The sequence below is a fragment of the Brachybacterium tyrofermentans genome, assembly GCF_014897585.1.
Taxonomy (GTDB): Bacteria; Actinomycetota; Actinomycetes; order Actinomycetales; family Dermabacteraceae; genus Brachybacterium; species Brachybacterium tyrofermentans.
The window spans coordinates 1-56,446 of sequence record NZ_JABUXW010000026.1 but is presented as its reverse complement, the minus strand read 5'-3'; the positions used below and the strand labels follow the sequence as shown (position 1 = coordinate 56,446).

The window sequence follows — 56,446 nt, the reverse complement described above, 5'->3', positions numbered from 1 at the left end:
TGCCGTCGAACACACCCCATCAGCACAAGGCCGACAAAGCCATCCTCACAGTCAGGCCTGGGCGCCGAGGCCCCGCAGCACGAAATCCTCGAGCGCGGACGCCGAGAACCGGCGCGCGGTCGAGCCCACCAGCAGGGAGTTGACCACCCGCACGGTCGCGTCGATGTCGAGGTCAGCGGCGAAGTCGCCGCTGACCACGCCGTCCCGCACGATCGTGCGCAGAACGTCCTCGATCAGCAGGACATGCTCGCGCATGCGCGCGGCGGCGCTGTCGGTGAGCGAGGCCTTGCCCATCGACTGCGGCATGTGGAACGAGACGTTCAGCTCGAGCTGCGTGCGCACATAGGCGCGCGCGGCCTCCCGCGGTGAGGCGGAGTCGCTCACGCCGGCCCGCAGCTGGGCGATGTAGTCGGAGGTCTCGTGGAGCGCGTACTCGACCAGGAGGGTCTCGCGGTCCGGGAAGTGGTTGTACATCGCGGTGCGGCCGACGTCCGCCGCCGTGGCGATCTTCGAGAACGTGACGGACTCGAAGTCCTGGGTCTCCAGCAGCTCCGCGAGCGCGGCGAAGATCTTGTCGCGCGTGCGTTCGCGGTGCTCCTCGAGGGAGGCTCCGATGATCTTGGGCATGACGCATTCTTACACTTCGACAGAAGCCTGTGCGTACCGGCCGGAGGGGGAGGGCGTTCCTCCCGGAGGTGCATCGCCCCGAAACGCCTCGGGAGGCGAGGCGGCGACCGGCGGATGGACGCGGGCAGGCACGGATCGACGCGGACAGGCACGGCTCGGCAGGGGGTCGGAAGCGTGGACCGCGGTCGACGCAGAGGTCCGTGACGGACAGGGATGACCGCGATCGACGGAAAGGACCGCCGGCCGATGGCCGACGGTCCTGATCGAGCGGGTGACGGGAATCGAACCCGCGCTATCAGCTTGGGAAGCTGAAGTTCTACCATTGAACTACACCCGCGAAATGCCTCCCGACCAGTGCACCGTCCCGGAGGATCGGCCATCGTCGAGCGAACGCAGATCAGCATACCTGAGGTGGCGGTGCTCCGCGAACCGGGTCCGGAGGGCGGGGCGAGGTGCGGGGTCGGACGGGCTGGAGGGGCGCTGGGGCCGCAGCGGGAGCGGGAGCGGCGGTGGGAAGCAGCGCCGCCCCCGGTGGCGGGCGGATAGGCTGTGCGATGTGCTGCTGAGCGACCATGACATCCGAGGCCAGATCGAGGCCGGGCGAGTGCGCCTGGATCCTTTCGATGACGAGATGATCCAGCCTGCGTCGGTGGATGTGAGGATCGATCGGTATTTCCGACTCTTCGACAACCACAAGCACGCGATGATCGACCCGGCGATGGAGCAGGCGGATCTGACCCGCGAGGTCGCCGTCGACCCGGAGGAGCCGTACATGCTCCACCCGGGGGAGTTCGTGCTCGCGTCGACCTACGAGCAGATCACCCTGCCGGACGACGTCGCCGCGCGGCTGGAGGGCAAGAGCTCCCTGGGCCGCCTCGGCCTGCTCACCCACTCCACCGCCGGGTTCATCGACCCCGGCTTCCAGGGCCACATCACGCTCGAGCTGTCGAACATGGCGACCCTCCCGGTCGCGCTGTGGCCCGGGATGAAGATCGGGCAGCTGTGCTTCTTCCAGCTCTCCAGCGCCTCGGACCGTCCCTACGGCAGCGCGGGCAACCTCAACCGCTACCTCGGTCAGCGCGGCCCCACGCCCTCGCGCTCCGCGCAGAACTTCCATCGCACCGTGATCCCCGTCCAGGAGGACTGATGAGAGACATCGCGGAGGACGCCGACAGGAACGGCACCGGCACGACCGACTCGGCCAGCGCCAGCGCCAGCGCCGGCGCGGACGGCGTCGACGCCGTGGAGGGCCACGACGTCGACGAGACCTCGGCCGGTTCCGGCGCGGAGGGAGCTCGGACCGAGCATCGGCTCCAGCTGCCCCGGGGCACCGCCGCGGCGGACGTGCTCGCCATGGTGCGCAATGTGCGCCCGCAGGCCGTGCTGGGGGAGGACGGGACGATCGAGATCGGTGACGACACCCGTCTGGTGCCCGATCCGTCGCCCCGCGGCGCCGGTCGCTGGACCATCGAGACCCCGCGGGTGCGCGAGGATCCCCTCCCTGAGGGTCTCGGGGACTCCCATGGGTACGGGAAGGCCTTCCCGGAGGGACTCCCGTTCGCGGCGGAACGGCGCGCCCTGGATCTGGTCTGGTCGCTGAGCCGTCGCCTCTACGGGGCCGTGGTCACCGACGGCGGGGCCCGCCTCGAGCCGCACCCGTTCCATGTCCGCGACCTGATCGTCGTCAGCCCTCATGCGCTGGCCCCGGAGGCCTTCGCCCAGCTGATCGCACCGCTCGAGCCCGAAGCCGAGCTGGACCGGGTGCCATCGGAGGTCGTGCGGACCGGCTACAGCGTCACCATCCCGCTGACCACGCCGGGCTCGTCGGTCGAGGGCGACGCGATCCATGTCCGGGTGGGGCGCAGCACGAGGCATCCCGCGCTCAGCGCGCTCGGCTGGACGGACTCCGCCGTCGACTACGAGCTCGTGCACCTCCCGGCTGATGAGGCGGAGCTCGACCTCGAGAGTCCGGATGCGGAGACCGCCGCGCGCTGGTCGCACGCCTACCGTCGCATCGGACTGATCGCAGGGCTGCTCACCGAGACCGTCGGCGGGTATGTCGTGGATCTCGAGGGCTTCCTCGTGGATCCCGCCGATCTCGCCTGATCCTGCTGATCGCGCCTGATCCTGCTGATAGCGCGTGATACTGCTGATCGCGCGTGATCCTGCCGCTCCCGCCCGATCCGGCGTCAGCCGGCGTCTGCGGCCCTCGTGACCTTTGCGGGCGCGGCACCGGCCGCGCCGAGCTTGATCGGCAGGAACGCCAGCAGACCCAGCGCGATCACGATGACGATGCCGAGGATCCCGGTGCGGGTGTCCTGGGAGATCGCCACCGTCACGGCGAAGGCCGCCGTGCCCAGGAAGCCGAGCGCTCTGCCCGTGGTGGCGTAGAGGCCGAAGTTCTCGGTCTCGCGGCCGGGCTCCGAGAGGCGCGTGAGCAGGTTCCTGGAGGCGGACTGCACGGGGCCGACGAAGAGGCAGATCGCGAGCCCGGCGATCCAGAACACGAGAGCCGATCCGAACGCGAGGACGACGAGCCCCAGCACGATGATCCCGAGACAGCCGACGATGATCAGCCACCGGGTGCCCATGCGGTCGTCGGCCCGCCCTCCGAGGAAGACGCCGATCCCGGCGACGAGGTTCGCGGCGATCCCGAAGATGATGATCTCGACGGTGGAGAAGCCGTAGGCGTTCGCGGCGAGCACTCCCGCGATGGAGAACACCGCTCCGAGGCCGTCGCGGTAGATCGCCGACGCGACGAGGTACTGGAGCATGACCGGCTCTTCGCGGAAGGCCCTGATCACGCGGCGCACGATGCTGGCGTACCCCTGCAGCGGGGTCCACCGCTGCGCGGGGGCCGTCGCGGGATGCTTGGGCGCCCAGATCATCAGCGGGAGGGTGCCCAGCAGGATCCACAGCGCCACGAACAGGGGGATCGCCCGGAAGTTCCAACCATCGTCCCCCGTGATCCCGAGCAGCCCGGTGCCGGGCATCACGAACAGCACCAGCACCGCGCCCAGGCACACGATCGAGCCCCAGTAGCCGACCGCCCAGGCCGTGCCGGAGATCCGGCCGCGGTTCTCCGGGGTCGAGACCTCGGGCAGCACCGAGTTCACGAACACTCCGGCCAGCTCGCTGAACACGACGGCGAGGGCGATCAGGGCGGCTCCCAGCACGAGATCGTCCGCGTCGAGCGCGACCAGGGGCATCAGGGCGACCACCAGCACGGTGGCCAGGGTCGTCACGCGCAGCAGGGTGTTGCGGACCCCGCCGCGGTCGGCGAGGTTGCCCAGCAGGGGGGCGAGCAGGGCGATCGCGACGGCGCCGATCGACTGCCAGGTGGTCAGCACCTGGGAGCCGTGGTCCTGTGCGGCCTTGATCGCCTCCTCTCCGACGGCGCCCTCGGAGGCGACGGCGCTCGCGACATAGGTGGCGAAGACGAAGGTGAGGATCACGGAGCTGAAGGCGCTCATGCCCCCGTCCCACAGGGCGAACGAGACGACGGGGCGACGACGGGATCTCGGTGCGGGGTCCGGGACGATGCGGTCTCCCGGTTCCGGGGTGGTGGCCATGGGCTCACTGTACGGAGCGCGGAGCCCAGGTCGGCACGTGAAGTGGGAGAAGGGCCTCAGAAAAGCACAGCCGCTCTCCCGTAGAATGGTCGAGGCCCCTTCCCCTGCTGTCGATGGACGGAGACTGCGTGTACACGATGCTCCTCGCCCATCTGGTGGCCGCGCTCGCAGGGCCGGTCCTGGTGCGGCTGATGGGGCGCAACGCCTTCTTCGTCCTGGCGGCGGTCCCCGCGGCCTCCACAGTCTGGCTCGCGACGCTGGACCCCGTCGACCTCGCGCAGAATCCCCTCGACGTGTCGGTCCCCTGGATCCCCGCCTTCGGCATCGAGATCGCGTTCCGTCTGGACCCGCTGAGCTGGGTGATGGCGATGATCGCCACCGGCATCGGGGCGATCGTGCTGATGTACTGCGCGCGCTACTTCCAGGACACCGAGCCCGGCCTGGGTCGCTTCGCCGGTGTGCTGACAGCTTTCGCCGGCGCGATGATCGGCCTGGTGCTCTCCGACGACGTGATGGTGCTCTACACCTTCTGGGAGCTCACCACCGTCTTCTCGTACCTGCTGATCGGGCACTACCAGGACCGCCAGGCCTCGCGCCGTGCCGCGATGAACGCCCTGATCTCCACCACCGCCGGGGGACTGGCGATGCTCGTAGGGCTCCTGATGATCGGCGCGGAGGCCGGGTCGCTGCGGCTGTCGCAGATCCTGGTCTCCCCGATGTGGGCCGACGCCGGCCCCTACCTCGTGATCGCCGTGCTGCTGATCCTGGCCGGGGCGACGACGAAGTCCGCTCTCGTGCCGACGCACTTCTGGCTGCCCGGGGCGATGGCGGCGCCCACCCCCGTCTCCGCCTACCTCCACGCGGCGGCGATGGTGAAGGGCGGCGTGTACCTGATCCTGCGGTTCGGCCCGGCGCTCACCCACCTCGAGGCGATCAGCATCGTCATCGCCGTGGTCGGCGCGGCGACGATGCTGCTGGGCGGATGGCGCGCGCTGCGGCAGACGGACATCAAGCTCCTGCTGGCCTACGGGACGGTCTCCCAGCTGGGCTTCCTCTCCGCGGTGGCCGGGCTCGCCACCCATGACGCCCTGCTGGCGGGGCTGGCCATGCTGATCGCCCACGCCGTGTTCAAGGCGCCGCTGTTCATGGTCGTGGGCATCATCGACAAGAAGTTCGGCACCCGTGACCTGCGGGTGCTGTCGGGGGTGTGGAAGGTCGCGCCGGTCGTCGCGCTGATCGGCACCATCTCGGCCGCGTCGATGGCCGCCGTGCCGCCGCTGTTCGGCTTCGTCGCGAAGGAGGCGCTGTTCACGGCGCTCTGGGAGGGCGCGCCCTGGCACCGTCTCCTGCTGGCCGCGCTCGTCGCGGGGTCGATCCTCACCGTCGCCTACTCCTGGCGCTTCGTCCACGGTGCCTTCGGAGCCGCTCCGGGCGCGCCCGCGGTCGATGCGCCGCGGATCCCGGTGCTGTTCTGGCTGCCGCCGGCAGTGGTGGCCGTGTTCTCCGTGGCCTTCCCTCTGCTCCTCGGCCCGCTCGAGAAGGTTCTGCGGGGCTTCTCGGCGCAGCTGCCCGAGACCGGCCAGGGCATCCATCTCGTCGTGATCCCGCACCTGGGCGTGCCCCTGCTGGCCTCCGTCGTCGCGCTCGGCCTCGGTGTCGTGCTGTGCCTGCTCGCGAGGCCGTTCGCGGTGCTCCAGAAGCAGGTCTCCCCGCAGACGTGGGCCGGCGAGGAGGTCCTGGACCGGATCGATGCGGAGCGCGGCTTCCGCCGCCTGATGCGCAGTATCGACGCCGCCTCCGTCGCCGTGACCCCGTTGTTCCAGCGCGGTTCCCTGCCGTACACCCTGGGCACGATGCTGCTGGTGCTGATCGCCCTCGTGGCCCCGATCGCCATCTCGCAGTCCCCGCTGCCGGACAACCTGGTGCTCTTCCACCATCCGGTCGAGCTCATCATGCTCCCGGTCGCCGCCCTCGCGGCGCTCGGCGCCGCCCGGTCCCGGCGCCGTCTGCGCGCGGTCTTCCTCATCTCGGTCACCGGCTATGCGGTCGCGGTGCTGTTCCTCGTCGCCGGCGCCCCGGACGTCGCGACCACCCAGGTCCTCGTCGAGACCGCGATGACCGTGGTGCTGGTCCTCGTGCTGCGCCGCCTGCCCACGCACTTCTCCCGCCGGCCGCTGCGGATCGGTGCCTGGGGCCGCTGGGCGATCGCGATCAGCACGGCCGTGGTCCTGTGCGGCGCGGCGCTGTATGCGGCCGACGCCCGCTACCTCGACCCGCTCGGCCCGGGGCTCATCGAGACCGCCTACACGATCGGCGGCGGCCACAACGTCGTCAACGTCGCCCTGGTCGACGCCCGCGTGTGGGACACGATGGGCGAGATCTCGGTGCTGCTGGTGGTCGCCACGGGCGTGGCCTCGCTGATCTTCGTGACCCGCCGCGAGCAGTCGATCTCCCGGGTGCGCGACCTGGACCTGCGCACCTCGATCTGGCGCCGCCGCTCCGACTCCGCCCTGCCGCAGAACGCCCTCGACTTCGATGCGCGGCCCGACGATGTCGCCGGTGGCAACCGCTGGCGCACCTGGCTCTCGGCCGGGCTGACCCTCGCCCCCGAGCGGCGGATGGTGATCCTCGAGGTCACCACGCGGATCGCGTTCCCGCTGATGATGATGTTCTCGCTGTACCTGCTGATGGCCGGGCACAACCTCCCCGGCGGCGGCTTCGCAGGCGGCCTGGTCGCGGGCCTCGCCCTCGCCCTGCGCTATCTCGCCGGCGGGCGCTACGAGCTCTCCGAGGCGGCCCCCGTGCAGGCCGGCTTCGTGCTCGGCTCCGGGATGGCGATCGCCGTCGCCGCGGGCGTGCTGCCGCTGCTCTTCGGCGGGACGGTGTTCGCCACCGCCACGCCGATCGTGCACGTGCCGCTGCTGGGAGAGCTCCACTTCCCCAGCGCGCTGCTGTTCGACACGGGCGTCTATCTCGTCGTCGTCGGCGTCCTCCTCGACTTCCTGCGGACCCTCGGATCCCAGATCGACCAGCAGCAGGAGATGGAGACCGATGTCCGTTAGCCTCGCCCTCCTCCTGACCGCCGGGGTGCTCATCGCCTGCGGCGTCTACCTCGTGCTCGAACGCACCCTGACCCGGGTGATCCTCGGCTTCGTGCTGGTCGGCAACGGGGTGAACCTGCTGTTCATCGTCGCCGCCGGGCCCGCCGGGAAGCCTCCTTTCGAGGGCAGCGCGGATCCGGGCGAGATGACGGATCCGCTGCCCTTCGCGATGGTGCTCACGGCGATCGTCATCTCGCTGGGCATCACCGCCTTCGGCATGGCGCTGGCCTATCGTGCCTGGCAGCTGTTCGGGCACGACGAGGTCCCCGACGACGTCGAGGACCGGCGCGTGCTGCGTCGTCGGCGCCGCCGCTCGGAGGATGCCGAGAAGCTGCCCTGGTCGCAGGCCCTCTCGGAGGAGTCGCGACGTGGTGCGCTCATGCACTCCCAGGGCTTCGCGCCCGCCGACGACGACCAGCTCGGCTCCGACCTCACGAGCGCCGAGGACGTCCCGCAGGACGCCACCGAGGCCGACGAGGGCCAGGAGCCTCCGCCGCGGCCGGCGTTCCGGCGGCGCGCACGCGATCAGGGCCCGAACCGGGGGAGCGACCGGGAACGGGTCGATGACCGTGGTGCGAGCCGGGCGCCCGGAGCGGGCCCGGCCACCGATGCGGATCCTGACCTCGATCCCGACTCAGAGCACACCGACGAACGGGGGGACGCATGAGCATCGAGCTCCTCCTCGCCCTGCCGGTGATGCTCCCGTTGGGCGGCGCCGCGGTGACCCTGCTGCTGCGCCACCACGCACGCGTGCAGCTGTGGCTGACGATCCTCACGCTCGTCGCGATCCTCACCGTCGCGCTGGCGATGGGCTATTACGTCACCCAGGAGGGCGTGCTCGTCCTCCAGATCGGCAACTGGACGCCGCAGCTGGGCATCGTGCTGGTCGCCGACCGGCTCACCGCCCTGATGCTCGTGGTCTCCAGCTTCGTCACCCTCGCCGTGCTGGTGTACTCCAGCGCGCAGGCGGTGAGCGAGCAGTCCGGGCGCACTCCGCTGGCGATCTACCACCCCACCTATCTGGCGCTGGTGGCCGGGGTGTCCATGGCCTTCCTCGCCGGGGACCTGTTCAACCTCTACGTCGGTTTCGAGGTGCTGCTCGCGGCGAGCTATGTGCTGCTCACCCTCGGCGGCTCCGCCAGCCGGATCCGTGCCGCGACGATGTACGTGATCGTCTCGCTGCTCAGCTCGATCATCTTCCTGTCGGCCATCGCCGCCGTCTACGCGGCCACCGGCACCGTGAACCTCGCCGAGCTGGCGGTGCGCCTGGACGGGCTCGAGCCGGGCACGCGGATGATGCTCGAGCTGATGCTGCTGGTCGCCTTCGCGATCAAGGCCGCGATCTTCCCGCTGAGCGCCTGGCTGCCGGATTCCTACCCGACCGCCCCGGCTCCGGTGACCGCCGTGTTCGCGGGCCTGCTGACGAAGGTGGGCATCTACGCGATCCTCCGCTTGGAGACGCTGCTGTTCCCGGCCTCGCAGATCCAGAACCTGCTGTTGGCGGCGGCGGGACTGAGTCTGTTCATCGGCATCCTCGGCGCCGTCGCGCAGACGGACCTCAAGCGCGTGCTGTCCTTCACCCTGGTCTCGCACATGGGCTACATGCTGTTCGGCATCGGCATGAGCACCCAGCTGGGGATGGGCGCGACCATCTACTACGTCGCCCACCACATCACCGTGCAGTCGACGCTGTTCCTCGGCGCGGGTCTGATCGAGACCCGCGGCGGGACCACGAACCTCATCAAGCTCGGCGGTCTCGCGAAGCTCGCCCCCCTCATCGCGATCCTCTTCTTCATCCCCGCCATGAACCTCGCCGGCATCCCGCCGTTCTCGGGCTTCATCGGCAAGGTGGGCCTGATCGAGGCCGGCATCCAGTACAACCTGGCCTCGGGCTGGATCCTCATCGCCATCAGCGTGCTGACCAGCCTGCTGACGCTCTACGCGATCGCGAAGATCTGGAACCGTGCCTTCTGGCAGGAGCCCAGCGAGGAGATCGTGCAGCGCGACGTCCGGATCCCGAAGGTGATGACGGGCGCGACCGCCGCGATGATCGGCTTCTCGCTGCTGCTGACCGTGCTCGCGGGACCGATCATGACCTACTCGAACGAGGCGGCCGCCTCGGTGCTGGAGCGGGTCCCCTACGTCAGCTCGGTGCTCGGGGACGATGCCGCGGACGCCCTGGTGTACAAGATCAGCGAGGACGGGCAGAGGGTGGAGGACCGATGAAGCGCCGATTCGCCGAACTGACCCGCTCCTGGATCTGGATCCTGGTGTCGGTCGCTCTGTGGTGCCTGCTGTGGGGCGGGCTGGATCTGAAGAACCTGCTGGGCGGACTCGCGGCGGCGCTGCTCGTCTTCGTGCTGTTCCCGATGCCGCCGCTGGGCCATGAGCTCACGATCCGCCCGGTGCGCTTCGTCCTCTTCCTGGTGCGCTTCCTGTACGACCTGTGCGAGTCCGCGATCGAGGTGGGCTGGTACTCGATCCGCCCCGCCCCGCAGCCGCCCAGCTCCGTGATCGCCGTGACCATGGCCTCGCGCTCCGATTTCTTCCTCAGCTGCACCGGTGTGCTGTGCACGCTGATCCCCGGCTCCGTGGTGGTCGAGGCCCAGCGCGCCACCGGCATGCTGTTCCTGCACACCATCGGCACGGGCACCCCCGAGGAGGCCGAGAAGGCGCGACGCACCGTCCGCGAGCAGGAGGAGCGCCTGCTGTGGGCGTTCGGTCGCCGCGAGGTGCTCGAGGAGGCTGGTCTGCGATGAGCGCCTTCGACATCATCCTCGTCATCTACGGCGTGGTCCTCGCGCTGACGGCGCTGACCGTCGTCTATCGCATGGTCGTGGGTCCCACGATCCTGGACCGCGCAGTCTCCACGGACTCGTTGGTGGTGCTGGTCGTGATCGCGATGGCCCTCTACACGGCGTCCGCGAAGGCCTCCTGGGCGGGGCCCGCGATGCTCGCGCTCACCGGGCTCGCCTTCATCGGCACCGTCACCTTCGCGCGCTTCGTGGGCCGTGAGGAGCCGCGCACGCCGCAGCTGCGACGACACCGTCAGGAGTCCAGCACCAGCACGGGCCCCCTGGATGCCATCCATGTCGATCACCGCGGCGAGGAGCACGCTCCTGCTCACACAGAACCGGTCGCGGTGATCGGTGCTGAGCAGGCGATCTCCGAGGGTGCCGGGAGCTCGGAGGGGATTGTCGGGGTCGACGGGGCCGACGGCGCCGGGCACTCCGACCACTTCGAGCGTGGGTTCGGGGCCGAGGCGGGCTCCCGCGGTTTCGAGGTCGAGGCGCACGACGACGAGGTGACCGATGCTCCAGGCTCGTCGGACTCGACCAGCTCGACCAGCTCGACCAGCTCGACCAGCTCGTCGGACTCGACGGGCACGACGGAGGAGACGCGATGACCGCCATCGAGATCATCGCCGCCGTGCTGATCGGCGCCGGGATGCTGCTGGCCGTGCTGGCAGCCGTGGGTCTGAACCGCTTCGACGGCGTGCTGATGCGCATCCACGCCGCGTCCAAGCCGCAGGTGCTGGGCCTGATCTTCGTCTTCGCCGGGGTGAGCCTCGTGGTCGGCTCCTGGGCGCTGGCGGGGCTGCTGCTCGTGGTGCTCCTCGCCCAGATGATCACGATCCCGGTGGCGAGCGTGATGGTCGGCCGTGCCGCCTTCCGTCGCGGCTTCGTGCGCGGGGGCGACTATGCGATCGACGAGCTGAGCGACCGCCTCGCCACCCCGACGGACGATGACGACGACGAGGACGGCTTCATCGATGACGAGGGCGATGACCATGAGGGCATGGCCTCCGACCGCGAAGACCAGTTCCCCGAGAACATCGTGGCGACGACCGACGGCGCGATCACCGATCGCAACTGGGAGAAGCCGGAGACCGGCGCCGAGGACATCGACGACGACGACGTCATCGACGTCGACCTCGAGGACGAGACCGAGCGGGAGGCCGAGGAGGTCGCCGAGCGCGACCCCCGGCACTGACCGCCTCCCGGGCACGGCACACACCCAGGCAGGGTGGACCTGCCCGACTCAGAAGAGGCCGACGGACTCCCCGGACTCGGTGACGCCCATGCGCAGGGCGGCGGGCTCCTTCGGCAGTCCCGGCATGGTCATGATCGCGCCGGTGAGCGCGACCACGAAGCCGGCACCGATCTTGGGGACCAGGTCCCGCACATGCAGCACGTGCCCGGTCGGGGCGCCGAGCAGAGAGGGGTCGTCGGAGAAGGAGTACTGGGTCTTGGCGACGCACACCGGGAGGGTGTCCCATCCGTTGCGCTGCAGCATCCGCAGCTGCGCGGGCGCCCTGCCCTCGAGCACGACGTCGTCGGCCCCGTAGATCTCCCGGGCCAGGGTGCGCAACGACGCCTCGATCCCGTCGGCCGGATCGTAGAGGTGATGGAAGCCGTCGCCCTCGACGGTGTCCATCGCGGCGAGCACCTCGTCGGCCACGGCGAGGCCGCCCTGGCCGCCCTTGGCCCACACCTCGGACAGCGCGGCCCGGAAGCCCTGCTCGCGAGCCCAGTCGAGGATGGCCTCGAGCTCTGCCTCGGTGTCGGTGGGGAAGCGGTTCAGGGCGATCACGGGCTCGAGCCCGAACTTGCGGAGGTTCTCCACGTGGCGGGCGAGGTTCACGGTCCCGGCGCGCGCGGCCTCGATGTCCTCGTCGGCGAGATCGGCCTTGGCGACACCGCCGTGCATCTTCAGCGCGCGCACGGTGGCGACCACCACGGCGGCGTCGGGGGAGAGGCCGCCCAGGCGCGACTTGATGTCCAGGAACTTCTCCGCGCCGAGGTCCGAGCCGAAGCCGGCCTCGGTCACGGTGATGTCCGACAGGGCGAGGGCCAGGCGCGTCGCCGCGAGCGAGTTGCAGCCATGGGCGATGTTCGCGAACGGCCCGCCGTGCACGAGGGCCGGGGTGCCGCCGAGGGTCTGCACCAGGTTCGGCAGCAGCGCGTCCTTGAGCAGCATCGTGATCGCGCCGCCCACGCCGAGATCCGCGACGCTCACCGGCGCGCGCTCGTAGGTGAAGCCGACGACGACCCGGTCGATACGTGCCTGGAGGTCCGCGAGGTCCGTGGCCAGACACAGGATCGCCATGATCTCGGAGGCCACCACGATGTCGAAGCCGTCCTCCCGCGGGACGCCCTGGGTGGGCCCGCCCAGGCCCACCACGATCGAGCGCAGGGCGCGGTCGTTGACGTCGACCACGCGCTTCCACTGGATGCGTCGGGGGTCGATGCCCAGCTGGTTGCCCTGGTGGATGTGGTTGTCGATCAGCGCGGCGAGGGTGTTGTTGGCGATCTGGATCGCGTGGAAGTCGCCGGTGAAGTGCAGGTTGATGTCCTCCATCGGCACCACCTGCGCGTACCCGCCGCCGGTGGCGCCGCCCTTGATGCCCAAGATCGGGCCGAGCGCAGGCTCCCGCAGCGCCACCATCGTGGACATCTTCTTGAGGGTGAAGGCATCGGCGAGGCCGACGGTGGTGGTCGACTTGCCCTCACCTGCCGGGGTGGGCGACATGGCGGAGACCAGCACGAGCTTCGCGCTCGGGGCGTCGGCGAGGCCCTGCATCTGCCGCACGTCGACCTTGGCCTTGTAGGAGCCGTACGGCACCAGCGCCTCGGCGGGGATGCCCGCCGTCTCGGCGATCTCGGTGATGGGGAGCAGGGTCGCCGCCTGGGCGATCGCAAGATCCGGGTTCTCGGCTGACATCGTCGTCCTCCAGGGTTCGGCTGCCGGCGGGGTCGCCGCAGACTCGTCGTCCCGGTCAGCCTATGACGCCTCGCGAAGCGATGAGGGCGAGTCGGCGGGATGGCAAGAGCCTGTGTCTGCTGGGGATCAGGTGGCGGCGGTGAGACGGTGAGCCGAGAGGCCGCGGACTGACCTGTCCCCGTCCTGTCGAGCTCCTGATCGCCGCGAACGGGGGAACCCTCCGCACCGGGCCGTGCGGCGGCCGGGCGGATCGATCACCGGTGTCGTGCTGTCGCTGGTGCTGTCCTCTCAGTTCGAGGACACGACAGCCGACGGGGTCCGGCTGACGTTCACGCTGGCCACGGTGGTCCTGGCCGTGGTGGCGCTGGTGCTGTACTGGATCTGCTTCCGCACCACCCGGGAGGTCGTGCCGGCCGGTTCCGGGACCCTCACCCTGCGCACCACGCTGCAGATGGTGCGGCGGAATCCGCCGCTGCTGCAGCTGTGCCTGGGAGCGCTGTTCCTGCTCGGTGGGTCCTTCACCATCGCCGCTGTCCAGGCCGAGCTGGGGGAGTGACGACCTTCTTCGCACTCGTCCTCCGCGAGTCCGTCCTCCGTTCGGCCTGCGCAGTGCAGGCGCAACCGAGGGGTGGAGGTCGGTACGCTCTTCGTCCATGACGGATACGAGTGGATGGGTCGCGATCGCCCGGGAGGACCGGGAGACGGTCGGCTACCTGGAGCCGGTGACCGACGACTACGACCTCGTGCAGCCACGATCGCTCCTCGGGCATGCCGTGGGCGCTCCGGTCGACTACGACTCCGGCGAGCGACTGGTGGAGAGATTCAGCCTGGCCGAGCTCGCCGAGCAGTGGGTGCTGGACGCGGGAACCGCCGACGAGATCGCCGGGCTGACCGTGATCGAGCTGTCGCCGCACGGCGTCCTGCTCGCTGACTACTACGCGACCAAGGGACTGATGCCCACGGACACGACGCGCGTGGTCTGGCCCGACCTGCAGGAGCGGCTCAGTCGTGCGTGAGGTCAGAGGTAGCGCTGCACGGCCGCGCGGATCTCGTCGGCGTGCTGGTAGATCTCATCGAGTGTCTCCAGGGGGTGGCGGGTCTCCACCTTGTCCTCGTCGAGCAGGCCGAGATACTTCTGCTTGGTGTTGACGTGGATCCGCGCCGGGGCTAAAGCCCTGAGCGCGGGGACACGGCGATGCGGCACCCGGACAGCAGAAGACCCCCCGCCACTGGCGGGGGGTCTTCGTGGTGGTGGCTCCGACCGGCGTCGATCCGGTGACCTTTCGATTTTCAGTCGAACGCTCTACCAACTGAGCTACAGAGCCGTGGCCGCGAGCGGCCGAGGACAAGACTAACAGGGCTCCGGGGCTGATCCCAACCGGCTGGGGCCGGTGAGAGGCACACCACCATCGGGCAGGCGAGGGGACGTCCGCGCAGTGCATCGCACCACCCCGTACATCACCTCACGGCTCGCCCCCGAGAGCGGCCGCCCGCTCCACCGGCCGCGGGCCGACGCCTCAGGAGACCTGGATGATGCTCTTGCCGAGGTTGCGGCCGTGCAGCATCCCCACGAAGGCATCGGGAGCGCTGTCGAGACCCTCGGTGATGTCCTCGGTGTACTGCACCTGGCCGGAGGCGACCCAGCCGCCCATGTCTCGCAGGAAGTCCTCGTACAGCGCCTCGACGAACTCGATCTGGATGAAGCCGCGCAGGGTGAGGCTCTTGGCGAGCACCGCGCCCATCAGCTGGCCGCTGCGGTCCGGCCCCTCGGGCAGGGAGGTCGAGTTGTAGTTCGCGGCGAGACCGCACACCGGCACCCTCGCATACGTGTTCAGCTGCGGCAGCACGGCATCCCAGACGGCGCCGCCCACGTTCTCGAAGTACACGTCGATGCCGTCGGGGGTGGCGGCGGCGAGGCGACCGGGCAGATCGGGGGTGCGGTGGTCGAGAGCCTCGTCGAAGCCGAGCTCCCGCAGCAGGGCGACCTTGTGCTCGCCGCCGGCGATGCCGACGGCGCGGGCGCCGTGGATCTTCGCGATCTGACCCACGGCGGAGCCCACGGGGCCGGTCGCGGCGGCGACGGCGACGGTGTCTCCGGCTCGCGGCTCCCCGATGGCGAGCAGGCCGGCGTAGGCCGTGAAGCCGGGCATGCCGAGCACGCCGAGCGCGGTGGTGACGGGCGCGGCCTCCGGGTCGAGCGTGCGCAGGTGGCCGGTCGTCTCGAGGCTGTACTCCTGCCAGCCGCCGTAGGAGAGGACGGTGTCACCGGGGGAGAAGCCCTCGGCCGCGGACTCGACGACTTCGGAGACCGTGGCGCCCACGATCACGTCACCGATCTCCATCGGTGCGGCGTAGGACTTGGCGGCGCTCATGCGGCCGCGCACATAGGGGTCCAGAGAGAGGTACCGGGTGCGCAGCAGCACCTGGCCCTCCTCGGGGGACGCGATCTCGACGGCGTCGTGCTCGAAGTCGGCGGCCGTGGGCTCGCCGTGCGGGCGGGCGGCGAGGCGGATGCGGTGGTTCAGGCGTGTGGTGCTCATGGTCCGAGCGTAGAACGGCGGCCGGCGACGTGGTCGGGGGAGACCTTGTGAGGGGTCCGACAGCGTGAGCGGGAATCCGCCGCCGGGCACATAACGGCTGGTCGGCGTGACGCGAGTCCCACGCGTCGGCGGCCGACGCCGGTCGCGCTGATGGGTCTGGTGGGTGAGGGGTCCCGTGGGCCGGCGGGGCGCGTCGGGGAATGCAGGAAGCCCCGGAACGATGTTCCGGGGCTTCCTGTGCGGGCGACCCTGACCAGACTTGAACTGGCGACCTCCGCCGTGACAGGGCGGCGCTCTAACCAACTGAGCTACAGGGCCTTACGTGATCTCTGCACTCGCGCGCTTCGACCTGACCAACTCTACCGGACGTTCTCGGGGCTCCCGGCCACTTTTACTGTGAGCCGCCTCGCACTCCGGTCTCATGCGGCTGACCAGGACATCGATCGAACCGTACGAGTACCCCCAACGGGATTCGAACCCGTGTCGCCGGCGTGAAAGGCCGGTGTCCTAGGCCACTGGACGATGGGGGCCCGGGCAACGACGTGCCCGACGCAGAGCATACCCATCGATGGCGCTGCGCGTCTGCGGGAATCCCGCCGATGCGGCATACGCGACACGAAACGGTTGTCGGCGGGGTGTCGTCGTGCGGGGTGCGGCCGGCCGCTGGGTCGAGGGCAGCGGCTCCCGGGCCGGCCGATGGCGTGGTTCGATGGGTGCATGATCCGGATCAGCCGAGAAGAGTTCGAGGAAGCGGTCGATGACGCCCTCGACTCGCTGCCCGAGGAGATCGCCCGGGCGATCGCGGAGGCGAACGTCGCGATCCTCATCGAGGAGGAGCCCCGGTTCGAGCATGCGGGCGGCACCGAGCTGCTGGGCCTGTACGAGGGTGTTCCGCTGGACAAGCGCTCCGTGTTCGACGGCTACGCCCAGCCCGACCGGATCTTCGTGTTCCGTGGGCCGCTGCAGCGCGTGGCCGTCTCCCGTGAGCACCTCGTCGAGCAGATCGCCGTCACCGTGCTGCACGAGCTCGGCCACCTCTTCGGAATCAGCGACAAGCGGCTGCACGAGCTCGGCTGGGGCTGACCGCCGTACGTGACTCCGCGCTGGCCGTCGTGCGCCCCAGCGTGCTCAGGACTCGAGGTCGCTGAGCCCGGCCTCGTGGGCGATGATCGCGATCTGGACCCGGTTCGTGCAGTCCAGCTTGGCGAAGATCTTCGAGACGTGCGCCTTCACGGTCGCCTCGCTCATGAACAGCCGCATCCCGATCTGGGCGTTGGACAGCCCGGCCCCGACGGCGCCGAGCACCTCGGTCTCCCGCTCGGTGAGCTGGTCGATCCCGGGGTGACGGTCCTGGCGGGTGCCGGGGTTGGCGTCGGAGAAGTGGGAGAGCATGCGCCGGGTGATGGTGGGGGAGAGCATCGCATCGCCGCCGGCGACCACGCGCACGGCGCGGGCGAGGTCCTGCGGCGGGGTGTCCTTGAGCAGGAAGCCGTCGGCCCCTGCCTCGAGCGCCTGGAACACGTACTCATCCATGTCGAAGGTGGTGAGCATGATGATCTTCGGCGGGTTCGGCAACGCGGAGACCGCCCTGGTGGCGGCGATGCCGTCCAGCCCGGGCATGCGCACGTCCATCAGCAGCACATCGGGGCGGTGCTTCTGCACCAGCGTCACCGCCTCGGAGCCGTCGCCGCCCTGGCCCACGATCTCGATCGCCGGGTCTGCACCCAGGATCATCGCCAGCCCGGCGCGCACCAGGGAATCATCATCGACCAGCCCCACCCGGGTCACGTCGTCATCGGCCATGGGATCACCGCCCTCACTTCGAAGCGTCCATCATCGGTGGGGCCCGACGCGATCGTGCCGCCGGCATGCGTCACGCGGGTCTCGATCCCGGACAGCCCCATGCGGGCCCCCGGCAGATCCGTCGTGAACCCCTTGGGAAGAACATTACTGACCTCGATCACGAGGTCGGTGCCCGGCTCACCGATCAGTGCCACTCGGGCCTTGGTGTGCAGGGCGTGCTTGTGGATGTTCGTCAGCCCTTCCTGCACCACGCGGAACGCGGTGCGCGCGAGCTGATCGGGCACCGGGTCGTCGATGAAGTCGAACAGGTCCACGGTGATGCCCGCCTCCTGCGAGGTGGTCACCAGGCGGCGCACGTCGTCCCAGGTGGGCTGAGGGGCCAGCGGGGCCTCCTCGCCGTCGCCGCGCAGCACCCCCAGCACCTCTCGCAGCTCGGAGAGCGCGGTGGAGGCCGTCTGCCGGATCAGCCCTGCGGACTGCTGGACCTGCTCCCGCTCGAGATTCGGGTTCACCTCGAGGGCGCCCGCCTGGAGGGCGACGAGGGAGATCTTGTGGGCGACGATGTCGTGCATCTCGCGGGCGATGCGTGTGCGCTCCGCGCGTCGGGCCTGCTCCTGGGCGACGGCCTGGCCGGACTCCGCCTGCTCCGCGCGCTTCTTCAGCTGCGCGAGCAGCATCCGGCGGGTCGAGACGTACATGCCCAGCGACGCCGAGGCGGCGACGATCAGCACGGTGACCACGACGCCGGTGATCCCCACGATCTCGAACCCGGGCCCGCCGACGGTCAGCACCGGGACGATGTTCGCCGCGACGGCGAGCAGGCCGACCAGCAGGGTGCGCGCGCGCCGGCTGCTGCGTGTCGCGTAGGCGAACGGGACGATGATCAGGATCACCAGGGACCACGCGACGGCGTTGAGCGCGAGGACGAGGGGGAGCAGCCACGGCCAGTGCCGGTGACGCAGGAGGAGGGCCGCCCCGAGGAGAACGGTGAGACCAGCGCGCATCAGGTCCCAGCCCGAGGTGGCGACGACCGTGGACAGCACGACCTCTGCCAGGACCAGTGCCAGGAGCACCACGTCCTGCCAGGTCCGGCGCACGGGCGCTCCCAGTTCTTCCACGCGCTCACTGTATCGGCGCAGGCGGGGACGGAGCCGCGCGGGCGGCCCGTCGGCCGAGGTTCCAGCCGGAGGTCGGCCCCGCGGACGACCCACCCCCGACGCAGGTCGGGGGTCGGGACCCAGCCGGCCCGCCTGTGGCCGACGATCGTCGCGCTCGGGCTGACCCGCGGTCGCTGTCCGAGCGGGGTGGCCGCGGCGGACAGTAGGAGCATGACCTCACAGACCAGCTCCTCCGCATCCAGCGGCACCTCCGCGGTCCGCGGCACCTCTGCAGCCGGCAGCACCTCTGCTGCCCTCGAGGTGCAGGGCCTGACCAAGCGCTATGGCGACCGCGCCGTGGTCGATGACCTGAGCTTCACCTGCCTGCCCGGCAGCGTCACCGGCTTCCTCGGCCCCAACGGCGCCGGGAAGTCCACGACGCTGCGGGTCCTGACCGGCCTCGCCCGGGGCGACTCCGGCCGGGCGCTCGTGGGCGGTGCCGACTACCGCAGCCTCGAGCACCCCGCCCGCACCATCGGCGTGATGCTCGACGCGGGCGCGCTCCACCGCGGCCGGACCGGCCTGGAGACCCTGCGCCTGGCTGCGCGCGCCATCGGGATGCCCGCCTCCCGGGCCGACGAGGTCCTCGAGACCGTCGGCCTGGGACACGCCGGTGCGAAGCGGGTGGGCGGCTACTCCTACGGCATGCGCCAGCGCCTCGGCATCGGGGTGGCGCTGATCGGTGATCCCGCCGTGCTGGTGCTCGACGAGCCCGCCAACGGGCTGGATCCCGAGGGGATCCGGTGGATGCGCCGCCTGCTGCGCTCATTCGCCGACGCCGGCGGCACTGTGCTGCTGTCCAGCCACCAGCTGCGCGAGGTGCAGGCCACCGTGGACCGCCTGGTCGTGATCGCCGGGGGTCGGTTGGTGCGCGAAGGCACGCTGGATGAGCTGACCAGCGAGGGCGGCACGCGTGTGGGTGCCCTGGACCCCCGAGCCCTCCGCGCGGCCCTCGATACCCATGGGATCGCCTATGAGCGCCGCTCCGGGGACGAGCTCGAGGTGAGCCTGGCCCCGGAGGACATGGGACGCCTCGCCCTGCGCGAGCAGATCGTCCTCACCTCGCTGGGCGCCACCGACCACGGTGGGCTCGAGGAGGTCTTCTTCGCGCTCACTGGCCAGGCGGACCCCGACTCGGAGTCCAGCGCCCCGGCCGGTCCCGACACCCCGACCGGCTCCGATGCCACGGCTCAGCTCGCATCCTCCTGATCACCCCGTTCCTGAGCACTTCGTCCTGATCGCTCGTTCGCGATCGCACCGTTCCCACCTCTTCGAGGAGACCTCCCATGAGACCCGCACTCGACCTCCGCGCCCATCTCGACACCCGCGGCTCCGCGATCCTGATGACGATCTCGCTGATCCTCATCGTCGGCTTCGCCGCCCTCGGGGGGCTCCTGCAGCCCCTCTTCCTGGCCGATTCCAGTTCCGACATCAACCTGACCCTCATCGTGCTGAGCCTTCCGCTGTCCCTGATCATCCCGGTGATCGCGGTGCTGATCGTCGCGGGGGAGTGGTCCGACGGCTCGATCCAGCTGACCTTCCTGCAGCGCCCGGGGCGTCTCGGGGTGCTGGCCTCCAAGGTGATCGCTGCTGTCGTGGTGATCGCTGCGATCGTGGCGTTCGCCTACGCGCTCGCGGCGCTGACCACCTGGATCGGTGGTGAGCTGATCGGGGAGGGCGCGATCTTCTCCGCGTTCGGCGATGCGCTGACCACCCAGCTCATCGGTCTCGCAGCCATCCTGCTCTTCTCGCTCGCCGTGGGCATCGCCCTGCAGTCCACCGTGGTCGGCTTGGTCGCCGCGATCGGCATTCCCTTCGTGGTCGGCACCGCCACGGCGGTCGCCATGCTCACCGGGTCCGAGGTCCTCATGGACGTTGTGCGCGCGGTGGATCTGCAGACGGCCGCGACCGTGCTCGCCTCCGGGGACGCGACGGCCTTCGAGCTGATCCCGCTGGTCCTGCTCGTGGTGCTCCCTGCCGTCTACGGGGCGTGGCGCTGGAACAACCGCGAAGTGGCCTGACTCGTCCCGGCTCGGCTCGGCTCGGCCCGGCCCGTCCTGACTCGCCCCGGCCCGGCTCGCACGGAGCTCGCCGACCCGGTCATCCCTGGGGCCTAGGATGGCCGGGCCGTCGCGCGATCTCCCCGGTCCGGCCCGTCCCACCGCGGCCGAGGCCGTCGGCGATCAGCCCCACGGGATGCGCCCCGATCTCCCGGCGCGTCCACCAGGTCCAGCTCCGCCCCCAGGACAAGGAAGCCACGTATGACACTCGCCGCCCGGCCGCGACGGTCCCTCTCCCGACTCACGGCGGCCCTGGCCGCGACCGTGCTGCTGCTGAGCGGCTGCACGCAGCTCGGCGAGGGAGCGGAGGACGGCGGCGGTGCCGGCGACGGGACCAGCGACGGCGGCGGCTCCGCCCAGCAGGCCCCGGACGGCGAGCAGGACCTCCCGCTGGACGAGCTCGGCACGTCGGCCGCGCAGGATCTGCCCGGCGACCCGTCGACCGATCCGGAGTACGCCCAGTACTACGAGCAGGACATCGAGTGGGACGACTGCGAGGGTGTCGTCGCCGAGGGGCTGGAATGCGGGATCCTCACGGTCCCGCTCGCCTGGGATGACCCGGGCGGCACGGACATCGACCTCGCGGTGGCGCGCATCCCGGGCTCCGGGCAGGTCACCGGATCGCTCGTGTTCAACCCGGGCGGCCCCGGCGTCTCCGGCGTCAACTACATGGAATCCGCGCCGTACATGATCTCCCCGGAGGTCCTCGGCACCTATGACCTGGTGAGCTTCGACCCGCGCGGTGTGGGCCGCTCCGAGGGCGTGCAGTGCCTGACCGATGAGGAGACCGACGAGTACCGCGCGGTGAAGGGGCAGCCCGTCTCCGCCGAGTCCTCGCGGCTCTACGAGGAGTGGGGCGCACGGATCGCCGCCTCCTGCGAGGAGAACTCCGGGGAGGTCCTGCCCTACCTCGATACCTACTCCTCCGCCCGCGACATGGACGTGCTGCGCTCGTCCCTGGGCAGTGAGCAGCTCGACTACCTCGGGTACTCCTACGGCAGCTACCTCGGTTCGAGCTATGCCGATCTGTACCCCGATCGCGTCGGGCACTTCGTGCTGGACGGGGCGATCGATCCCACGCTCACGATGGACGAGTTCGTCGCCGGTCAGTCGGAGGGCTTCGAGAAGGCGGCCGACGTCTTCCTCCAGGACTGCCTGGACACTGCCCAGCAATGTCCCCTCAAGGGTGACGTCGCCGAGGCGAAGAAGCAGTTGAACGCGTTCTTCGCGGCCGCCGACGAATCGCCCGTGGACAGCGGTGACCCCGAGCGGCCCCTCACGGGCTCCCTCGCCCGCTCCGCCGTGCTGGCGCTGATGTACAGCGACGAGCTGTGGCCCACGGGCCGCGAGGCGCTCACCGCCGCGATGAACGGCGACGGCAGCCAGCTGCTGGAGATGGACGACCGCTCCGCCGAGCGCCAGCTGGACGGCTCGTACCGCACCAGCTCCGCGTTCTCGATGACCGCCGTGAACTGTCTGGACCATCCCCGAGTCGCCGACGAGGAGTGGGCGGCGCAGGAGACGGCCCGCATCGCGGAGGAGTTCCCGACCTTCGGTTCGAACATCGCCAAGGACGACTGCGCGCAGTGGCCGCAGGCCCCCGTGAGAGAGCCCGCGCCGATCTCCGCCGAGGGCGCCGCCCCCATCGTGGTGATCGGTACGACGGGCGACCCGGCCACCCCGTACGCCTGGTCCACAGCCCTGGCCGAGCAGCTCGACAGCGGTGTGCACCTGACCTGGGAGGGCAACGGGCACACCGCCTACGGACGCTCCGGCGGCTGCATCGAGGAGCAGGTCGACGCCTATCTCCTGGCGGACACCGTGCCGGAGGACGGCTTCAGCTGCTGACCATGAGCCGTCCGCTGCATCCTTCGGGCCTGGCGTCGGCCGCCGCGGCAGGCTCGGGTGCCGAGCGTGACGGGGATCGCGCTCCCGCGCTTTGCACCGGTCGCCCGGTGTCCCGTAGAGTGAACCAATCCGCCGTGTGAACGGCGGAAACGCCGCCTTAGCTCAGTCGGTAGAGCGATTCACTCGTAATGAATAGGTCACCAGTTCGATTCTGGTAGGCGGCTCCGAGTGATAGAAGACCCCCTCACCTCGCAGGTGTGGGGGTCTTCTGCTGTCGTCGCTCCCGCGCGCGCTCGTCGTCCTGCTCGGGACCGTGTTCAGCACCGTCGGGCTGCTCGCGAGGAGCAGGCACAGGGACCGCGGCGTCGCGGGGGGCGACAAATGGACACATGTCAGATATTGTGGACGGCCTGGTTCAGCACGGTACATGCCCGGCATGCGCCGACATCGTGACGCTTCTCGGGCTTCGATGACCCTGAAGGAGTCTGCGTGGTACGCCGCAGGAAGTATCTTCCGCAAGTACCGATCTACGAGCTCGTGAGCATCATCCCGGACACGTTCGGCGGAATGGTCACCGTCGCGTTGCAGCGCAGCTCTGCGTTCGCCGACCTCGACGGTCGACGGATCGATATCCTCACGAAGTCTCCGAACATGGTCGACCAGGATGTGCGCACGCAGCAGCTGCGCAGCACCGGGCAGATCAGCGGCAACGTGCGGATCCGCAACGTCTGGTCGGATCTGGGGACGCAGCCCGATGAGGAGCTGGTGGGTCTCCGGTCGCAGGTGGACCCTGTGCTGCCTGCCGCTGATGAGCTGCCCGATCCTGATCGGACCCGGCAGCCACGGCGATTCGGCGACACCGAGGACGTCCTCCAGATCGACCGCTTCCGCTCCGATGGAACGCGGGCGATCTGCGATGAACGGGACGCCGGGCAGCGCGGGGTGCGGAGCGGTCGCCTCATCACGCTCTTCACCCGGGACGGACGACCGCTCGCACAGTGGCGCAGCGAACGCAGGCTCTATCACGCATGGCTCGACTGGGTGATCGGCGAGGAGGAATCGATCCTGATCGTCGACTCCGCCACGGCCGGGAGCCGATTCTTCGACTATCAGCGTGACAACGTCACCACCGTCCAGGCCATCCACAATCACCATCTCCTCCAGATGCGATCCGATGAACGGGGCGGATTGGCGCCCAGCGTGATGCGGATGCTGAGCCATCTGGACTGGTTCGACGCCGTGGCGATCCTGACCCCCCGTCAGCAGGCGGGCTTCGTGGACGCTGGGGTGGTCGCCGAGAACAGCTTCGTGGCTCCCAACATGCTCGCCTGCCCGGCCGCGGAGCCCGTGGCCGAGCAGCGCCGTTCCGGCGGAGTCATCGTGGCACGTCAGACGACGCAGAAGAGGCTCGACCACGCCCTGCGCGCTCTGGCGCTCGCACGTGCCGAGGGAGTCGACACGCAGGTCGAGATCTTCGGCCTGGGACCGCTGACCCGGCGGCTCACCAGGACGGCGGAGCGGCTCGACCTGGGGGACGTCGTCCGGTGGAGGGGGTATGACGCGAACGCGAAGCAGAGATTCGGCACGGCGGTGTTCACGCTGATGAGCAGCCGTTACGAAGGGCATCCGGTCGCACTGCTGGAAGCGATGTCAGCAGGATGCATCCCGATCGTCTATGACATCGAGTTCGGTCCCAGCGACGTGGTCACCGATGGTGTCGACGGGTTCCTCGTGCCGTCGGGGGACATCCAGGCCATGGCCGACGCCCTGGTGAGAGTTCATGGCATGCCGGCCCGGGAGCGGGCGCGGATGCGTACGGCGGCGATCCGGCGCGCGCAGGACTTCTCGCCCGAGAACGTCGCCAAGATCTGGGGAAAGGAGCTCGCCCGGGCTCGACGACGTCAGCGCGCGCTCCGGGGGGAGAAGGTCGACGCGACGCTGCTCTCTGCGAAGCTCTCGAAGAAGGGGCTCCGGCTCCGGCTCAAGGTGGTCGCCGGTCCGTGGGGTCGCAGGCCCGAGGCGATGGTCGGGTGGATCGGGCGAGGCCGAGACGCCTACGGACGTGTCCGGGCGAGGGTGAAGCCGACCTCCGACGGCTGCATCGTCGAGGCGCTCCTCACGGCGGAGCAGCTCACCGCGATCGTCGGCCGATCCGTGCTGGACCTCTATGTGTTCGTTCGAGGCGCCCGGACCTGGGGCCGTGCGCGCATCGCGAGCGCGAAGGAGCAGATGCCTCCGGCTCGCGATGGTCTCGCGCCGTACACCACGGCCGGAGGGAACGTCAGCATCCGTCGCGAGGCCTGACCGCCACGCAGCGCTGCGGGTGCCGATGCCTCCGAGGTCTCGCGCCATCGTGCTGACGTCGAGCGGTCGCTCAGAAGCGGCTGCGCGCAGTGAGCTCCTCGTCGATCCAGGAGGTGAGCGCGGGCTTGGACGCGGCGAGGCCGGCGGGCAGCCACAGCGCCTTCTGCATGCGTCCATCCGTCTTCTCGCGATCGAACACCGTGACCAGGCCGGCGTCGTACTGCCGCTGGGCCTCGGCATTGGTCACGCCGAGCTCGATCTGGCGGTTGGAGTCCTGCGTGATCGTCTCGACCTGGAGGATCTCGGACCAGGGGATCTCGCCCGCCCGCGCGGTCGTCATGGTGAGGCCGGTGGGGGCGACGGTGAGGCCGACGGCCGGGCTGATGGCGCGGCGGAGATGGACGACCATCAGGACCAGGCATCCGAGGACGACCAACCAGCCGAGCAGCATGAGGACACCGCTGGCGGCGAGGCCCAGGACGAGGCCGACCAGGATGAGGAACACGCAGAGCAGTGCGAGCAGCGCGCCCCGCACACGGGAGAAGCGGAAGGTCACCGGTTCGCCCTGGGCGAGGGTCGAGGTCCAGGCGGCTACATTCTTCGTCGGTGTGCTCATGTGTGTCGTATCCCTGTGATCGTGGTGTCTGCGCCGTGCCGTCGTGCCGTCGTGCCGTCGTGCCGTCCTGCGGCCCGAGCGCGCGGACCGGGGAACAATCTACTGCGGTGTGCGCCATCGCAGGGCACCGACCTCCTGGGTGCGAGCTGCACAGTTCACCCGCCCTGCCTGCATCTCCTGTCGTCCTGGGACGTGCGCGGACGGTGGGGGCGTCGGAGGGGTGCCGTGGGGCAGGCCCGCGGCACTTTTCTTGATTAAGTCCAGAGTGCACGTTATGGTGGGGGCATGCCGACGCTCGACCATCCCTCCGCCCTGCGTGAGGCGGGACTGCGCGTGACCGCCCCGCGGCTCGCGGCGCTGTCCGCGGTCGCCGAGCATCCTCATGCCGACGCCGAGGTGATCGCCCAGGCGGTCCGCGAGCGGCTGGGCACGGTGTCTCGGCAGGCGGTCTACGACGTGCTCAACGCCCTGTCCGATGCGGAGCTGCTGCGCCGCGTCTCCGTGGGCGGGCGGAGCATGCAGTACGAGCTGCATCGCCACGACAACCACCACCACCTGGTGTGCCGCAGCTGCGGGCGCCTGGAGGACGTGCCCTGCTCCGTCGGCCATTCGCCGTGCCTGACCCCCTCCGACGACCACGGTTTCGAGATCGAGATCGCCGACGTCGTCTACCGAGGCATCTGCTCTCGGTGCCGCGCCGCGCAGGCGTCGGCTGATCCTGCCGCCGCGCCTCGCGCGCAGGATGCCGCGCCCGGCGCGCATACCGCCCCCGAATCCCCCTGACCCTTCCGGGGTCAGGGCCCGCATTTCCCGTCCGCCACTGTCCGAACGTCACTGTCCTCACTTATCGTTACAACGTGTCAGAAACCATCACGACCACCAGGAGACGCACATGAACGACTTCGATCCCACGATCCCGAGCACCACGGAGTCCGGCGCTCCGCGCGAGTCCGACGCGAACTCCCTCAGCGTCGGCCCCGACGGCCCGCTCATGCTCCATGACACCGCCCTGGTCGAGAAGCTCGCCCGCTTCGACCGCGAGCGCGTCCCGGAGCGCAGCCCCCACGCCAAGGGCTCCGGCGCCTTCGGCGAGCTGGAGATCACCGAGGACGTCTCGCAGTACACCAAGGCGGATCTGTTCCAGCCCGGTCGCAAGACCCCGATGCTGGCCCGCTTCTCGACCGTCGCCGGTGAGCTGGGCTCGCCCGACACCTGGCGGGACGTGCGCGGCTTCGCGCTGAAGTTCTACACCCAGGAGGGCAACTACGACCTGGTCGGGAACAACACCCCGGTCTTCTTCGTGCGCGACCCCATGAAGTTCCCCGACTTCATCCACTCGCAGAAGCGCACCCCGGATTCGGGCCTGCGCTCGAACACCATGCAGTGGGACTTCTGGTCGAACTCCCCGGAGTCCGCCCACCAGGTCACCTACCTCATGGGCGACCGTGGTCTGCCCAAGTCCTGGCGCCACATGAACGGCTACGGCTCGCACACCTATATGTGGGTCAACGAGTCCGGCGAGAAGTTCTGGGTCAAGTACCACTTCCACACCGATCAGGGCCTCGAGTTCCTCAGCAACGAGGAGGCGGAGCAGATCGCCGGCTCGGACGGCGACTACCACCGTCGCGACCTGTTCGAAGCGATCGACCGCGGCGAGAACCCGAGCTGGACCGTCTCCGTCCAGGTCATCCCCTACGAGGAGGCGAAGACCTACCGCTTCAACATCTTCGACCTGACCAAGACGGTGTCCAAGAAGGACTATCCGCTGATCAAGGTCGGGAAGATGACCCTGAACAAGAACCCGCAGAACCACTACGCCCAGGTGGAGCAGGCGGCCTTCAGCCCCTCGAACCTGGTGCCGGGCATCGGGCTCTCCCCGGACAAGATGCTGCTGGGCCGCGTGTTCTCCTACCCGGATGCGCAGCGTCACCGCATCGGCACGAACTTCAACCAGCTGCCGGTGAACCAGCCCGTCGTGCCCACGAACTCCTACGACAAGGAGGGGTTCATGCAGTTCTTGCACTCCGGGGACGCGCCGGTGTACGCACCGAACTCCTACGGTCGTGCGTATCAGGACGAGCAGGGCCCCGTCGACAACGGCTGGGAGACTGACGGCGAGCTGGTGCGCGCCGCCTACACCCTCCACTCCGAGGACGGCGACTTCGTCCAGCCCGGCATCCTGGTGCGCGAGGTCTTCGACGACGGCGACCGCGACCGCCTGGTCGAGACCGTCTCCGGCGGCCTGAGCACCGTCGAGGAGCCCGTGCTCTCCAACGCGATCCAGTACTGGAAGAACATCGACCAGACCGTCGGTGAGCGCATCGAGAAGGCCATCGGCACCGCCGCGGCCGACGAGATGTCCGGCGGCGACCCGCTGAACAGCTGACCCGCCCCGGGCCGACGATGACGGCCCGGTGATCCGCACGAGAACGCGGCGCGTCCCCGATATCGGGGACGCGCCGCGTTCGTGCACCTGGCGGGTGCTGTCAGTGCTGAGGGGGCTGTCAGTGCCGAGGGCGTCGGCGTGGGTCGGTCGGGACGACGGGCCCCACGGGCCCTCAGGCGAGCAGGACCTCGTAGGCGCTCAGACGACCAGGACCTCGCAGGGGGCGGCGAGCAGGAGCTTCTGGACGGTGAGTCCGAGCAGGTGCCGGGCGAGGTCGTTCTGACGGCGGATGCCCAGCACGAGCAGCTCGGCCTTCTCCTCCGTGACCACCTGCAGCAGCACGTCGGAGATGTCGTCATCGGTGTGTTCCTGGCGCATCTCGACGCGCACAGCGGCCTGCCGGAGCTGGTCACGAGCGATCTCGAGCTGCTGGTCATCGGCGTGGCGGGGGTCCGAGGTGACGCCGTCGCGCACCACGTTGACCACGATCAGCGGGCCTCCGCGCCGTTCAGCCTGCTCGCGTGCAGCTGCCAGCGCCTTGAAACCCACGTCGGTGGGGATGAATCCGACGACGACTGCCATCTGTTCTCCTCGGGTGCGGTCCTGGCGTCGGCCGTGCCCGTGAGGGGGGCGGCCCGTCCCGATCCTACGGGCTGACGGCGCCGGGAGGGGACCGGAGCCGCGCTCAGACTCCTGTCAGACCCCGGTGCCGGACCCGGAGCTGGGCGTATCGGAGCGCTGCTGACCGGAGAGCTGCTGGATCTCGTCCATGATCCGCGCGGTCATGAGCCGGCGCTTGAGCCCCTTGGAGGCGGCGGGGTCGATATCGCTGAAGTCGATCGGGCGGCCGATGCGCACGCTGACCACGCCGCGCTCGGGAAGCTTCTTCTTCATGAGCTCGGGGGTGCCCTTGAGTCCGACGGGGATGATCGGCCGGCCGGATTCCAGGGCGAGCCAGGCGGCGCCCTGCTTCCCCGGATGCAGCATGCCGTCCTTCGAGCGGGACCCCTCGGGGTAGATGCCGAAGCCCGCCCCGTCGCGGAGGATGACCTGCGCGGACTGCAGTGCGCCCTTGCCCGAGGCGAGGGCCTCCCGGTCCACGGGCACGGCGTCGACGGCCGTGAAGAACCACTTCAGGACCTTGCCCTTGAGGCCCTTCTGGTTCCATAGGCTCTCCTTGGCCACGAACCGGATCTGGCGCGGGAACGCCACCGGGAGCACGAAGCTGTCGATGTTGGAGAGGTGGTTGGAGGCGATGATGAAGCCGCCCTCGGTCGGCACGTTCTCGAGCCCGGTGACCCGGGGGCCCCAGATGAGCGAGACGAAGGGGCGCACGGCGGTGCGGACTCCCATGTAGAAGCGCTGGGTCACGTGGTCCTCCTGGGTCGGCTCAGAACGCGCACCACGATATCCCCGTCGGGGCGGTGCCTGGTGCCGAAGGTCGGTGTGAGCCCACAGATGATGCGCAGGTCGCACCGGTGAAGCGGGCGGGGCGGGTACGGGCTGATGTGGTAGAACAGGCGTGCGTCACGCGCCGAATCCGAGGCGCGGAGCCGGGGACGGCCGATGCGCCCGCCGCAGGTCGGCGGTGCTGCCGCTGTTCCCGTCGATCCCGAGGAGCCTGTCGATGCCGAAGACCTTGAACATCGCCGTGATCGGCGCCGGAACCATGGCGCAGGCCGTGCACCTTCCGGTGCTGCGTCGGCGCTGGGACCGCTTCGCGGTCACCGCCCTGGTGGATCATTCCCCGCGTCGTCGCCGGGAGTCCTCCGAGGTGTGGGGGATCGGTGAGGAGGCGCGCTACGAGAGCGTCGCCGACCTGATCGCCGCGGTGCGTGCGAAGAGCGTCAGCGTGGATGCGGTGGTGCTGTCCACCGATGGCCTGCATGTCGATGATCTGCTGCAGCTGATGAAGCGGGGCCTCCCGATCCTCGTCGAGCCGCCCCTGGGCTACTCCGAGGACGAGATCGCGCGGGTGGCGGACTTCGAGCGGATGACCGGTCGCCGCCTCGTGATGATGGCCTATCCGCAGCAGTACGACGACTCCGTGTCGCGGATGGCCGAGCAGATCGCCACCAAGGACCTGCGGATGGTGGACCACGAGGTGCTGATGCCGGCGAGCCAGCCGTTGTTCGGCGGCGCGCACGTCACCACCTCGTCGTACGACCTCCCCTCCGAGGTGCGCGCCCAGCGCCGCACGAATCTCCAGGAGGCAGTGGTCGCCGGCTCCGGCGACGGCGCGACTCAGCGCGATCGCGACCTCTACGTCAAGGGTCTGCTGACCGGGGTGGCTCATCAGCTGGCCGTGCTCGAGGCCGTGTACGGTCCGGTCGCGCGCCTGGTCGCGGTGCGTCATTGGCCCAAGGGCGTGATCCCCGGTTCCCTCGAGCTGCTCGGCGAGCTCGAGGGCGGTGCGCAGGTGCGGCTGGTCTGGCATTACCTCCCGTTCGCGCCGGAGTACTCCGAGACCATCGAGGTGCTCTCCGCCCGTCGGCGGATGCAGGTCGAGCTGCCGGCTCCCTCGCACGGCGATCGTCGATCCACGGTCTCGCTGCGGGAGAAGAAGGCCGGCGTGGTCCAGGAGACCTCCACGACCGCGGCCAAGGGCTCGGCGGAGCTGATGTGGGAGGCGTTCCATGCCTTCGTCGAGAAGGGCACGCTGCCCTACTCCGGCGCCGCCGAGGCGCAGACCCAGGTCGCGCTGCTGCGCGAGGTGCTCTCCACGATCGTGGTCGCCGACGGACGGAGCCTCGAGGCGGAGCCCACGGACGAGGACCCCTCCGATGAGGAAACGGCCAGCGAGGACTCTGCCGACGGCGGGTCGACGGACGGACCCGACACAACGGACGGGACGGCGGCCGATGGACCCGGCTCGACCCCCGACGGCTCGTCGATGATGGTCACCGCGCCGGCTGCGGTCGCCACGGCCGCCGGCGGATCCGACGAGGCGCCTGGCGGATCCGGCGCTACCGCTGACGTCGCCGGCGCGGTCGCTGCGTCGGACGGGTCCGATGGGGTCGATGGGGCCGATGGGGCCGATGGGGCCGACGGGACCGGCATGACTGATGACGCTGAACAGTCTCACCGCGCCGGTGCCGCCGAGCCGTCGCACCGGGCCGACGACGCCGACCCGTCTCACCGGGCCGATGTCGTCGCCGACACGACTGCCGTTTCTGCCTCCGAGGCGACGGCTGCTTCTCCTGCTGCCGACACGACTGCTGCTGCCGACGCCGGTGCACAGCCGGCGCACGAGCCCGCAGATGATTCCGAGTCGAAGCTCCTCCCCGCCGACCCCGTGGTCAACGCCTGGGTCGTACCGGCGAGGCAGAACGGAGACACCACCGAGGGCTCGGATCCGGAGACCCCCGGAGACCGGCCGGAGGACCCGTCGCGTCCCTGAGGCCGTCTGTTCCAGCCCCGCCAGCACGACGAGGCCTCCCGTCCAGGGAGGCGCCGATCCCCGCTTCTCCGATCGTCCGGAGAGGCGGGGATCGTCGCGTCCTGGGTCGCCCCGCCCTCGGGGCGACGAGCTCCGTCGCGGCGACACGCCGCGACCGCTGAGCGACATGGCGACGACACGCCCGGGTGTCGTCAGGACACGCCGGGATCCTCCTCACGTGGAGGACGTTCCGGAGTGATCCGCAGCGCTCGCCGGAGCCCGTCGTCCACCGCTGCGATGGGCTGTCGGACCCCTCGTCCACACTGCACTGTGCATGCTTCCCCGGGTTTCGTGCGTGGCCCTCGGCAGTTGTCCCCATCCCTCCCGATCTGTCCACAGCCCATCAACAGCCGATTGTGGATGACAGGGTTGTAACTCAGTACATCTTGTGGTCGTTCCACTGAGGCACCACTAGGTGTAGTGTTGACGTTGTCGCAGCGATCCGGGCTTCCCGGGGACCTGCCACCGCATCAGAAGCCCTCGTGGCGGAGGTGGCGGGGAGGTCTCAGAGCGTCGCGACACGGTCCTCGGACCACCAGAACCATCAGCAAGAACCATCCTCTTCGCGCCGCCGGCGCGGCGCTCGAGAAAGGCCCCTTCCCTTGGACATCACCGTGTACTCCAAGCCCCTCTGCGTGCAGTGCGACGCCACCAAGCGCGCCCTCAACAAGGCGGGCGTGGCCTACGACGTCGTCGACATCACCGAGGATGCCGACGCACTCGCCCGCATCAAGTCGATGGGCTACGTCCAGGCGCCCGTCGTCATCACCGAGCAGGACCACTGGTCCGGCTTCCGCCCCGACAAGATCAAGGCCGTCGTGGCGGCCACGGGCGCTCAGCGCAGCGCCGCCGCGATCTGATCGGCCGCCGGAGCTGCAGGGCGAATCGGCGTGACTGACCTCGTCTACTTCTCCTCGGTCTCGGGCAACACCCACCGCTTCGTCGAGAAGCTCGGGATGTCTGCATCCCGGATCCCGCTCTATCCCCGGGACGAGCACCTTGTTGCCGACAAGGAGTTCGTCCTGGTGACCCCGACCTATGGCGGCGGGAACGGCCACGGTGCCGTCCCCAAGCAGGTCATCAAGTTCCTCAACGACGAACGCAACCGGAACCTCATCCGGGGCGTGATCGGTGCTGGCAACACCAATTTCGGGGAGGCGTACTGCTTGGCCGGAGACATCATCTCCGCCAAGTGCCGCGTCCCGCACATGTACAAGTTCGAACTGTTCGGTACCCCTCGCGACGTGCAGCGGGTCCACGACGGATTGGAAGAGTTTTGGCGACACTGACCGAGATGCCCCCGGTCGAGCACAACAGGCAGCTCGACTACCACGCGCTGAACGCGATGCTCAACCTCTATGGTGCGGACGGTGAGATCCAGTTCGAGAAGGACCGGCTCGCCGCTCGCGAGTACTTCCTGCAGCACGTGAACCCCAACACGGTGTTCTTCCACTCGCTGCGCGAGAAGATGGACTACCTGATCGAGAACCAGTACTACGAGGCCGCGGTCATCGAGCAGTACGACTTCTCCTTCGTGGAGTCGCTGTCCGAGCAGGCCTTCGCGAAGAAGTTCCGCTTCCCGACCTTCCTGGGTGCGTTCAAGTACTACACCTCGTACACGCTGAAGACCTTCGACGGCAAGCGGTACCTGGAGCGCTTCGAGGACCGTGTCGTGATGGTGGCCCTCACTCTCGCCGAGGGCGATGAGCAGCTGGCCCGCAACCTCGTCGAGGAGATCCTCGACGGGCGCTTCCAGCCGGCCACCCCCACCTTCCTCAACGCCGGCAAGGCCCAGCGCGGAGAGCTCGTCTCCTGCTTCCTGCTGCGCATCGAGGACAACATGGAGTCCATCGGGCGCTCCATCAACTCCGCGCTGCAGCTGTCCAAGCGCGGCGGCGGCGTCGCCCTGCTGCTGAGCAACGTGCGCGAGTACGGTGCGCCGATCAAGCGGATCGAGAACCAGTCCAGCGGCGTCATCCCCGTGATGAAGCTGCTCGAGGACTCCTTCTCCTACGCGAACCAGCTCGGTGCGCGTCAGGGTGCGGGCGCGGTGTACCTCAACGCCCACCACCCGGACATCCTGCGGTTCCTCGACACCAAGCGCGAGAACGCGGACGAGAAGATCCGTATCAAGACCCTCTCCCTCGGTGTGGTCATCCCCGACATCACCTTCGAGCTCGCCAAGAACAACGAGCCGATGTACCTGTTCTCCCCGTACGACGTGGAGCGCGAGTACGGCAAGCCGTTCGCCGAGGTGAACGTCTCGGAGTCCTACCGCGAGATGGTCGACAACCCCAAGATCGCCAAGAAGAAGATCAAGGCACGCGACTTCTTCCAGATCCTCGCGGAGATCCAGTTCGAGTCCGGCTACCCGTACATCATGTTCGAGGACACCGTGAACCGGGCCAACCCCATCCCGGGCAAGGTCACCCACTCGAACCTGTGCTCCGAGATCCTGCAGGTCTCGACCCCCTCGACCATGAACGTCGACCTGACGTACGACGAGCTGGGCCGCGACATCTCCTGCAACCTCGGCTCGATGAACATCGCCAAGGCGATGGACTCGGCCGACTTCGGGCGCACCATCGAGACCGCGATCCGTGGTCTGACCTCGGTCTCGGACAACTCCGACATCGAGTCCGTGCCGACCATCGCCGAGGGCAACCGCAGGTCGCACGCCATCGGCCTGGGCCAGATGAACCTCCACGGCTACCTCGCACGCGAGTCCATCTTCTACGGCTCCGAAGAGGGCCTGGACTTCACGAACATGTACTTCTACGCGGTCACCTACAACGCCATCAAGGCGTCGAACAGGATCGCCAAGGAGCGCAAGGAGGTGTTCTTCGACTTCGAGAACTCCACCTACGGCACGGGCACCTACTTCGACAAGTACATCGACAAGGTGTGGGAGCCCCGCACCGAGAAGGTCCGCGGTCTGTTCGAGAGCTCCAGCGTGCACCTGCCCACCCAGGAGGACTGGAAGCAGCTGCGTGAGGACGTCAAGGCGCACGGCATGTACAACGCCTACCTGCAGGCGGTCCCGCCGACCGGCTCGATCTCGTACATCAACCACTCGACGAGCTCGATCCACCCGATCGTCTCCAAGATCGAGATCCGCAAGGAAGGCAAGATCGGCCGGGTCTACTACCCCGCGCCGTACATGACCAACGACAACCTCGAGTACTACGAGGATGCGTACGAGATCGGCTACGAGAAGATCGTCGACACCTACGCCGAGGCCACGCAGCACGTGGACCAGGGCCTGTCGCTGACGCTGTTCTTCCCGGACACCGCGACCACGCGCGACATCAACAAGGCGCAGATCTACGCATGGCGCAAGGGCATCAAGACCCTGTACTACATCCGCCTGCGCCAGATGGCGATCGAGGGCACCGAGGTCGAGGGCTGCGTCAGCTGCATGCTGTGAGTCTCTGACCCCGATCACGAAGGGCGGGCATCCGGATCACCGGATGCCCGCCCTTCGTCGTGCCGACGGCGCTGCGGCGAGGGCACGCCAGGTGGACAATAGGGAGAACGGTGTCCAACAGGCTGTCTGGACTGGGTAGGCTGGGGCGGACGTCCGTCCTCCCTGGAGCGAAGGAGCTCTCATGCATGCCGAAGAATCTGCAGCCTCGTCCGGCCTCCCGGCGGGTGCACCGACTGCCCGGCCGGCTGTCCGATCAACTCCCACGATCGCCGACGATCCGGAACACAGCTCCCGGCCCCGCGTGGTCATCGCCGTGGACCTCCCCGAGGAGCTCTGCCAGCAGATCGCCGAGGCCGAACCCCGCGTCGAGGTCATCCGCGACCACACGCTCTATCGGCCTCGCCGCGGACCGGCGGACTGGGCCGGCGATCCCGACCATGTCCGCACTCCCGAGGAGCAGGCGGCCTACGACGCGATGGTCGATTCCGCCGACGTGCTGTTCTCGCTGCCCGACGTCGACCCCTCCGCCCTGCGCCGCACGGCCGAGGCCAACCCGCGCCTGCGCTGGGTGCAGGCCATGGCCGCTGGAGGCGGTGCGCAGGTCAGGGCTGCCGCCCTCGACCCGGCTGCGCTCGAGCGGATCACCGTCACCACCACCGCCGGGGTCCACGGCCGCCCGCTCGCGGAGTTCGCCCTCTTCGGTGTCCTCGCCGGCGCGAAGACCCTCCCGCAGCTCACCGCCCAGCAGCAGGCCCATGAGTGGAGCGACCGCTGGGAGATGAGGCAGCTCGACGAGATGACCGTGCTGATCGTGGGCCTCGGCGGCATCGGCCGCGCCTGTGCGGGCCTGTTCTCCGCAGTGGGCGCGCACGTGCTCGGCACCACCCGCAGCGGGGAGCCCGTGGACGGTGTCGACGAGTTGGTGCCTGCCGACCAGCTCGTCGTGGCCGCCGCGCGGGCCGACGCGATCGTGGTGACCCTGCCCGGGACCGCGGCGACCGAAGGCCTCATCGGCTCCGAGGTACTCGGCGCCGTGCGACCGGGAACCATCCTGGCGAACGTCGGGCGCGGCACCGTCGTCGACGAGAACGCGCTCCTCGCGGCGCTCGAGGATGGCCGCATAGGCTTCGCCGCGCTCGACGTGTTCGCCACCGAGCCGCTGCCGTCGACCAGCCCGCTGTGGGATCATCCTCGTGTCCTCGTCAGTCCGCACACCGCCGCTCTCAGCTCACGTGAGGAGGAGCGGATCGTGCGACTGTTCCTCGAGAACCTCGGCCGTTTCCTCGACGGCGCAGAGCTGCGCAACGTGGTGGATACCGTCGAGTTCTACTGAGTGGACCCCGTCAAGTTCTACTGACGTCCTGCCGGCGTCCTGCTGAGTTGAACGCGTTCCCCTGAACGCTCTGCCGAACGTCGTGCCGAACGTTCCGGAAGGAAGGACCTGTCATGTCCAGCCCTGAGACCCGCGACCCGTCGCCCGCCGTCTCCCGAGCCCTGGGGATCCTGCGGGCCCTCGAGGTCGCCCGCGTGCCGCTCACGCTCTCGGAGATCGCCCGCGAGGTCGGGATCGCGAAGTCCTCCGCCTCGAACATCTGCCAGGCTCTCGAGGGGGAGGGCGTGATCCAGCGCGCCGAGAACGGCTATCGGCTCGGTCTGCGCACGGCCGAGCTCGGCGGGGCCTTCGCCGCCCAGTTCAACCAGGTGCGAGAGTTCTTCTCCGTCGTCGAGGCGGATCCGCTGCTGCGCACCCACGTCGTGCAGATCGCGATGCTGGATGCGCCGGATGCCATCTACCTCGCCCGTCATGAGGGGCGCGCCGAACGTCTCGGCACGCCGCTGGGCTCCAGGCTGCCCCTGGTCTACTGCGCGGTCGGCAATGCGATGCTGCTGGCGATGGGGGAGGAGGAGGTCGAGGCCGTCCTGGCGGCGTCGACCTTCACTCCGAAGACGGAGCGCTCCGTGGCCACGCCCGAGCAGGTGCGCTCGAAGGTCGCCGACGGCCGCGCGCGCGGCTATGCCGTCGACCACGGGGAGTCCTTCGCGGGCATCCTGGGCGTCGCCGCGCCCCTGGACCCCTGGCAGCCGGGTGATCCGCGGATGGCGGTCGGCGTCGCCCTCGGAGCGTCCGAGGCCGACGAGGCGACCATCGCCGCCGTCGGCGCCGCACTGCTCGACGTCTCCGCGCAGCTCACGAACCCGCTCTCGCGCCGACCCGCCTGACGGCGAACCCGCTGCATCGGTCGATCCGGGGCATCGTGCGGCTCGGCGTGTGTTCAACCTGTTGCACTGAGTTCGATATTGGGTACAGTGGGCGGCGTCGCGCGGCTCCACCGCGCTCCAGCACTCCCCGCACGTACCCGTCGCATCGAAGGAGATGCCATGAGCTCGACGACGAGAGCACCCCGGCCCGAGGGCGCACAGCATCTGTCCGACCAGGAGTACGCCGCGAATCTCCGCCGTGCCACGCTCTCCTCGAGCATCGGCAGCGCGATGGAGTATTTCGACTTCGCGATGTACGGCCTGATGACCGCCCTGGTCTTCAACACCCTCTTCTTCCCCGAGGGCGACCCGGCGATGAACACGGTCGCCGCCTTCGGGATCTACGGCGTCGGGTTCGTCGCCCGCCCCTTCGGCGGGCTCCTCTTCGGCACCCTCGGGGACCGGGTGGGACGCAAGTGGGTCCTGGTCGTCACGGTGCTGCTCATGGGCGGCTCCTCCACCCTCATCGGGGTGCTGCCCACCTTCCACCAGGCCGGTTACCTCGCCCCGATCCTCCTCGTGATCCTGCGCCTGCTGCAGGGGCTCGGAGCCGGCGCCGAGCAGGCCGGAGCCACCGTGCTGATGGCCGAGTACGCCCCGGTGCGACGTCGCGGCTTCTTCTCCGCGCTGCCGTTCATCGGCATCCAGGCCGGCACCCTGCTCGCGGCGCTCGTCTTCACGCTGCTCACGCTGATGCCCGAGGCCGCCTTCCTCGCCTACGGCTGGCGCCTCCCGTTCCTCGCCTCGTTCGTGCTGATCATCGTCGCGCTGCTGATCCGCTCCCACCTGCGCGAGACTCCCACCTTCGTGCACCTCGAGAAGCACGAGCAGGTCGCCGAGCGCCCGCTGCGGGAGATCTTCACCCGCGGCCGCCCCGGGGTCGTCGTGGGCATCGGCCTGCGCATGGCTGAGAACGGCGGCAGCTACATGTTCCAGTCGCTCGCGCTCGCCTTCGTCACCTCCGCCGCGATCGGGCTCGACCGCGGCATCGTCACCTGGGGCGTCACCCTCGGCTCCCTCCTCGGCATGATCACCGTGCCGCTGAGCGGGCATCTCTCCGACCGCTTCGGCCGCGTGCCCGTCTATCGCGCCGGCGCCGTGTTCATGCTCGCGTACACGTTCCCGGCCTGGTATCTGCTGTCCATCGGCAGCGAGGCCGTCGCGGTGGCGGTCATCGCGATCGGACTCGGCATCGCGGTGAACACCATGCTCGGCCCGCAGTGCGCGATGCTGCCCGAGCTGTTCGGCGCCCGCCACCGCTACCTCGGCGTCGCCATGGCTCGGGAGATCTCTGCGGTCCTCGCCGGCGGTCTGGCCGGCGTGCTCGGCGCCGCCCTGCTCGCCTGGACCGACGGCAACTGGATCGTGCTGGCCGTCTACATGGGAACCCTCGCCTCGATCACCGTGGGCGCCACCTTCCTGGTGCCCGAGACCCGCGGCCGGGACCTGCTCTCGGTGCAGGATGCCCTGCGCCTCTCGCTGGACGAGTCCGACCGCGAGGACCGTGCGGCGGAGTCGGCCGTCGCCTCGGGCAGTGCACGGACCTCCGCCTCGAGGGTCCTCAGCACGCCACAGTCCTGAGGCCGGCGGTGCGGTGCCGAGCGGTCGAGCGCCCGACGGCGGGCCGCCGGCGACGAGGGGCGGCCCCGAGGCCTCCCTCCCATCGGGGGACGGTGATCAGGGCTGCCGGGGCCCCTGCGGATCGAGGCGACCGTACGTCAGCCGCCGCAGCAGCATCTCCGCCGGGCCGCGCACGCTTCGTGAGTCCATCCAGGCTGCGAGGGGCAGGGAGAGCAGCCAGACCAGAAGAGCGATCCCCACCGCGCCAGCAGTGCTCAGGTGCACGCCGAGTCCCAGTCCCCAGTCCGCCATCAGCGGCGCCAGCAGCAGCGACTGGAGCAGATAGAAGGTCAGCGAGCGCTGCCCGACGGCGCTCAGCGCACGCACCAGCCCGCCGGTCCGGGCCGCCGACGCCCCCGTCGAGGCGGCCCCGGGATCTCGCGCCTGCGTGGAGGAGGGAATGCCATAGGCACGCAGAGCCGGGGCCCGCGCCGCGTCCGCGGCGGCGGCCTCCCGGCGTCGCTCGCGCCGGGCCGCCTTGTCCGGAGGACCGTTCCCCGAACCCGAACCCGAACCCGAACCCGCGCCTGAGCTCGCGCCTGAGCTCGTTTCCGAGCCCGGGTCCAGGTCAGGACCTGACGTCGTCCTCGCGGGGGCACGCCCCTCCAGGCGGACTGCGAGCAGGCCGAACGCCGCGGCGTAACCGATCCCGCAGGCGATGCCGGCCAGCGAGTTGAGACCGCTGAACGCCCAGCCCACCGCCTCCGGCAGGGGGATCGCCCCTACGATGAGCAGGGCGTCGGGCACCCCGCCGAGCCAGCCGATGGCGATGCCGCCGACCGCCACGCGTGCCAGCAGGCGGGTGTGTCGTCGCGGTTCGTCCAGCACCCGGTGGCGCGCGGCGACCCAGCCCACCAGGATCGACACCGGGGTGAGGAGCAGAGCACCAGGCAGCAGCCCCATGGTCCAGATCGCCAGGCGGGCGAGGATGGAGACCAGATACGGCTGCCCGTAGGCGTAGTCCCGCACGAGCCCCATCCCGAAGGATCCGGACTCCATGGAGCCGATGACCTCGGGCGGCGCGAAGAAGACCAGTGAGATGGCGCTGAGGATGCTGAACAGGGCGAACAGGAGCATCAGCGCGACGAGCACCCCGATCCAGATGACCAGGGTGCGCGTACGTCGACCGAAGAAGATCCATACCATCAGCAGTCCGGCCACCGCGTACGCCCCCAGGATGTCCCCGTAGAACAGCAGAGCGGCGTGGAGCAGGCCCAGCAGCAGCATCGCCCAGTGGCGGCGGCGCATCATGGCGCGCACGATGCGTGGCTCCATGCCGCGGTCGAGGCGGGAGCGGTAGAACTGCACCATCCCGTAGCCGAAGAGGACCGCGAACAGGGGCATCGCCCGGTGGTCGACCGCGATGGTCATGGCGACCTGCACCACCTGGTCGGCGCCGTTGCGGGCAGGGACGTGCGGCGTCATGCCCACGGAGCCCTCGTGGCCCCAGAGATACCAGGAGACGTTCGCGATCGCGATCAGCGCGAGCATCAGCCCACGGGCGATGTCCGGCGCGAGGGACCGCGGTGGGGCGGCGGACGGAAGAGCCGGAGCAGACGAGCCCTGGTCGGCCGGCCTCGGATCGGACGGAGTCGGAGCGGACGGCCTCAGATCGGCCGGGACGGGACCAGGCGAGTTCCGGTCGGACGGGGTCGGGTCGGTGGCCGGGGTGGGCACGTCGGTCACGTCGGGGCCTTCCTCTGTGGCGGCGCACCCGGATCTCCAGCACGTCTCGCTGTGGGCGCTTCACGTCGTCTCCCGAACCTAGTGAGGCGCGGGGAGGATGTCCCGCGACCAAAGTCGGGTGTCTGTCATGGATCGGCGTGACGGATGTCAGGGACGGGCAGGAGCGCGTGGAGCGCTTGGAGTGAACGGGGCGATCGCAGCGGACAGGGCGTCGGGGAGGGGCCGATGCGATCCGACGGGCCCCGCGACACGACGCGCCGGGACGAGGTCCTGGGGGCGGATCCCCGCACTCCGCACCGCCGTTCCGGGGACCGCGATGCAGGTCGTGGCCATGGCGCGGACGTGGTGTCCAGAGACACCCGTCCCGGAGGAGCGGGGATGGCCCGGCCGAGCGCCCGTACTGCCTAGACTGGCGGGGAACTAGACCCCCTGGCGGGGAGCTACACCCCCGATTCTTTGCGACAGTGAGGCTGCGGTGAACGACCACCTGAAGACGACGGTCCAGGCGATCAACTGGAACCGGATTCCGGACCCGAAGGACCAGGAGGTGTGGGACCGCCTGACCGGCAATTTCTGGCTGCCGGAGAAGGTCCCGCTGTCCAACGACATCCAGTCCTGGAACCGCCTCCCCGAGACCGAGAAGAACCTGACCATGCGCGTGTTCACGGGTCTGACCCTGCTGGACACGGTGCAGGGCACCGTCGGCGCGGTCTCTCTGATCCCCGACGCGATCACCCCCCACGAGGAGGCGGTGTACACCAACATCGCGTTCATGGAGTCGGTGCACGCGAAGTCCTACTCCCAGATCTTCTCGACGCTGTCGAACACCAAGCAGATCGACGAGGCGTTCCGGTGGAGCGAGTTCAACGAGCCGCTGCAGAAGAAGGCTCAGATCGTCATGGGCTACTACGCGGGCGATGACCCGGAGAAGCGCAAGGTCGCCTCCACGCTGCTGGAGTCGTTCCTGTTCTACTCGGGCTTCTACCTGCCCATGCACTACTCCGCCCACGGCGAGCTCACCAACACCGCCGACATCATCCGCCTGATCATCCGTGACGAGGCGGTCCACGGCTACTACATCGGGTACAAGTTCCAGAAGGCGATGGAGAAGGCCTCTCCGGAGCGCCGCCAGGAGCTCAAGGACTACACGATGTCCCTCCTGTTCGAGCTGTACGAGAACGAGGAGGAGTACACCGAGGATCTCTACGACCCGGTGGGCTGGACCGAGGAGGTCAAGACCTTCCTGCGCTACAACGCGAACAAGGCGCTCATGAACCTCGGCTTCGAGGGTCTGTTCCCGCAGGACCAGACCGAGGTCAATCCGGCGATCCTCGCCGCGCTCTCCCCGAACGCGGATGAGAACCACGACTTCTTCTCCGGCTCGGGCTCCAGCTACGTCATGGGCAAGGCCGTCGAGACCGAGGACGACGACTGGGACTTCTGAGCCCCGCGGCGGAGCAGCCCGTGCCCGCACATCCCGCCGTCGGCGCCGGACCTCACGGTCCGGCGCCGACGGCGCTTCACATCCCGGGGTCGACCGACGATCTGCGAGGGACGGTGCACTTCCACGCCGTCGAGCGGGACGCCGACGACATCCTGCGCGCACGTATCGCAGACCTGCTCGGTGCGGCCACCAGCACGCTCGCATCGTCCGACGCCGACGCCGACGCCGACGCCGACGCCGACGCCGACGCAGGCACAGGAGCGCACGCCGCGGCCGCGATCCACGTCGGCCGGCTCTGCCCACGCTGCGGCTCCGCCGCGCACGGCCGGCCCTGGGCACGGGTCGCGGCCCTGTCGACGCCGATCGGGGTGAGCCTCTCCCGCTCCGGACCCCACCTCGCCACCGCCTGCCGGGCGGGCGGTCCGATCGGTGTGGACATCGAGGAGATCCGGGTGGTCGCCTCGCGCTGGGACGAGGCGCTCGTCGCGCATCCGAGCGAACGGGGTCTCGCGACGACCGCGCTGGAGCAGGCGCGGATGTGGAGCCGCAAGGAGGCCGTGCTCAAGGCGCGCGGCACGGGCCTCGCGGTGCCGATGGCGCAGATCGTCCTGGCGGAGCACGAGGTGATCGACGTGCCGGCACCGCCCGGATACGTCGCGGCGGTCGCGAGCGAGGGCCTGCTCGTCGCAGCCTCCGACCAGGCCTCCGATCGGGGCTCCGACCAGGCGTCGGACCAGGCCGCAGACCAATCCTCCGGCCGGGGCCCCGACCAGGCCTCAGGCCTCGGCCGCCGCCGGTGACCGCTGCTGCAGCGAGGTCGGAGCGGCGTGAACGTCGGGCGCAGCAGGCTCAGGCGCGGATGCCGCGGATGCCGCGGGGGCACGCAGGGAGCTCGAGGGTATCCAGCCACGGCGTGAACAGGTCCTCGAGGTCCTCGCCGGACACGCGCTGCGCATGCTCGCGGAACATCTCGGTGGTGACGTTGCCGCCGCTGTTCTCCGCGATCCAGGACCGGAGGATCTCGAAGAAGGCCGCATCGCCCACCCGCACCCGCAGCGCATGCGCGGTCAGGGCGCCGCGCTTGTAGATCCGGTCGTCGAACATCAGCTCCGCGCCGGGGTCGGCGAGCAGGAGGTCCTGGGGCAGGTCCGCGAGCTTCGCGTGATGCTCATCGACCTGCTCCTGCACCGTCGAGACGCCGGACTCCTCGGCCCAGAGCCATTCGCTGTAGCAGGCGAAGCCCTCGTGCAGCCAGATGTCTTGCCAGCGGGCGAGGGTCACCGCATTGCCGAACCACTGGTGGGAGATCTCGTGGGCGACCAGACGCACGGCCTCCCAGTCGGAGTCCACGAAGTTCTGGCCGAAGGTGGACAGCCCCTGGGACTCCAGCGGGATCTCGAGATCATCCTCGGTGATCACGGCGGTGTAGGAGGGGAACGGGTAGGGCCCGAAGAGGCGGGCGAAGCAGCGGATCATCGCCGGCTGCCGGCCGAAGGAGGCCGCGAACTCCTCGGCGTTCTGCTGGGGCGGGGCGATGGTGCGCACGGGGATCGGGGCGCCCCGCTGCTCGGTCACCTCGTACCGGCCGATCTGCACCGTGGCCAGGTAGGTCGGCATCGGCACCGCCTGCTCGGAGCACCAGGTCACGGTGGCCCCGCTGCGCCGGGTCCCGGTCTGCTCGCCGGCGGTGGCGACGTGATAGCCCGGCGGGACCGCGACGGCCAGGGAGTAGGTGGCCTTGTTGTCGGGCCGATCGTTGCAGGGATACCAGGACGGGGCGCCATGGGGCTGCGCGGCGACGATGACCCCGTCGGCCAGCTCCTCCCAGCCGGTGCTCCCGTGCAGCCGAGATGGCACCGGCTTCGGTTTGCCGGAGTAGCGCACCCGGATCTCGAACTCCTCGCCCGCGCGCACCGGATGCTTCAGGACGATGCGGTCCTTGTGATGGGTGACCTTCTGCGGGCGCCCGTCCACGAGCACCTTCTGCGGGCGCAGGGCGTGGAGGTCGAGGTGGAGGACATCGGCGTCGCCGGCGGCGCGGCACCGCAGGGTGGCGTCGCCGTCCAGACGGTTCGAGTCGACCTTGTATACCAGCGACACGTCGTAGTGGAGAACGTCGAAGCTCCGGTCGCCATGTCCGGGCACATAGGGATCGCTCCCGGCGTTGGTCGAAGAGTGCGTGCTGCTCATGCGTCGTCCTCCCAGGGACCGATCGGGTTGCCGGTCCAGCGTGTTCCAGAAGGCACTCTCTCACCTCGCATGACCAGCGAGACGGGTCCGACGGTGGCGTGGCGGTCGATCCACGCGGCGGGAAGGATCACGCTGCCCGGCCCCAGCGTCGCACCTGCACCCAGACCCACGGTGTCCATGCTCAGCACGCGGTCGTGGAAGAGGTGGGTCTGGACCACGCAGCCGCGGTTGACGGTGGCTCCGTCCCCGAGCTCCACGAGGTCCGTCTCGGGCAGCCAGTAGGAGTCGCACCACACCCCCGTGCCGATCCTCGCGCCCAGCAGGCGCAGCCAGGCGTTCAGGGCGACGGTCCCCGAGGCGACCTGCGCGAACCACGGGGCGGCGAGCACCTCCGTGAAGGTGTCGGCGAGCTCGTTGCGCCACACGAAGGAGGTCCACAGGGCGTGCTCGCCGCTGCGGTGACGGCCCACGATCGCCCACTTGGCGAGCACCGTGACCGCTGCGGCGGCGAGGCTGCCGGCGATCAGCACGGGCCCGCCGAGGAGCAGGGCGGGCAGGATCCCGACGCCTTCGACCTGGCCCGTCCGCAGGATCAGGTACAGGAGCACGCCGACGCCCAGGCGGAGCAGCACGGCCAGGAGCATCGGCACGACCCGGAGGGTCTCGACCAGTCCGCGATACACGTGCAGGCGGCGCGAGGGCGCGTAGGTGCGGCTGTCGTCCTGCTCGTCCTGGGCCCGGCGCAGCTTCCGCGGCGGGCTGCCCAGCCACGAGGTCCCGGCCTTGGCCTGGGTGCGGCGCGGGGCGGCGGAGAGCACCGCGACGAGCGACTGCTTGGGGACCTTGCGGCCCGGGGCGAGCATGCCGGAGTTGCCCACGAAGGCCCGCTTGCCGACCTTCACCCGTTCGACGCGGATCCAGCCGCCGCCCAGCTCACAGGGCCCGATCAGGGTGTCATCGGCCAGGAAGGCGTGGTCGTTGACGGTGACCAGGGAGGGGATCAGCAGCACGGTGGAGGCCTCCACGCCCGTGCCCACCCTGGCGCCGAGCAGCCGCAGCCAGATCGGGGTGAGGGCTCCGGAGTAGATCGGGAAGAGCCAGGTGCGAGCCTCGTCGAGGAGCCGGAGCGTTCCCCAGATCGCGAGGCCCGACAGGGAGCGCACCGGGCGGTGGCCGGGACTGATGGCGAGCCCGAAGAGCCTGGTGAGTCCGAGCACCAGGAGGATGAGCAGGACGTAGCCGGCCAGGGCCGCGAGCGGCAGCCGCAGCAGGGCCGCGCCGAGAGCCTGGCCGAGGCCCTGTGTGCCGGACAGCGCCGGCAGGAGCACGGCCGCTCCGGCGAGCACCGCGATCGCGGGGAGTGCCGCGATCATGCCGGCCACCAGGGCGTACAGGAGCAGCCAGGCGGTGCCGCGGGGTGGGGCGTCCGTGGACCAGGGGCCACGCGAGGCGGCCTGGTGCTCGGCGGGGGAGCCGGACCAGAACTCTCCGGCGGGGACCTCGCCCAGCACGGAGGAGCCCGGCGCGACCTCCGCCTCCCGTCCGATCGTCGCACCGGGGTTGAGCATGCTGCGCGCACCGATCCGTGCCCGCTTGCCGATTCGCACCTCCCCGATATGGAGCAGATCGCCGTCGATCCAGTAGCCGGCGAGGTCGACCTCGGGTTCGATCGAGGCGCCCGCCCCGATCGTGAGCATCCCGGTGACCGGGGGCAGGGCGTGCAGATCGACGTCGCGGCCGATTCGTGCGCCCAGCAGGCGGGCGTAGGGGAGGAAGAACGGGGCCCCGGCGAGGCCCGCCGCGCCCAGCTCCTCCTGGATCTTCTCGGCGAGCCAGAGCTGCAGGTGGACCCGGCCGCCGCGGGGGTGGCTGCCCGGGGTCACGCCGTGCAGCAGCAGCCGGGCGAGCACCGCGGCCAGCGCCATCCGTCCCGGAGGCAGCACGAACAGCACTCCCATCACGAACATCGTCCACAAGGGGAAGGCGGTGAGCCAGGGGATCGGAGTCAGGGCGACGCCGAGGCTCGAGGCGATCATGAGCCAGGTGATCCAGCGCATCGAGGCCAGTGCCCGCAGCGGCACCAGCGCGAGCAGCTGGGCGAGCTGGCTGCGGCGGCGCAGCGGGCGCACCGTGCGATCGGAACGGGTCACCGTGGTGCCCATCGCGTCGAGGTGTGCCGCGAGAGCGGCGACCGTGGGCTGGGAGTAGATGTCGCCGACGGTGACCTCGGGGTGGGTCTCCCGGAGCCGGCTGACCACCTGGGCCGCGCTCAGCGAGCCGCCACCGGCGTCGAAGAATTCGTCGGCGGGGGAGGTGACCTCGGCGCCGAGCACCTCGGCCCAGATCTCCGCGATCCGGGCGCTCGTGCCCGCGAGCGCGGCCGCCGGTTCGTGCCGGGTGGGCAGCGGCCAGGGCAGGGCATCGCGGTCGACCTTGCCGGAGGTGCGGGTGGGGAGCTCGTCGAGCACCGCCAGGCGCGGCACGAGAGCGGCCGGCATCCGTGCTCGCAGCAGCTCCTTGGCGGCGGCTGCGTCGTACCGCCCGTCGACCGTGAGGTACCCGACCAGCAGCTTGTTGCCCGACCGGGTGGAGCGCACGGCGGCCGCTGCGGAGACCACTCCGGGAAGCCGCAGCATCTGGTCGTCGATCTCGCCGAGCTCGATGCGTCGGCCGCCGAGCTTGATCTGGTCGTCGGCGCGACCGGCGAACAGCAGACCGGCGGGATCGTTGCGCACGATGTCCCCGGAGCGGTAGGCGCGATCCCAGCCCAGCGTGGGCATGGCGGCGTACTTCTCGGCATCCTTCGCCGGGTCGAGGTAGCGGGCCAGCCCGATCCCGCCGATGATCAGCTCCCCGGATTCGCCCGGGGCGACGGGGTGGCCCTCGACGTCGACGACGGCGAGGTCCCAGCCGGCCAGGGGCAGCCCGATCCGCACCGGATCCGAGCCGTCCAGGAGCGCTCCGCAGGCGACGACGGTGGCCTCGGTGGGCCCGTAGGTGTTCCAGACCTCCCGGCCCTCGGCCTGGAGCCGGGAGGCGAGCTCGGGCGGGCAGGCCTCGCCGCCCATGATCAGCAGCCGCACCTCGGCGAGGGCCTCGTTGGGCCACAGGGAGACGAGGGTGGGGACGGTGGAGACGATGGTGATGCGGTTGGCGACCAGCCAGGGGCCGACGTCGACTCCCGAGCGCACGAGCGATCGCGGTGCGGGGACCAGGCAGGCGCCATAGGCCCAGGCCAGCCACATCTCCTCGCAGCTGGCGTCGAAGGCGACGGAGAGCCCGGCCATCACCCGGTCGCCGGGGCCGATCGGCTGCTCCTGGAGGAACATCGCCGATTCCGCGTCCACGAAGGCGGCGGCGTTGCGGTGGGTGACGGCGACCCCCTTGGGCCTGCCCGTGGAGCCGGACGTGAAGATCACCCAGGCGTCGTCCTCGGGACGGACCTCGCGCGCGGGCGTGGGGGCGGCGGCGCGGCCGACGGCGGTGGGCGTGATGGCCAGGTCGTTGCCGACCAGGGCCACGGCGGCGGACTCCTCGAAGACCACCCGGGCGCGCTCGTCGGGGTCGTCCGCATCGACGGGGACGTAGGCGCCGCCGGCGAGGAGGATGCCGATGATCGCCACGTAAAGGTCCGTGGTGCCGGACTTGATGCGCACGCCGACCGTGTCCCCGGGGCCGACGCCGACCGCGGCGAGCCGGGTCGCGAGCTCGGTGGCGGCCTCGTGGAGCTCGGTGTAGGTCAGCGGGTCGATGCCGTTGTCGACCGCGGGGGAGTCACCGCAGGTCTCGACGGTGCGGCGGAAGATCTCGACGAGAGAGCTCGGGGCCGGGGCCCGATCTGCGGCGAGGAGCTCGGGGAGGAGGCCGTACGGGGCGGGGGTCACCCCAGGAGTGTCGTACGTCCAGGTGACGAGAAGGTGTCCAGAACGCCGACCTGGACGTGACGCCGGGCACGTCAGGCGGGTGCTCGAAACGTCTCGACTTTCCCCGATGCCGCCCCCGGAAGAAAGTCGGACGATTCGTGCAGATCACATAGACCGCGTGGTCGTCCTTCTGACCTGCGCAGATGTTGACATCCCGCACTATGCGTTCACCGCGGTGCACACTATGGGTGCAGTAATCCTTCCCTTCCCCTTCACAGAATGGAGAACCGATCATGGGACTTCTCTGGGCCATCATTTCCTGGATCATCATCGGCGGCATCATCGGCCTCATCGCACGAGCGATCATGCCCGGCAAGCAGGCCATGGGCCTGGGCCTGACCATCGTCCTGGGCGTCATCGGCGCCATCGTCGGTGGCTTCATCGGCGGTCTGCTCGGCGGTAACGGGGTCAGCGGCATCCTCGACAACCCGTGGAGCATCTGGACCATCCTGCTCGCGGTGATCGGCGCCCTCATCGTCATGTTCATCTACAACCTCGTCACGAAGAACCGCGCCTGACCTCAGGCAGCGTCTTCGACAAGGCGGCGTCGTCCCGGATCTCCGGGGCGGCGCCGCCGTCGCATTTGGGGTGTTCCGCCGACCCGGTGCGATTCGTCGGACCAGAGTGACCCGTCGACCCAGGGCGGCCCGTCGACCCAGGGCGGCCCGTCGACCCAGGGCGACTCGTCGGCCCGGAGCGACCCGTCGGATCCGAGTGACCCGTCGGCTCAGCGCGACTCGGTGCGACTCAGAGCGGCACATCTGCGGTGCGACGACCCGCATCCCGCACCCCGGTGCGTCCGGAGGACCACCGCGCGGTATCCGCACGCAGGTCCTCGAGGAGCTCGGGGGTGAGCAGCACGGTCAGGGCCGCGACCCGGGAGGAATACCTCGTCGGCTCGACCTGGGCGCCGTGCGCCCCGGCCCAGATCCGCACCGCGTTCTCGGCGATGCCCACCTCGGCGAGCGGCACCTCGAGCTCGGCGATGATCAGCTCGGTGCGACGCAGCAGCGTCGCCGCGGTGACAGCCTGCTCGACCCCGGCGGTATAGGCGCGCACCAGCCCGCCCGCTCCCAGCTTCACCCCGCCGAAATAGCGGATGACGATCGCGAGGGTGTCGACGAGTCCGGCATGCAGCAGCGACTGCAGCATCGGCATCCCGGCGGTCCCCGAGGGTTCGCCGTCGTCGCTCGAGCGGTTGACCTCGGCGGACTGCGCGGTCTCGCCGATCACCAGCGCGGTGCAGTGGTGCCGGGCATCGGGATGCTCGCGGCGTGCGGCTCGGACCAGGGCGTCGACCTCTTCGACGGACCCCACCCGATGCAGGCGGGTGAGGAATCGGGAGCGCTTCTCGACCAGCTCGGTCTCGACGTCGGCGGCGAGGACGAGGGGATCGGACATGAGCTCGAGTCTAGGCGGGCTGCGGTCAGGGGCCGTCGCGCTACGCTGGGCATCGCCGCATCGTGGCCGCCTTTCGACCCGTCCTGGAGGATCCTGTGACCGCTCCGCTCTCCCCGCCTCATCCGTCTCAGGGCTCGCAGCCCGGCAGCCAGCCCGGCCAGAACTCAGGTCAGCACTTCGGCCAGAACCCGGGCCAGCCCCCGCAGCGGCAGGGAACCGGGAAGGCTCCGAAGATCCTCATCATCCTCGGCAGCATCATCCTGGCTCTGGCCGTCGTCATCGGGGCCGTGATCGCGATCATCGGGATCCGCGCCACCGCCGGCGGGATCGGCGACATCGAGGTCTTCGACAGCGGCTCCGCCTCGATCACGGCCGAGGAGGGCGAATCGTTGCAGCTCTACGCCGAAGCGGGAACGGACGCACCGGCCTGCGAGATCCTGTCCCCGTCCGGCGAGGCCCCGGGCGAGGGCACCATCCAGACCAGTTCGACCTCGATCGACGGCAGGCAGTGGGACTCCTTCGACTCCTTCACCGCGAACGAGGCCGGCGAGTACACCGTCGACTGCGCGGGCACCCCGGTCGCCGTCGGCCCGCCCGTCTCCATCGGCGGCATCTTCGGCGCGGTGGGCGGCATCCTGCTCGCCGTGGGCGGAGGCTTCCTCGGGTTCGTGCTCCTCGCGATCGGCGTGATCCTGCTGATCGTGCGCAAGCGCCGCGTGACCGCGTGACCGCGTGACCGCGTGACCGCGTGACCGCGTGACAGGGTGATCGACGGGAGAAGGTGCATCAGCTGATCGCGCACGATCACGGCACGACCGGACGGACGACGAGAGAGGGCCCACCCGGAGCTTTTCTGCTCCCGGTGGGCCCTCTCTCGTGCAGTCGCACAGTCGGTCAGCGGTGCAGCTGCTCAGGTGCGCGGCCAGCGGTCGCGCAGCAAGCCAGTCGCACAGCAAGCCGGTCGTGCAGCTGCTGCGGGCGGTCGCCGCGCTCTCACCGTGCCGCGATGCGCGACGGCGATGGGTGAGGACTCAGGCGTCCTCGGTCACCAGGGGGTACACACCGTTCTCGTCGTGGACCTCGCGGCCGGTCACCGGCGGGTTGAACACGCACACGCACTTGATCTCGGTGCGGGGGCGCACGATGTGCTTGTCGTGGTCGTTGAGCAGGTAGAGGCTGCCCGGGGCGAGCTCATGCGTCTCGCCGGTGGCGAGATCCTCGATGGTGCCCTCGCCCTGGGTGATGAACACGGCCTCGATGTGGTTCGCGTACCAGAAGTAGCTCTCGGTCCCGGCGTACAGGGTGGTCTCGTGGACCGAGAAGCCCACGCCCTCCTTGGCCAGGATGATGCGCTTGGAGCGCCAGTTCTCCGACGTGATGTCGGCGTCGGTGCCTTCGACCTCTGCAAGGGTGCGAACGAGCATGGGGATGGTCCTCTCCGTAGATGGTCTGGGGGTCCTGCGCCTGAGCTCGCGCTCAGGGGCGTCGGCCCGCTCCTGGGAGGGAACGGGCCGACGGGTACTGGGGGATCAGGCGGTCAGCGCCTCGTCGACGGCCTTCTCGAGGATGTCGAGCCCGTCGCGGAGCTGCTCATCGGGGATGGTGAGCGCGGGGAGCAGCTTGACGACCTCGTCGGACGGACCGGAGGTCTCCACCAGCAGGCCCTCCTCGAAGGCGCGCGAGGTGACCTTGCCGGCCTGCTCGCCGGTGGGCAGCTGCAGGCCGCGGGCGAGGCCGCGGCCCTTGACGATCAGCTCGTGCTGGTCGGCGTGACGGGCGGCGATACGGTTGAAGCGGCTCTCGACGTAGGCGCCCTTGGCGATGGTGGACTTCTCCAGCTCGTCATCGCTCCAGAACAGCTCGAAGGCCTTGGTACCGGAGGCGAACGCGGGGCCGAAGCCACGGAAGGTGCCGTTGTGCTCGCCCGGCTCCCAGATGTCCAGCTCGGGCTTGAGGAGGGTCAGGGCGAGCGGCATTCCGTAGCCGCTGATGGACTTCGACAGGGTCACGATGTCGGGCGTGATGCCGGCTTCCTCGAAGCTGAAGAACCCGCCGGTGCGGCCGCAGCCCATCTGGATGTCGTCGACGATGAGCAGGATGCCGTGGGTCTTGCACAGGTCGGCGAGGCCGCGCAGCCATTCGGCGCGGGCCGCGTTGATGCCGCCCTCGCCCTGGACGGTCTCGACGATCACGGCGGCGGGCTTGTTCAGTCCGCTGCCGCCGTCGGTGAGCAGGCGCTCGAGGTACATGAAGTCCGGGACGACCTGGCCGAAGTAGTCGTCGAAGGGCATCGGGGTGGCGTGCACCAGCGGGATGCCGGCGCCGCCGCGCTTGAGGGAGTTGCCGGTGACCGACAGGGCGCCCAGCGTCATGCCGTGGAAGGCGTTGGTGAAGTTCACGACCGACTCGCGGCCGGTGACCTTGCGGGCCAGTTTCAGAGCGGCCTCGACGGCGTTCGTGCCGCCCGGGCCGGGGAAGGAGACCTTGTAGTCGAGACCGCGCGGGGACAGGATCAGGTCGTTGAAGGTCTCCAGGAACTGGCTGCGCACGTCCGTGAACATGTCCAGGCCGTGCACGACGCGGTCCTCGAGGAAGTGGTCGATGACGACCTTCTTCAGCTCGGGGTGGTTGTGGCCGTAGTTCAGGGTGCCGGCGCCGGCGAAGAAGTCGGTGTACTCGCGGCCGTCCTCGGCGACGAGCGTGGAGCCCTTGGCGTGCGTGAAGCTCACGGGCCAGCTGCGCGAGTAGCTGCGGACCTCGGACTCGAGCGAAGTGGACTTGAGAGGGGCGATCGCTGTCATGGTGTCTCCCTTGGTGGGGTGTGCGGATGGTCTGGGTGTGCGGATGGACGCGGTCTTCGGGCGCGCCGGAGCGCCCGTGTCGACGGGTCGTGCGACGGGTCAGGGTCAGGAGCCGGCGTGCAGCTCTCCGATCACATGGAGCAGCTCGGCGCCGTGCCCGGCGTCCGGGAAGTCGGTCTCCTCGAAGAGCGGCTCGATGCGGTGGTCGGCGCCGTGACGCTCGGCGAGGGAGGCGAACAGCCGCTGGGAGGCGGCGTTGTCCTCGGTGATGGTGGTCTCCAGGGTGCGCACATGCGGCAGGTCGCCGAGCAGTGCGTCGAGCATCCGACGGGCGACCTGGCGGCCGCGCATCGACTCGTCGACGGCGATCTGCCAGATGAAGAGGCAGTCGGGATCGGTGGGTCGGAGATAGCCGATGACGAATCCGACGACCGCGCCGTCGTGGACGGCGATGCGGGAGGTCCGTGCGAAATCCCGTGCGAGCAGGAGATAGGCGTAGGACGTGTTCAGATCCAGCGTCCCGCTGTCGCGGGCCACGCGCCACATCTCGGCGCCGTGGCGGTGGATGGGGGTGATGATCTCCGGATCGGAGCTCTCAGCAGCAGTCTCAGCAGCAGATCGTGTCGTACCTCGAGGTGAAGGGTGGTCGTCGGAACTTGTCGTCAGTTGGCCCATAACGCTCACCAACGCTATCGAGACCAGCGACAAATGTGGAGCCCGGTCCGTGGTGCAACGCACCTTCCTCGGAGTGTCGTGACGCAAACGTGACCGCCGGTCCTTCGATCTCCGGATTGTCGGACAAGCCGCGATCATGCCTGGCGACCTGGAGGTTTGTCCGCAGTCCGGGGTGCCATCCGGGGTGCGACGACTGCCCGGTGTGGGGTGCGTCACTGCGGGCTCGCTGCTGACCGGTCCTCGCGCGCGGGGATGACTTCGGCGTCTGCGGGCGTCTCGATCACGGAGATCCGCCGCGCCGGCGGGAGAGGCCTCGGTACCGTCTAGGTCATGAACCCCCTCGAATCACTCAACGAGTTCCTCGGAAACGCGGAGGGCTGGCTCTGGACCTGGGCCGGCATGCCCGTGGTCGTGGTGCTCGGCCTGTACTTCACGATCCGCAGCAAGGGCGTCCAGTTCCGGATGATCCCGGCGATGTTCGGCGCGATCACCCAGAAGGCCCAGCGCGAGGAGATCAAGGAGGGTGGCAGGCGCACGGAGCGCACCAAGTCCCTCAGCGCCTTCCAGGCATTCTCCATCTCCGCCGCAGCGCGTGTGGGCACAGGGAACGTCTCCGGCGTGGCCGGGGCGATCTTCCTCGGTGGTCCGGGCGCGGTGCTGTGGATGTGGGTGATGTGCCTGCTCACGAGCGCCGCCAGCTTCATCGAGTCCACGCTCGCGCAGCTGTGGAAGACCCGTGCGGCGGATACCTACAAGGGTGGCCCGGCGTTCTACATCGCCCGCGGGCTGGGCAGCCGGAAGTTCGGTCTGTTCTTCGCGGTCCTGTTCATCTTCTGCTTCGCCTTCGCCTTCACCTCGCTGCAGGCCAACACCATCGTGGACGCCGTCACGGGCGCTGTCGCCGTCTACACCGACCCGGAGGGCCTGCCGTGGCTGCCCATCGTGCTCGGCGTGCTGCTGGCCGTGCTCACCGGCGTGATCGTCTTCGGCGGCATGCGCCGCGTGGCCACCGTCGCCCAGAACATGGTCCCGATCATGGCCGTGATCTACCTGCTGCTCGGGATCATCATCGTGGGCATGAACCTCGGCGAGCTGCCCCGCGTGGTCAGCCAGATCGTCACCGAGGCCTTCACCCCGCAGGCCGCGATCGGTGGCGGCATCGGCGCCGCGATCGTCAACGGCGTCCAGCGCGGAATGCTCTCGAACGAGGCCGGCATGGGCTCGGTCCCCAACGTCGCCGCGACCGCCTCGGTCAGCCACCCGGTCAAGCAGGGCCTGGTGCAGACCCTGGGCGTCTACTTCGACACCATCCTGATCTGCTCGATCACCGCGTTCATCGTCCTGGTCGCCTTCCCGGACGTCTCCACCGGCGGCGAGGGCCTGGTGATGGTGCAGCAGTCGCTCACCGGCAACCTCGGCGGCTGGGCCGCGATCCTGCTCGCGGTGATCATGTTCCTGCTGGCCTTCACCTCGGTGCTGGGGAACTTCTCCTACGGCGAGGCGAACATGCACTTCATCACCGCCAAGCGCGGCTGGCACATCGCCTTCGGCGCCGCCGTGACCGCTCTGGTGCTCATCGGCTCCGTGATCGCCGTGGACCTCGCCTGGACCATCGCCGGGGTGTCCATGGTGTTCATCGCCCTGGTCAACCTCGTGGTGATCGCGATCCTGGCGCCGACGGCGTTCAAGCTGCTGCGCCACTACAACGCCCAGCGCGCCCAGGGCCTGGACCCGATCTTCCTGGCCTCGGACCTCCCCGAGATCAAGAACATCGAGGTGTGGGTCGGCGAGGACGTGTGCGACTACCAGGAGCAGCGCGAGCTGGACGCAGCCCGTTGAGCGGCGGGCGTTCAGCGACGTCCACCGAGCGTCGGCCTGCGGGTGCCGACCGTTGAGCGGCGGAGCTCGGGTGCGGGAAGGTTCCCGCACCCGATCTCCACAGTGCGTTCCCCCGCCGTTCACCGTGGCGCGGTCTCGGCCTCCTACGCTCTGGCGCGATGAATTTTCCGACGCCGCCCACTGCCCCTGAGCGACAGCACTGGATGGACCTGCTGCGCGGCGGCGCGATCCTCCTCGTGATCGCCCACCATCTGCGGTTGGTCCAACAGATCTGGGACGGTTCCGCGCCCTGGGCGATGGTCGAGCTCTCCGAGGCGCTCGCGCCGTTCCGGATGCCCGCGCTGCTGTTCGCCTCCGGGATGCTGCTGACGAGGTCGCTCGAGAAGCCGACCGGACGCTACCTCACCGGCAAGGTCCGCAGCCTGCTGTGGCCGTGGCTGCTGTGGTCGGCGATCATGCTCCCGATCCTGGGGTGGGTCAACGGCGCAGATCCGCTGTGGTGGATCAACGGCCTGTACACCTGGTTCCTCATGGCGCTGTTCCTGTACTACGTCGGCGGCCTCCTCGCCCGCTGGATACCCCCGGGATGGATCGCGCTCGCGAGCGTCGCCGTCTGGACGGCACTGCCCCTGCTCGGCATCGAGCACGACGTCGACGGGCCGCGGCCGGACAAGTTCATCTACTACGCGGTGTACTTCTTCGCCGGGGCGGCGCTGCGGAACGTGCTCACCGCACGCATGATCCCGCTCGCCCTGCTGGCCCCCGCACTTTCCCTCGCGGCCGCCTGGGCGCTGTGGGCGGCGCTGAGCGACATCGAGCCCTCGGTGCCCGTGGTGACCCAGGTCGTCGTGCTGGTGTCCGTGATCGCCGCGATAGGGCTCGCGCAGCGTCTCCCGCGGATGCGCCTCACCCGTCCCGTGGAGTGGCTGGGCCGCAACTCGATCGTCGCCTACCTCGTGCACCTCCCCGTGATCGAGCTCCTCTCCCGGCACCTGGACGTCCCGCCGAGCGCCGCGAGCTACCTGATCTTCTACCTGGTCACGATCGGGATCTGCGTGCTCGCGATCCTGATCCGGCCGGCGACGGTGTTCCTGTATGCCTGGCCGGCTCGGCGTCGCGCGCCGGAGCGCATCGAGCAGTCCAGTACGCCGCGTCCGACGTTCTCCAGCGCCGCCACGCGCAGGTAGGATGGACTGGCTCGCTCAGCGGGCGCGGGCCTGTAGCTCAGTCGGCAGAGCATCGGACTTTTAATCCGCGGGTCGCGGGTTCGATCCCCGCCGGGCCCACTGGTCAGAAAGATTTCTGGGGAGACGAGAGGCGGATGGGGTGCCGACGTGGTGCCGCATCCGCACTTTCGGACGAGTCCTAGCGGGGGTATGCCCAGGGCTAGTGCAGTCCGAAATCCAGTCTGTCCCGCCCCCGGCGCACACTCTCCCCATGGACCTGATCCGCTCCCCACGGCTGGACCTACCCCGACCCTGGCCCATGCGCACGCGGCGAGACTGGCGCGTGGGTCAGCTTCCAGTAGTCAGTTGTGCCAGTGCGCCGGCGCCACCGGCGGAGGCCGCCCCGCGTGGCGGTGCCGGGTCTGTGACACGGTGCGGACGCTCGGCTGCTCGGGCGCGATCGCGGTACCGAACGAGTACGCGGGACGCGACGGAGCGCCCCGGGTCTGACGAAAGCGCCCCACCCTCCCCTGGGAGAGTGCGGGCGTACTTTCGTGGGGAGCGGCCCTCGACTCTCAGCCATGTCGCTGCCAACGAAGGCGGCCGTAGCGTCGAGTCATGAGCGAGAAGAATCGACAAGTCTCCCTGCATGAAACCCTGACCGTCGCGATGCCGCTGGTTGCGACGCAACTCATTGCGAAGCTGGTCCTGCCGGACGAATGGCTTGCCGCGTGGACTATGTGGCACATCGTCGGAGTCTCAGCGCTGATCGCGCTGGCGTGCCGGAATTTGTCAAGGTGAATGAGGCCAGTGGGAGTCAGGCGGCGGTCTGGTAGGC

The 56,446-nt window shown here is 69.7% G+C and carries 48 protein-coding genes and 6 tRNA genes; 33 read left to right on the top strand and 21 right to left on the bottom strand.

Annotation, left to right across the window (positions count from 1 at the left end):
- Positions 1-51: 51 nt before the first annotated feature.
- Together INT49_RS16845 and INT49_RS16840 are read right to left on the bottom strand one after the other, a co-directional pair.
- Positions 52-627 (bottom strand): TetR/AcrR family transcriptional regulator, encoded by a 576-nt coding sequence (locus tag INT49_RS16845; protein ID WP_193118902.1) that lies wholly within the window; start codon positions 625-627, stop codon positions 52-54.
- Between the two features lie 266 nt (positions 628-893).
- Positions 894-964: transfer RNA gene (locus INT49_RS16840), tRNA-Gly, on the bottom strand.
- 219 nt (positions 965-1,183) lie between these two features.
- On the opposite strand from INT49_RS16840, the gene dcd reads away from it, so the two are divergent.
- Together dcd and INT49_RS16830 are read left to right on the top strand one after the other, a co-directional pair.
- Positions 1,184-1,774, top strand: coding sequence for a dCTP deaminase (gene dcd / locus INT49_RS16835; RefSeq protein WP_193118901.1), 591 nt, complete (start codon positions 1,184-1,186; stop codon positions 1,772-1,774).
- On the top strand, positions 1,774-2,733 hold the full coding sequence (locus tag INT49_RS16830; RefSeq protein ID WP_226850789.1) for a hypothetical protein: 960 nt from the start codon (positions 1,774-1,776) through the stop codon (positions 2,731-2,733). The genes dcd and INT49_RS16830 overlap by 1 nt, the downstream gene beginning before the upstream one ends.
- Positions 2,734-2,816: 83 nt before the next feature.
- Here the strand turns inward: INT49_RS16830 and INT49_RS16825 are convergent, their stop codons facing one another.
- Positions 2,817-4,199, bottom strand: a complete 1,383-nt coding sequence (locus tag INT49_RS16825; RefSeq protein WP_193118900.1) for an MFS transporter — start codon at positions 4,197-4,199, stop codon at positions 2,817-2,819.
- A gap of 137 nt (positions 4,200-4,336) precedes the next feature.
- Between INT49_RS16825 and INT49_RS16820 the strand changes: the two genes are divergently transcribed.
- From INT49_RS16820 to INT49_RS16795, 6 genes are read left to right on the top strand one after another with little or no spacing between them, the layout of a single operon-like run.
- The gene (locus INT49_RS16820; RefSeq protein ID WP_226850801.1) at positions 4,337-7,261 is read left to right on the top strand and encodes a Na+/H+ antiporter subunit A; all 2,925 of its coding nucleotides are present in this window, start codon (positions 4,337-4,339) and stop codon (positions 7,259-7,261) included.
- The gene (locus INT49_RS16815; protein WP_193118898.1) at positions 7,251-7,967 is read left to right on the top strand and encodes a Na(+)/H(+) antiporter subunit C; all 717 of its coding nucleotides are present in this window, start codon (positions 7,251-7,253) and stop codon (positions 7,965-7,967) included. The genes INT49_RS16820 and INT49_RS16815 overlap by 11 nt, the downstream gene beginning before the upstream one ends.
- Positions 7,964-9,526: a Na+/H+ antiporter subunit D gene (locus tag INT49_RS16810; RefSeq protein WP_193118897.1), complete on the top strand. Its 1,563-nt coding sequence runs from the start codon at positions 7,964-7,966 to the stop codon at positions 9,524-9,526. Before INT49_RS16815 ends, INT49_RS16810 begins: the two co-directional genes overlap by 4 nt.
- Entirely contained in the window at positions 9,523-10,059 is a 537-nt protein-coding gene (locus INT49_RS16805; RefSeq protein ID WP_193118896.1) for a Na+/H+ antiporter subunit E, read from the top strand. Before INT49_RS16810 ends, INT49_RS16805 begins: the two co-directional genes overlap by 4 nt.
- Positions 10,056-10,706 (top strand): monovalent cation/H+ antiporter complex subunit F, encoded by a 651-nt coding sequence (locus INT49_RS16800; RefSeq protein ID WP_193118895.1) that lies wholly within the window; start codon positions 10,056-10,058, stop codon positions 10,704-10,706. Before INT49_RS16805 ends, INT49_RS16800 begins: the two co-directional genes overlap by 4 nt.
- The gene (locus tag INT49_RS16795; protein WP_193118894.1) at positions 10,703-11,293 is read left to right on the top strand and encodes a cation:proton antiporter; all 591 of its coding nucleotides are present in this window, start codon (positions 10,703-10,705) and stop codon (positions 11,291-11,293) included. The genes INT49_RS16800 and INT49_RS16795 overlap by 4 nt, the downstream gene beginning before the upstream one ends.
- Before the next feature lie 48 nt (positions 11,294-11,341).
- Here the strand turns inward: INT49_RS16795 and INT49_RS16790 are convergent, their stop codons facing one another.
- The gene (locus INT49_RS16790; RefSeq protein ID WP_193118893.1) at positions 11,342-13,024 is read right to left on the bottom strand and encodes a formate--tetrahydrofolate ligase; all 1,683 of its coding nucleotides are present in this window, start codon (positions 13,022-13,024) and stop codon (positions 11,342-11,344) included.
- Between the two features lie 265 nt (positions 13,025-13,289).
- Here INT49_RS16790 and INT49_RS16785 point away from each other — a divergent pair, with 265 nt between their 5' ends.
- Positions 13,290-13,580, top strand: coding sequence for a hypothetical protein (locus tag INT49_RS16785; RefSeq protein ID WP_193118892.1), 291 nt, complete (start codon positions 13,290-13,292; stop codon positions 13,578-13,580).
- Positions 13,581-13,677: 97 nt separating this feature from the next.
- Complete coding sequence (locus tag INT49_RS16780) at positions 13,678-14,040, top strand: hypothetical protein (protein WP_193118891.1); 363 nt, start codon at positions 13,678-13,680, stop codon at positions 14,038-14,040.
- A gap of 2 nt (positions 14,041-14,042) precedes the next feature.
- Here the strand turns inward: INT49_RS16780 and INT49_RS16775 are convergent, their stop codons facing one another.
- From INT49_RS16775 to INT49_RS16755, 5 genes are all read right to left on the bottom strand, one after another.
- Positions 14,043-14,228, bottom strand: a complete 186-nt coding sequence (locus tag INT49_RS16775) for a hypothetical protein (protein WP_377802383.1) — start codon at positions 14,226-14,228, stop codon at positions 14,043-14,045.
- Between the two features lie 45 nt (positions 14,229-14,273).
- Positions 14,274-14,349 (bottom strand) — tRNA-Phe (locus INT49_RS16770).
- 192 nt (positions 14,350-14,541) lie between these two features.
- Positions 14,542-15,564 (bottom strand): NADP-dependent oxidoreductase, encoded by a 1,023-nt coding sequence (locus INT49_RS16765; protein WP_193118890.1) that lies wholly within the window; start codon positions 15,562-15,564, stop codon positions 14,542-14,544.
- Between the two features lie 244 nt (positions 15,565-15,808).
- Positions 15,809-15,882: transfer RNA gene (locus INT49_RS16760), tRNA-Asp, on the bottom strand.
- A gap of 139 nt (positions 15,883-16,021) precedes the next feature.
- Positions 16,022-16,094: transfer RNA gene (locus tag INT49_RS16755), tRNA-Glu, on the bottom strand.
- Between the two features lie 187 nt (positions 16,095-16,281).
- Between INT49_RS16755 and INT49_RS16750 the strand changes: the two genes are divergently transcribed.
- Positions 16,282-16,647 (top strand): metallopeptidase family protein, encoded by a 366-nt coding sequence (locus INT49_RS16750; protein ID WP_193118889.1) that lies wholly within the window; start codon positions 16,282-16,284, stop codon positions 16,645-16,647.
- Positions 16,648-16,692: 45 nt separating this feature from the next.
- Here the strand turns inward: INT49_RS16750 and INT49_RS16745 are convergent, their stop codons facing one another.
- Together INT49_RS16745 and INT49_RS16740 are read right to left on the bottom strand one after the other, a co-directional pair.
- Positions 16,693-17,367: a response regulator gene (locus INT49_RS16745; RefSeq protein WP_193118888.1), complete on the bottom strand. Its 675-nt coding sequence runs from the start codon at positions 17,365-17,367 to the stop codon at positions 16,693-16,695.
- Positions 17,349-18,485 (bottom strand): sensor histidine kinase, encoded by a 1,137-nt coding sequence (locus INT49_RS16740; protein ID WP_319021672.1) that lies wholly within the window; start codon positions 18,483-18,485, stop codon positions 17,349-17,351. The genes INT49_RS16745 and INT49_RS16740 overlap by 19 nt, the downstream gene beginning before the upstream one ends.
- A gap of 210 nt (positions 18,486-18,695) precedes the next feature.
- Between INT49_RS16740 and INT49_RS16735 the strand changes: the two genes are divergently transcribed.
- The 5 genes from INT49_RS16735 (at position 18,696) to INT49_RS21605 (ending at position 24,736) form a co-directional block, all read left to right on the top strand.
- Positions 18,696-19,733, top strand: a complete 1,038-nt coding sequence (locus INT49_RS16735; protein WP_193118887.1) for an ABC transporter ATP-binding protein — start codon at positions 18,696-18,698, stop codon at positions 19,731-19,733.
- Positions 19,734-19,810: 77 nt separating this feature from the next.
- Complete coding sequence (locus INT49_RS16730) at positions 19,811-20,545, top strand: ABC transporter permease (RefSeq protein ID WP_193118886.1); 735 nt, start codon at positions 19,811-19,813, stop codon at positions 20,543-20,545.
- A 240-nt stretch (positions 20,546-20,785) separates the two neighbouring features.
- Complete coding sequence (locus tag INT49_RS16725; RefSeq protein ID WP_193118885.1) at positions 20,786-22,432, top strand: alpha/beta hydrolase; 1,647 nt, start codon at positions 20,786-20,788, stop codon at positions 22,430-22,432.
- A 151-nt stretch (positions 22,433-22,583) separates the two neighbouring features.
- Positions 22,584-22,656, top strand: a tRNA-Thr gene (locus tag INT49_RS16720).
- 265 nt (positions 22,657-22,921) lie between these two features.
- Positions 22,922-24,736 (top strand): glycosyltransferase, encoded by a 1,815-nt coding sequence (locus INT49_RS21605; protein WP_193118884.1) that lies wholly within the window; start codon positions 22,922-22,924, stop codon positions 24,734-24,736.
- Positions 24,737-24,806: 70 nt separating this feature from the next.
- On the opposite strand, the gene INT49_RS16710 is transcribed toward INT49_RS21605, so the two are convergent.
- Complete coding sequence (locus tag INT49_RS16710) at positions 24,807-25,352, bottom strand: STM3941 family protein (RefSeq protein WP_193118883.1); 546 nt, start codon at positions 25,350-25,352, stop codon at positions 24,807-24,809.
- Positions 25,353-25,637: 285 nt separating this feature from the next.
- Here INT49_RS16710 and INT49_RS16705 point away from each other — a divergent pair, with 285 nt between their 5' ends.
- Both INT49_RS16705 and INT49_RS16700 read left to right on the top strand, forming a co-directional pair.
- Positions 25,638-26,135, top strand: a complete 498-nt coding sequence (locus INT49_RS16705) for a Fur family transcriptional regulator (protein WP_193118882.1) — start codon at positions 25,638-25,640, stop codon at positions 26,133-26,135.
- Positions 26,136-26,244: 109 nt separating this feature from the next.
- Positions 26,245-27,738, top strand: a complete 1,494-nt coding sequence (locus INT49_RS16700; protein ID WP_193118881.1) for a catalase — start codon at positions 26,245-26,247, stop codon at positions 27,736-27,738.
- Positions 27,739-27,936: 198 nt separating this feature from the next.
- On the opposite strand, the gene INT49_RS16695 is transcribed toward INT49_RS16700, so the two are convergent.
- Both INT49_RS16695 and INT49_RS16690 read right to left on the bottom strand, forming a co-directional pair.
- The gene (locus tag INT49_RS16695) at positions 27,937-28,320 is read right to left on the bottom strand and encodes a universal stress protein (RefSeq protein ID WP_193118880.1); all 384 of its coding nucleotides are present in this window, start codon (positions 28,318-28,320) and stop codon (positions 27,937-27,939) included.
- A gap of 114 nt (positions 28,321-28,434) precedes the next feature.
- The gene (locus INT49_RS16690; RefSeq protein ID WP_193118879.1) at positions 28,435-29,109 is read right to left on the bottom strand and encodes a lysophospholipid acyltransferase family protein; all 675 of its coding nucleotides are present in this window, start codon (positions 29,107-29,109) and stop codon (positions 28,435-28,437) included.
- 256 nt (positions 29,110-29,365) lie between these two features.
- On the opposite strand from INT49_RS16690, the gene INT49_RS16685 reads away from it, so the two are divergent.
- From INT49_RS16685 to INT49_RS16655, 7 genes are all read left to right on the top strand, one after another.
- Positions 29,366-31,138, top strand: a complete 1,773-nt coding sequence (locus INT49_RS16685; protein ID WP_193118878.1) for a Gfo/Idh/MocA family protein — start codon at positions 29,366-29,368, stop codon at positions 31,136-31,138.
- Positions 31,139-31,779: 641 nt separating this feature from the next.
- On the top strand, positions 31,780-32,037 hold the full coding sequence (gene nrdH, locus INT49_RS16680) for a glutaredoxin-like protein NrdH (RefSeq protein WP_193118877.1): 258 nt from the start codon (positions 31,780-31,782) through the stop codon (positions 32,035-32,037).
- A 30-nt stretch (positions 32,038-32,067) separates the two neighbouring features.
- A complete protein-coding gene (gene nrdI, locus INT49_RS16675) occupies positions 32,068-32,466 on the top strand; it encodes a class Ib ribonucleoside-diphosphate reductase assembly flavoprotein NrdI (RefSeq protein WP_193118876.1) in 399 nt (132 codons plus the stop codon).
- A gap of 5 nt (positions 32,467-32,471) precedes the next feature.
- Positions 32,472-34,604: a class 1b ribonucleoside-diphosphate reductase subunit alpha gene (gene nrdE / locus INT49_RS16670; RefSeq protein ID WP_193118875.1), complete on the top strand. Its 2,133-nt coding sequence runs from the start codon at positions 32,472-32,474 to the stop codon at positions 34,602-34,604.
- A 181-nt stretch (positions 34,605-34,785) separates the two neighbouring features.
- Positions 34,786-35,937, top strand: a complete 1,152-nt coding sequence (locus tag INT49_RS16665) for a D-2-hydroxyacid dehydrogenase (RefSeq protein ID WP_193118874.1) — start codon at positions 34,786-34,788, stop codon at positions 35,935-35,937.
- Positions 35,938-36,050: 113 nt separating this feature from the next.
- A complete protein-coding gene (locus tag INT49_RS16660) occupies positions 36,051-36,824 on the top strand; it encodes an IclR family transcriptional regulator (protein ID WP_193118873.1) in 774 nt (257 codons plus the stop codon).
- A gap of 159 nt (positions 36,825-36,983) precedes the next feature.
- Complete coding sequence (locus tag INT49_RS16655; RefSeq protein WP_193118872.1) at positions 36,984-38,444, top strand: MFS transporter; 1,461 nt, start codon at positions 36,984-36,986, stop codon at positions 38,442-38,444.
- Between the two features lie 96 nt (positions 38,445-38,540).
- Here the strand turns inward: INT49_RS16655 and INT49_RS21275 are convergent, their stop codons facing one another.
- The gene (locus INT49_RS21275; protein ID WP_226850787.1) at positions 38,541-39,974 is read right to left on the bottom strand and encodes a DUF418 domain-containing protein; all 1,434 of its coding nucleotides are present in this window, start codon (positions 39,972-39,974) and stop codon (positions 38,541-38,543) included.
- Positions 39,975-40,644: 670 nt separating this feature from the next.
- Between INT49_RS21275 and nrdF the strand changes: the two genes are divergently transcribed.
- Together nrdF and INT49_RS21600 are read left to right on the top strand one after the other, a co-directional pair.
- Positions 40,645-41,613: a class 1b ribonucleoside-diphosphate reductase subunit beta gene (gene nrdF / locus INT49_RS16640; RefSeq protein ID WP_193118871.1), complete on the top strand. Its 969-nt coding sequence runs from the start codon at positions 40,645-40,647 to the stop codon at positions 41,611-41,613.
- Between the two features lie 20 nt (positions 41,614-41,633).
- Positions 41,634-42,413, top strand: a complete 780-nt coding sequence (locus INT49_RS21600) for a 4'-phosphopantetheinyl transferase family protein (protein ID WP_193118870.1) — start codon at positions 41,634-41,636, stop codon at positions 42,411-42,413.
- 49 nt (positions 42,414-42,462) lie between these two features.
- Here the strand turns inward: INT49_RS21600 and INT49_RS16630 are convergent, their stop codons facing one another.
- Together INT49_RS16630 and INT49_RS16625 are read right to left on the bottom strand one after the other, a co-directional pair.
- On the bottom strand, positions 42,463-43,803 hold the full coding sequence (locus INT49_RS16630) for a M1 family metallopeptidase (protein WP_193118869.1): 1,341 nt from the start codon (positions 43,801-43,803) through the stop codon (positions 42,463-42,465).
- A complete protein-coding gene (locus tag INT49_RS16625; RefSeq protein WP_193118868.1) occupies positions 43,800-47,687 on the bottom strand; it encodes a Pls/PosA family non-ribosomal peptide synthetase in 3,888 nt (1,295 codons plus the stop codon). The genes INT49_RS16630 and INT49_RS16625 overlap by 4 nt, the downstream gene beginning before the upstream one ends.
- Before the next feature lie 272 nt (positions 47,688-47,959).
- On the opposite strand from INT49_RS16625, the gene INT49_RS16620 reads away from it, so the two are divergent.
- A complete protein-coding gene (locus INT49_RS16620) occupies positions 47,960-48,244 on the top strand; it encodes a GlsB/YeaQ/YmgE family stress response membrane protein (RefSeq protein WP_193118867.1) in 285 nt (94 codons plus the stop codon).
- Positions 48,245-48,473: 229 nt separating this feature from the next.
- Here INT49_RS16620 and INT49_RS16615 read toward each other — a convergent pair whose 3' ends face one another.
- Positions 48,474-49,127, bottom strand: a complete 654-nt coding sequence (locus INT49_RS16615) for an IMPACT family protein (protein WP_193118866.1) — start codon at positions 49,125-49,127, stop codon at positions 48,474-48,476.
- Between the two features lie 95 nt (positions 49,128-49,222).
- Here INT49_RS16615 and INT49_RS16610 point away from each other — a divergent pair, with 95 nt between their 5' ends.
- Positions 49,223-49,855: a hypothetical protein gene (locus INT49_RS16610; RefSeq protein WP_193118906.1), complete on the top strand. Its 633-nt coding sequence runs from the start codon at positions 49,223-49,225 to the stop codon at positions 49,853-49,855.
- Between the two features lie 303 nt (positions 49,856-50,158).
- On the opposite strand, the gene INT49_RS16605 is transcribed toward INT49_RS16610, so the two are convergent.
- The 3 genes from INT49_RS16605 to ectA form a co-directional block, all read right to left on the bottom strand.
- Entirely contained in the window at positions 50,159-50,551 is a 393-nt protein-coding gene (locus INT49_RS16605; RefSeq protein WP_193118865.1) for an ectoine synthase, read from the bottom strand.
- 105 nt (positions 50,552-50,656) lie between these two features.
- A complete protein-coding gene (gene ectB / locus INT49_RS16600; RefSeq protein WP_193118864.1) occupies positions 50,657-51,928 on the bottom strand; it encodes a diaminobutyrate--2-oxoglutarate transaminase in 1,272 nt (423 codons plus the stop codon).
- Between the two features lie 105 nt (positions 51,929-52,033).
- On the bottom strand, positions 52,034-52,495 hold the full coding sequence (gene ectA / locus INT49_RS16595) for a diaminobutyrate acetyltransferase (RefSeq protein ID WP_319021675.1): 462 nt from the start codon (positions 52,493-52,495) through the stop codon (positions 52,034-52,036).
- Between the two features lie 438 nt (positions 52,496-52,933).
- Between ectA and INT49_RS16590 the strand changes: the two genes are divergently transcribed.
- From INT49_RS16590 to INT49_RS16575, 4 genes are all read left to right on the top strand, one after another.
- Complete coding sequence (locus INT49_RS16590) at positions 52,934-54,442, top strand: alanine/glycine:cation symporter family protein (protein WP_193118862.1); 1,509 nt, start codon at positions 52,934-52,936, stop codon at positions 54,440-54,442.
- 158 nt (positions 54,443-54,600) lie between these two features.
- Positions 54,601-55,629 carry an acyltransferase family protein gene (locus INT49_RS16585; RefSeq protein WP_193118861.1) on the top strand — a complete coding sequence of 343 codons (1,029 nt, stop codon included), beginning with the start codon at positions 54,601-54,603 and terminating at the stop codon, positions 55,627-55,629.
- 26 nt (positions 55,630-55,655) lie between these two features.
- Positions 55,656-55,728: transfer RNA gene (locus tag INT49_RS16580), tRNA-Lys, on the top strand.
- A 498-nt stretch (positions 55,729-56,226) separates the two neighbouring features.
- Positions 56,227-56,409: a hypothetical protein gene (locus INT49_RS16575; RefSeq protein ID WP_193118860.1), complete on the top strand. Its 183-nt coding sequence runs from the start codon at positions 56,227-56,229 to the stop codon at positions 56,407-56,409.
- The last annotated feature ends 37 nt before the right edge of the window (positions 56,410-56,446 follow it).

Bases quoted from the DNA above. Each gene is read 5' to 3' on its own strand.
- INT49_RS16845 (WP_193118902.1), bottom strand. From the start codon at position 627: ATGCCCAAGATCATCGGAGCCTCCCTCGAGGAGCACCGCGAACGCACG.
- INT49_RS16830 (WP_226850789.1), top strand. From the start codon at position 1,774: ATGAGAGACATCGCGGAGGACGCCGACAGGAACGGCACCGGCACGACC.
- INT49_RS16825 (WP_193118900.1), bottom strand. From the start codon at position 4,199: ATGGCCACCACCCCGGAACCGGGAGACCGCATCGTCCCGGACCCCGCA.
- INT49_RS16820 (WP_226850801.1), top strand. From the start codon at position 4,337: ATGCTCCTCGCCCATCTGGTGGCCGCGCTCGCAGGGCCGGTCCTGGTG.
- INT49_RS16815 (WP_193118898.1), top strand. From the start codon at position 7,251: ATGTCCGTTAGCCTCGCCCTCCTCCTGACCGCCGGGGTGCTCATCGCC.
- INT49_RS16810 (WP_193118897.1), top strand. From the start codon at position 7,964: ATGAGCATCGAGCTCCTCCTCGCCCTGCCGGTGATGCTCCCGTTGGGC.
- INT49_RS16805 (WP_193118896.1), top strand. From the start codon at position 9,523: ATGAAGCGCCGATTCGCCGAACTGACCCGCTCCTGGATCTGGATCCTG.
- INT49_RS16800 (WP_193118895.1), top strand. From the start codon at position 10,056: ATGAGCGCCTTCGACATCATCCTCGTCATCTACGGCGTGGTCCTCGCG.
- INT49_RS16795 (WP_193118894.1), top strand. From the start codon at position 10,703: ATGACCGCCATCGAGATCATCGCCGCCGTGCTGATCGGCGCCGGGATG.
- INT49_RS16790 (WP_193118893.1), bottom strand. From the start codon at position 13,024: ATGTCAGCCGAGAACCCGGATCTTGCGATCGCCCAGGCGGCGACCCTG.
- INT49_RS16780 (WP_193118891.1), top strand. From the start codon at position 13,678: ATGACGGATACGAGTGGATGGGTCGCGATCGCCCGGGAGGACCGGGAG.
- INT49_RS16765 (WP_193118890.1), bottom strand. From the start codon at position 15,564: ATGAGCACCACACGCCTGAACCACCGCATCCGCCTCGCCGCCCGCCCG.
- INT49_RS16750 (WP_193118889.1), top strand. From the start codon at position 16,282: ATGATCCGGATCAGCCGAGAAGAGTTCGAGGAAGCGGTCGATGACGCC.
- INT49_RS16745 (WP_193118888.1), bottom strand. From the start codon at position 17,367: ATGGCCGATGACGACGTGACCCGGGTGGGGCTGGTCGATGATGATTCC.
- INT49_RS16735 (WP_193118887.1), top strand. From the start codon at position 18,696: ATGACCTCACAGACCAGCTCCTCCGCATCCAGCGGCACCTCCGCGGTC.
- INT49_RS16730 (WP_193118886.1), top strand. From the start codon at position 19,811: ATGAGACCCGCACTCGACCTCCGCGCCCATCTCGACACCCGCGGCTCC.
- INT49_RS16725 (WP_193118885.1), top strand. From the start codon at position 20,786: ATGACACTCGCCGCCCGGCCGCGACGGTCCCTCTCCCGACTCACGGCG.
- INT49_RS16710 (WP_193118883.1), bottom strand. From the start codon at position 25,352: ATGAGCACACCGACGAAGAATGTAGCCGCCTGGACCTCGACCCTCGCC.
- INT49_RS16705 (WP_193118882.1), top strand. From the start codon at position 25,638: ATGCCGACGCTCGACCATCCCTCCGCCCTGCGTGAGGCGGGACTGCGC.
- INT49_RS16700 (WP_193118881.1), top strand. From the start codon at position 26,245: ATGAACGACTTCGATCCCACGATCCCGAGCACCACGGAGTCCGGCGCT.
- INT49_RS16695 (WP_193118880.1), bottom strand. From the start codon at position 28,320: ATGGCAGTCGTCGTCGGATTCATCCCCACCGACGTGGGTTTCAAGGCG.
- INT49_RS16685 (WP_193118878.1), top strand. From the start codon at position 29,366: ATGCCGAAGACCTTGAACATCGCCGTGATCGGCGCCGGAACCATGGCG.
- nrdE (WP_193118875.1), top strand. From the start codon at position 32,472: ATGCCCCCGGTCGAGCACAACAGGCAGCTCGACTACCACGCGCTGAAC.
- INT49_RS16665 (WP_193118874.1), top strand. From the start codon at position 34,786: ATGCATGCCGAAGAATCTGCAGCCTCGTCCGGCCTCCCGGCGGGTGCA.
- INT49_RS16660 (WP_193118873.1), top strand. From the start codon at position 36,051: ATGTCCAGCCCTGAGACCCGCGACCCGTCGCCCGCCGTCTCCCGAGCC.
- INT49_RS16655 (WP_193118872.1), top strand. From the start codon at position 36,984: ATGAGCTCGACGACGAGAGCACCCCGGCCCGAGGGCGCACAGCATCTG.
- INT49_RS21275 (WP_226850787.1), bottom strand. From the start codon at position 39,974: ATGCTCGCGCTGATCGCGATCGCGAACGTCTCCTGGTATCTCTGGGGC.
- INT49_RS16630 (WP_193118869.1), bottom strand. From the start codon at position 43,803: ATGAGCAGCACGCACTCTTCGACCAACGCCGGGAGCGATCCCTATGTG.
- INT49_RS16620 (WP_193118867.1), top strand. From the start codon at position 47,960: ATGGGACTTCTCTGGGCCATCATTTCCTGGATCATCATCGGCGGCATC.
- INT49_RS16615 (WP_193118866.1), bottom strand. From the start codon at position 49,127: ATGTCCGATCCCCTCGTCCTCGCCGCCGACGTCGAGACCGAGCTGGTC.
- INT49_RS16605 (WP_193118865.1), bottom strand. From the start codon at position 50,551: ATGCTCGTTCGCACCCTTGCAGAGGTCGAAGGCACCGACGCCGACATC.
- ectB (WP_193118864.1), bottom strand. From the start codon at position 51,928: ATGACAGCGATCGCCCCTCTCAAGTCCACTTCGCTCGAGTCCGAGGTC.
- INT49_RS16590 (WP_193118862.1), top strand. From the start codon at position 52,934: ATGAACCCCCTCGAATCACTCAACGAGTTCCTCGGAAACGCGGAGGGC.
- INT49_RS16585 (WP_193118861.1), top strand. From the start codon at position 54,601: ATGAATTTTCCGACGCCGCCCACTGCCCCTGAGCGACAGCACTGGATG.
- INT49_RS16575 (WP_193118860.1), top strand. From the start codon at position 56,227: ATGAGCGAGAAGAATCGACAAGTCTCCCTGCATGAAACCCTGACCGTC.